Annotated in this window: 36 protein-coding genes, 1 tRNA gene and 1 pseudogene; 27 read left to right on the forward strand and 11 right to left on the reverse strand. The window is 71.1% G+C overall.

What is annotated here, in order from left to right; translation table 11 throughout:
- Positions 1 to 227: 227 nt before the first annotated feature.
- The gene (locus N799_RS10820; RefSeq protein WP_036212232.1) at positions 228 to 1376 is read right to left on the reverse strand and encodes a LysM peptidoglycan-binding domain-containing protein; all 1149 of its coding nucleotides are present in this window, start codon (positions 1374 to 1376) and stop codon (positions 228 to 230) included.
- A gap of 171 nt (positions 1377 to 1547) precedes the next feature.
- On the opposite strand from N799_RS10820, the gene def reads away from it, so the two are divergent.
- The 6 genes from def to N799_RS10850 all read left to right on the forward strand — a co-directional run bounded on the left by def (position 1548) and on the right by N799_RS10850 (position 7313).
- A complete protein-coding gene (gene def / locus N799_RS10825; protein ID WP_036212235.1) occupies positions 1548 to 2060 on the forward strand; it encodes a peptide deformylase in 513 nt (170 codons plus the stop codon).
- 49 nt (positions 2061 to 2109) lie between these two features.
- Positions 2110 to 3039 carry a methionyl-tRNA formyltransferase gene (gene fmt / locus N799_RS10830; RefSeq protein ID WP_036212237.1) on the forward strand — a complete coding sequence of 310 codons (930 nt, stop codon included), beginning with the start codon at positions 2110 to 2112 and terminating at the stop codon, positions 3037 to 3039.
- Positions 3036 to 4334, forward strand: a complete 1299-nt coding sequence (gene rsmB / locus N799_RS10835) for a 16S rRNA (cytosine(967)-C(5))-methyltransferase RsmB (RefSeq protein WP_036212239.1) — start codon at positions 3036 to 3038, stop codon at positions 4332 to 4334. Before fmt ends, rsmB begins: the two co-directional genes overlap by 4 nt.
- A 77-nt stretch (positions 4335 to 4411) precedes the next feature.
- Positions 4412 to 5227 (forward strand): glycosyltransferase family 2 protein, encoded by an 816-nt coding sequence (locus N799_RS10840; protein WP_036212241.1) that lies wholly within the window; start codon positions 4412 to 4414, stop codon positions 5225 to 5227.
- Complete coding sequence (locus tag N799_RS10845) at positions 5224 to 6297, forward strand: CDP-glycerol glycerophosphotransferase family protein (protein WP_052101483.1); 1074 nt, start codon at positions 5224 to 5226, stop codon at positions 6295 to 6297. Before N799_RS10840 ends, N799_RS10845 begins: the two co-directional genes overlap by 4 nt.
- Complete coding sequence (locus N799_RS10850) at positions 6297 to 7313, forward strand: glycosyltransferase (RefSeq protein WP_052101484.1); 1017 nt, start codon at positions 6297 to 6299, stop codon at positions 7311 to 7313. Before N799_RS10845 ends, N799_RS10850 begins: the two co-directional genes overlap by 1 nt.
- Before the next feature lie 12 nt (positions 7314 to 7325).
- Here the strand turns inward: N799_RS10850 and N799_RS10855 are convergent, their stop codons facing one another.
- The 3 genes from N799_RS10855 to N799_RS10865 all read right to left on the reverse strand — a co-directional run bounded on the left by N799_RS10855 (position 7326) and on the right by N799_RS10865 (position 10370).
- Entirely contained in the window at positions 7326 to 8759 is a 1434-nt protein-coding gene (locus N799_RS10855; protein ID WP_052101488.1) for a PH domain-containing protein, read from the reverse strand.
- A gap of 73 nt (positions 8760 to 8832) precedes the next feature.
- A complete protein-coding gene (locus N799_RS10860; protein WP_036212243.1) occupies positions 8833 to 9363 on the reverse strand; it encodes a PH domain-containing protein in 531 nt (176 codons plus the stop codon).
- A gap of 80 nt (positions 9364 to 9443) precedes the next feature.
- Positions 9444 to 10370 carry a lauroyl acyltransferase gene (locus N799_RS10865; RefSeq protein ID WP_036212245.1) on the reverse strand — a complete coding sequence of 309 codons (927 nt, stop codon included), beginning with the start codon at positions 10368 to 10370 and terminating at the stop codon, positions 9444 to 9446.
- Between the two features lie 141 nt (positions 10371 to 10511).
- Here N799_RS10865 and dtd point away from each other — a divergent pair, with 141 nt between their 5' ends.
- The 7 genes from dtd (at position 10512) to folK (ending at position 16299) form a co-directional block, all read left to right on the forward strand.
- A complete protein-coding gene (gene dtd, locus N799_RS10870) occupies positions 10512 to 10952 on the forward strand; it encodes a D-aminoacyl-tRNA deacylase (protein ID WP_036212247.1) in 441 nt (146 codons plus the stop codon).
- Between the two features lie 88 nt (positions 10953 to 11040).
- Positions 11041 to 12924, forward strand: a complete 1884-nt coding sequence (gene rpoD, locus N799_RS10875) for an RNA polymerase sigma factor RpoD (protein ID WP_036212249.1) — start codon at positions 11041 to 11043, stop codon at positions 12922 to 12924.
- Between the two features lie 81 nt (positions 12925 to 13005).
- Positions 13006 to 13078: transfer RNA gene (locus tag N799_RS10880), tRNA-Ile, on the forward strand.
- A 10-nt stretch (positions 13079 to 13088) separates the two neighbouring features.
- On the forward strand, positions 13089 to 14117 hold the full coding sequence (gene tsaD, locus N799_RS10885) for a tRNA (adenosine(37)-N6)-threonylcarbamoyltransferase complex transferase subunit TsaD (protein ID WP_036212251.1): 1029 nt from the start codon (positions 13089 to 13091) through the stop codon (positions 14115 to 14117).
- Between the two features lie 2 nt (positions 14118 to 14119).
- Positions 14120 to 14485, forward strand: coding sequence for a dihydroneopterin aldolase (gene folB / locus N799_RS10890; protein ID WP_036212254.1), 366 nt, complete (start codon positions 14120 to 14122; stop codon positions 14483 to 14485).
- Positions 14482 to 15795, forward strand: a complete 1314-nt coding sequence (locus tag N799_RS10895) for a mechanosensitive ion channel family protein (protein ID WP_081974980.1) — start codon at positions 14482 to 14484, stop codon at positions 15793 to 15795. Before folB ends, N799_RS10895 begins: the two co-directional genes overlap by 4 nt.
- A 21-nt stretch (positions 15796 to 15816) precedes the next feature.
- The gene (gene folK / locus N799_RS10900) at positions 15817 to 16299 is read left to right on the forward strand and encodes a 2-amino-4-hydroxy-6-hydroxymethyldihydropteridine diphosphokinase (RefSeq protein ID WP_036212256.1); all 483 of its coding nucleotides are present in this window, start codon (positions 15817 to 15819) and stop codon (positions 16297 to 16299) included.
- A 10-nt stretch (positions 16300 to 16309) separates the two neighbouring features.
- Here folK and N799_RS10905 read toward each other — a convergent pair whose 3' ends face one another.
- The gene (locus N799_RS10905) at positions 16310 to 17056 is read right to left on the reverse strand and encodes a pteridine reductase (RefSeq protein WP_036212258.1); all 747 of its coding nucleotides are present in this window, start codon (positions 17054 to 17056) and stop codon (positions 16310 to 16312) included.
- 88 nt (positions 17057 to 17144) lie between these two features.
- Here N799_RS10905 and N799_RS10910 point away from each other — a divergent pair, with 88 nt between their 5' ends.
- From N799_RS10910 to N799_RS16010, 4 genes are all read left to right on the forward strand, one after another.
- The gene (locus tag N799_RS10910) at positions 17145 to 18350 is read left to right on the forward strand and encodes a class I SAM-dependent methyltransferase (protein ID WP_036212260.1); all 1206 of its coding nucleotides are present in this window, start codon (positions 17145 to 17147) and stop codon (positions 18348 to 18350) included.
- Positions 18347 to 18772, forward strand: coding sequence for a VanZ family protein (locus N799_RS10915; protein ID WP_052101485.1), 426 nt, complete (start codon positions 18347 to 18349; stop codon positions 18770 to 18772). Before N799_RS10910 ends, N799_RS10915 begins: the two co-directional genes overlap by 4 nt.
- Positions 18773 to 18913: 141 nt before the next feature.
- The gene (locus tag N799_RS16005; RefSeq protein WP_238978924.1) at positions 18914 to 20146 is read left to right on the forward strand and encodes a TonB-dependent receptor plug domain-containing protein; all 1233 of its coding nucleotides are present in this window, start codon (positions 18914 to 18916) and stop codon (positions 20144 to 20146) included.
- Positions 20147 to 20188: 42 nt separating this feature from the next.
- The gene (locus N799_RS16010; protein ID WP_238978926.1) at positions 20189 to 21523 is read left to right on the forward strand and encodes a TonB-dependent receptor plug domain-containing protein; all 1335 of its coding nucleotides are present in this window, start codon (positions 20189 to 20191) and stop codon (positions 21521 to 21523) included.
- 51 nt (positions 21524 to 21574) lie between these two features.
- On the opposite strand, the gene N799_RS10925 is transcribed toward N799_RS16010, so the two are convergent.
- Positions 21575 to 22801, reverse strand: coding sequence for a multifunctional CCA addition/repair protein (locus tag N799_RS10925; protein WP_036212286.1), 1227 nt, complete (start codon positions 22799 to 22801; stop codon positions 21575 to 21577).
- Between the two features lie 43 nt (positions 22802 to 22844).
- Positions 22845 to 24854, reverse strand: coding sequence for a lytic transglycosylase domain-containing protein (locus N799_RS10930; RefSeq protein ID WP_081974982.1), 2010 nt, complete (start codon positions 24852 to 24854; stop codon positions 22845 to 22847).
- A 172-nt stretch (positions 24855 to 25026) separates the two neighbouring features.
- Here N799_RS10930 and N799_RS10935 point away from each other — a divergent pair, with 172 nt between their 5' ends.
- The 3 genes from N799_RS10935 (at position 25027) to N799_RS15445 (ending at position 29790) form a co-directional block, all read left to right on the forward strand.
- The gene (locus N799_RS10935) at positions 25027 to 25824 is read left to right on the forward strand and encodes a sulfite exporter TauE/SafE family protein (protein ID WP_036212262.1); all 798 of its coding nucleotides are present in this window, start codon (positions 25027 to 25029) and stop codon (positions 25822 to 25824) included.
- A 148-nt stretch (positions 25825 to 25972) separates the two neighbouring features.
- Positions 25973 to 28888: a TonB-dependent receptor plug domain-containing protein gene (locus N799_RS10940; RefSeq protein ID WP_036212264.1), complete on the forward strand. Its 2916-nt coding sequence runs from the start codon at positions 25973 to 25975 to the stop codon at positions 28886 to 28888.
- A 41-nt stretch (positions 28889 to 28929) separates the two neighbouring features.
- Positions 28930 to 29790: a hypothetical protein gene (locus tag N799_RS15445; RefSeq protein WP_152597928.1), complete on the forward strand. Its 861-nt coding sequence runs from the start codon at positions 28930 to 28932 to the stop codon at positions 29788 to 29790.
- A gap of 38 nt (positions 29791 to 29828) precedes the next feature.
- Here N799_RS15445 and N799_RS10945 read toward each other — a convergent pair whose 3' ends face one another.
- The 4 genes and pseudogenes from N799_RS10945 to N799_RS10960 form a co-directional block, all read right to left on the reverse strand.
- On the reverse strand, positions 29829 to 30569 hold the full coding sequence (locus N799_RS10945) for an endonuclease/exonuclease/phosphatase family protein (RefSeq protein ID WP_036212290.1): 741 nt from the start codon (positions 30567 to 30569) through the stop codon (positions 29829 to 29831).
- An 82-nt stretch (positions 30570 to 30651) separates the two neighbouring features.
- A complete protein-coding gene (locus N799_RS10950; protein WP_052101486.1) occupies positions 30652 to 31473 on the reverse strand; it encodes a thiol:disulfide interchange protein DsbA/DsbL in 822 nt (273 codons plus the stop codon).
- 83 nt (positions 31474 to 31556) lie between these two features.
- Entirely contained in the window at positions 31557 to 32219 is a 663-nt protein-coding gene (locus tag N799_RS10955; protein ID WP_052101490.1) for a thiol:disulfide interchange protein DsbA/DsbL, read from the reverse strand.
- 287 nt (positions 32220 to 32506) lie between these two features.
- Positions 32507 to 33325: pseudogene (locus N799_RS10960) on the reverse strand (c-type cytochrome); the annotation flags it as partial.
- A gap of 115 nt (positions 33326 to 33440) precedes the next feature.
- On the opposite strand from N799_RS10960, the gene yihA reads away from it, so the two are divergent.
- From yihA to N799_RS10995, 7 genes are all read left to right on the forward strand, one after another.
- Complete coding sequence (gene yihA, locus N799_RS10965) at positions 33441 to 34046, forward strand: ribosome biogenesis GTP-binding protein YihA/YsxC (protein WP_036212266.1); 606 nt, start codon at positions 33441 to 33443, stop codon at positions 34044 to 34046.
- Between the two features lie 153 nt (positions 34047 to 34199).
- Positions 34200 to 35591: a glutamate--cysteine ligase gene (locus N799_RS10970; protein ID WP_036212296.1), complete on the forward strand. Its 1392-nt coding sequence runs from the start codon at positions 34200 to 34202 to the stop codon at positions 35589 to 35591.
- Between the two features lie 128 nt (positions 35592 to 35719).
- A complete protein-coding gene (gene ppc / locus N799_RS10975; RefSeq protein WP_052101487.1) occupies positions 35720 to 38461 on the forward strand; it encodes a phosphoenolpyruvate carboxylase in 2742 nt (913 codons plus the stop codon).
- 102 nt (positions 38462 to 38563) lie between these two features.
- Entirely contained in the window at positions 38564 to 38839 is a 276-nt protein-coding gene (locus tag N799_RS10980) for a metal/formaldehyde-sensitive transcriptional repressor (protein ID WP_036212268.1), read from the forward strand.
- Between the two features lie 57 nt (positions 38840 to 38896).
- A complete protein-coding gene (locus N799_RS10985) occupies positions 38897 to 40006 on the forward strand; it encodes an S-(hydroxymethyl)glutathione dehydrogenase/class III alcohol dehydrogenase (protein ID WP_036212270.1) in 1110 nt (369 codons plus the stop codon).
- 44 nt (positions 40007 to 40050) lie between these two features.
- On the forward strand, positions 40051 to 40881 hold the full coding sequence (gene fghA, locus N799_RS10990) for an S-formylglutathione hydrolase (RefSeq protein ID WP_036212272.1): 831 nt from the start codon (positions 40051 to 40053) through the stop codon (positions 40879 to 40881).
- Positions 40882 to 40895: 14 nt separating this feature from the next.
- On the forward strand, positions 40896 to 41150 hold a 255-nt coding region (locus N799_RS10995), incomplete at its 3' end, for a pyrimidine dimer DNA glycosylase/endonuclease V (protein ID WP_036212274.1).

The following is a 41150-nucleotide window of genomic DNA, read 5'->3' on the forward strand; positions in this document are numbered from 1 at the left end:
TCGGCGGGACCGCCGCAGGCGACCAGCCGCAGCAGGGCGTCGAGGTCGTCGGCGGTGTCGGTGGCCGGGTCGGACGGTGCGGGCGGTGTGCAAGTGGTGGAAGGCGCAGCGGCAGCGCCGGGCGGCGGCGGGAACAGGTCGGAAGGGTGCATCCGCCCAGCATCGGCCACAAACGACGACGGCGCCCTCGGGCGCCATCGCGTATCGCTGTAGGAAAACCCCGGCTGTCAGTACGGCGCGTCGGGGTGCTTCAGCTCGTGGCCGACCCGGACCGGGCGGACGGTGTCCATCACCAGCGCGTAGCTGACCTTGTCGAAGGTGCGGAACACCATCATGTGGCCGGCGAACTCGTCCGGCAGGCGCACCTTGCTGGAGCGGCCGAAGGTGTCCTCGCTGCGGTCCCACGGGCCGTTCTCGACCCGGTCGACCACCGACTCGCCGACCGACCAGCTGGAGAACACGGTGCCGTTGTCGACGCCGTCGCGGGCACCGACCGACAGCGCGACCACGTCGCGATTGCCACCGGTGGTCAGCATGTCCGACACCGCCAGCACGCGGGCACGGCCGTACTCGAACTGCTGCTTCGGCGGGTGCGGGAAGAACTGCAGGTCGTACGGCTGCGCCTCGACCGGGATCAGGCGGTCGCCGACCCGTACCTCGCGGCCGCTGTCGTCCAGCAGCAGGGTGGTGGCCTCGATGCCGCCGACCTCGCCGCGGGTCACCGTGCCGACGTTCTGCTGCATCAGCTCGAAGCCGAGCAGCTCGTGGCCGTTGTCCGACACGGTGGCGTTGGTCCAGAACTGCTGGAAGTCGACCGTGCGCTTGCCGCGGAAGTCGAGGTCGTCCTTGTGGAAGATGTCGCAGCAGGCGGTGCGGTCCAGCCGGGTGTAACGCTGGATCGGGCGCACCACCTGGTAGCGCTGGCCGGGCTGGGCGCCTTCGAGGCCCTCGACGTAGGCGACCTGACCGAGGCTGCCGCGGATCCGGCCTTCCTCCAGCGCGACCACGTGCGGCAGGTGCTCGAAGGCATCCACCACGCGCAGGTTCTTCAGGAACGGCTCGATCTCCGCCAGCGGCACGCCGGTCACCGGCTCCAGCTCGCGCGGACCCTCCTCGAGGGTCACGCGGTCGAGGTAGGCCAGCGACAGCACGTCGCCCGGATAGATAAGGTGCGGGTTCTGCACCTGCGGGTTGGCCTGCCAGATCTCCGGCCACAGCCAGGGCTTCTCGAGGAAGCGGCCGGCGATGTCCCACAGGGTGTCGCCCTTCTTCACCACGTAGGTGTCGGGATGGTCGCCGCGGATCTCGGCGGCCAGCGCGAAGGTGGCAACGGTCAGCATCGCGGCGGTCAGTGCCGCGCGGATCGGTTTCAACATGGCGGTGTACCTGATTCCCCTTGCAGGTGCGCCCGCGCGTCAGTATCTGACGGGGGCCGTCGGCACTATAGCCCAGATGAACCGCGCCATTGCAAGGGTCCGGGCCCCGATTGCCGCGTTACAATCCCCTGTCTGCTTGTGGTTGTGACCCACGCCCCCATTTCGACCGCCATGGCCCTGCTCCCGATCCTCGAATTCCCCGATCCGCGCCTGCGCACCGTCGCCGAGGCGGTCGACCCGGCCCGGGTGGCGACGCCGGAATTCCAGCGCCTGCTCGACGACATGTTCGAGACCATGTACGACGCCCCCGGCATCGGCCTGGCGGCCAGCCAGGTCGACGTGCACCTGCGCTTCATGGTGATCGACATCAGCGAGGAGAAGAACCAGCCGCTGGTGTTCATCAACCCGGAAATCACCGGGCGGGCCGGCGAGCAGGTCTACCAGGAGGGTTGCCTGTCGGTGCCGGGGATCTTCGCCGACGTGACCCGGGCCAACGAGATCACGGTGAAGGCGCTCGGCCGCGATGGCCAGCCGTTCGAGATGCGCGCCGACGGCCTGCTGGCGGTCTGCGTGCAGCACGAAATGGACCACCTGCTGGGCAAGCTGTTCGTCGACTACCTGTCGCCGCTCAAGCGCGAGATGGTGCGCAAGAAGCTCGCCAAGGCCCGCCGCAACGCCGCCTGACAACCTCTAACGCGGCCGCGGGGCGCTGCCTCGCGTAGCATTGCGCGCCATGAGAATCGTCTTTGCCGGCACCCCCGAGTTCGCCGTCCCCTGCCTGCGCGCCGCCGCCAACAAGGCGGAGATCGTCGCCGTCTACACCCAGCCCGACCGCCCCGCCGGCCGCGGCCGCGGCCTCACCCCGTCGCCGGTCAAGCGCGAGGCGCTGGCACGGGGCATCGAAGTGCTGCAGCCGGAGAACTTCAGGTCGCAGGTCTCGCGCGACGCGCTGGCGGCGCTGAAACCCGACCTGATGGTGGTGGTCGCTTACGGCCTGATCCTGCCGCAGGCGGTGCTCGACATCCCCGAGCACGGCTGCTGGAACGTGCACGCCTCGCTGCTGCCGCGCTGGCGTGGCGCGGCCCCGATCCAGCGCGCGATCCAAGCCGGCGATGCCGAAACCGGCGTGTGCCTGATGCGGATGGAAAAGGGCCTCGACACCGGCCCGGTGCTGCTGTCGCAGGCGACCCCGATCGGGCCGGAGGAGACCGGCGGCCAGCTGCACGACCGCCTTGCCGAACTCGGCGCGCAGGTGCTCGCCGACGGCCTCGGCCTGTTGCGCGCGACCCTGTTGCCGGTGGCGCGGCCGCAGCCGGCCGAAGGCGTCACCTACGCCCACAAGCTCGACAAGGCCGAGGCCCGGCTGGACTGGTCGCGGCCCGCGGTCGAACTGGCCGACACCGTGCGTGCATTCAATCCATGGCCGGTGGCCGAGGCGCCGCTGGCCGGCGAGCGGGTGCGCATCCATGCCGCCACCGCGCTGCCGCTGGCCCACGGGCGCGCGCCGGGCACGGTGCTGCTGGCCGGCCGCGACGGCATCGACATCGCCTGCGGCGAAGGCGCGCTGCGGGTGCGGACGCTGCAGCGCGAGGGCGGCAAGCCGGTCGCCGCCGCCGACTACCTCAACGGCCGGCGCGAGCTGCTCGCCGCCGGCACCGCATGAAGCCGGTCCCCGGCACCCTGACGCGGGCCACCGCCGCGCGCGTACTCGATGCGGTGCTGCACAACGGCCGCTCGCTCAAGGGTGAACTGGCGACCGCGCTGCCAACATTGCCCGATCCGCGCGACCGCGCGCTGGTCGAGGCGATCTGCCTTGCCGTGCTGCGCCAGCCGGCCCGTTACGACGCCGCGCTGGCGGCGTGGCTGCCGCGGCCGCTGGCCCGGCGCGACCGCGAACTGCGCGCGCTGCTGATGGCCGGCTTCGCCCAGCTCGACCCGCTCGGTCTGCCGCCGCACGCGGCGGTCGCGGCGACCGTCGAGGCCGCGCGCGCGCTCGGCCGCCAGCACCAGGCCGGCATGGTCAACGCGCTGCTGCGCCGCGCCCTGCGCGAGGGCCTGCCGGCTGCGGAGCCGCACGCGCAGTGGCCGCAGTGGCTGCGGCAGCGGATCGCCGCCGACTGGCCCGGACGCGAAGCGGAGATCCTCGCCGCCAGCGAGCAGCCGCCACCGCTGTGGCTGCGGGTCAACACCCGCCGGATCGGCCGCGACGACTACGCCGCGCGCCTGCGCGAGGCCGGGCTGGAGCCCGAAGCCGTCGACGGCCTGCCCGATGCGCTGCGGCTGGCCAGCGCGGTGCCGGTCGCGACCCTGCCGGGCTTTGCCGACGGGCTGGTGTCGGTGCAGGACGGCGCCGCCCAGCTCGTGGCCGACGCGATCGCCGCACCCGCCGGCGCGCGCGTGCTCGACGCCTGCAGCGCCCCCGGCGGCAAGGCCGCGCACCTGCTCGAACGCGACCCGTCGCTGCGGCTGACCGCGTTGGATATCGACCCCGCCCGCCTGCGCCAGGTCGCCGCCACGCTGGACCGCCTGCACCTTGGCGGCGCGACCCTGCACGCCGCCGACGGCTGCGACCTCGACGCATGGTGGGATGGCACCGCGTTCGACGCGATCCTGCTCGACGCGCCGTGCTCGGCGACCGGCATCATCCGTCGCCAGCCCGACATCCTGCTGCACCGCCGCGCCTCCGACCTCGAGCAGCTGGCCGCCACCCAGGCCGGCCTGCTCGACAGCCTGTGGCGCACGCTCGCACCCGGCGGCGTGCTGCTCTACGCGACCTGCTCGATCCTCGCCGCCGAGAATGCCGCGCAGGTCGACGCCTTCCTCGCCCGCACCGCCGATGCACGCGCAGAGCCGCTGGACGAGCGCTTCGGCCATGCCAGCGGCGCCGGCCGCCAGCGGCTGCCGGGCGAAGCCGGCATGGACGGCTTCTTCTACGCGCGCCTGCGCAAGGCCGGATAACGGTTCGGGCCCGGCCTGGTGGTGTTTCGGAGTGCGCGATCTCCATCCGGGAGTGCGCGACGGATTACTATCCCGCCATGTCACATCTTCCCATCAGCCTTGTGGTTATCACCCACAACGAGGCAAATAACATCGCGCGCTGCCTGGACAGCGTGCCATTCGCGTCCGAAAAGCTCGTCGTCGACAGCGGCAGCGACGATGACACCGTGGCGGTGGCCCAGGCCCACGGAGCGCGCGTGGTCCACCAGGACTGGCTGGGGTTCGGTGCTCAACGCAACTTCGCCAGTACCCAGGCATCCCACGACTGGATACTGGTGCTGGATGCGGACGAATTCCTCGAACCGGCGCTGGTGGCCGAACTGGAAACCAGGTTGCCGTCGATGCTCCAGAGCGGAGCCGCGGTCGGAATTCTCCGCCGCAGCACCTGGTACATGGGCGCCCCGATGCGCTGGTACCGACCGATGGTGGGCGAGAAGGTGGAGCGCCTTTACCACCGTGGACGTGCGCGTTGGACCGACGCACGGGTACACGAGTCGCTGCGTTTCGAGGGTGCGGCGGAAATGTTCGAAGCGCCCTTCCATCACCTCCATAACCCGACGCTGCCGCACAAGCAGCTCAAGGTACTGCGTTACGCCGAGTTGAAATGCCGCGACTGGCACGCGCGCGGGCGTGCGCCGCGGATATGGATGGCGCCGCTGGTCTATCTGGCCGCCTTTCTGAAGGACTGGCTGTTGCGCCTGGCGATCCTGGATGGCTGGCGTGGCTTCATCGTCGCCCACGTGGCCGCGAGTTATGCGATCTACAAGCGGTTGCGCTACTACGAGATGCACCGGAACCCCGGGTCGATCGAAAGCGCGCGCGATGTGCTGCTGCGCCACGGGTTGGATCGATGACCGGCCGTCGTGGCGCCGGCGCCACGGCTGATCCGAAGCGCTATCTGCTGTACGGCTCGGTACGCTACGCGCTGGGCATCCTCCGGCCGCTGCAGGCGGCCGCGCGCGCACGTGGTGACGAGGTCGCGTGGTTCTTCGACGGCCGCGAAGACGAGGGGCCGGACGAGCTCACCGCAGACGAGCAGCGGCTGGTGACGGTGGAGCAGGTACGCGCGTGGAATCCCACCGCGATCTTCACCTCCAGCAACGCGCTGCCGCACTTCTTCCCGGGGGTGAAGGTGCAGACCTTCCACGGGTTCGACGCCGGCAAGCCGCGGCACATCTACATCCGCCCGTTCTTCGACCTGTACTGCACCACCGGCCCGCAGGACACCGCCGCGTTCCAGGCGCTGGCCGAACGCCACCGCTTCTTCCGTGTGATCGAGACCGGCTGGCCCAAGCTCGATCCGTTCCTCGCCGGCCTGCCGGAACAGGTGCCGCCGGTGCGCGATACGCCGGTGATCCTGTACCACTCGACCTTCTCGCCGTCGTGGAGCGCCGCGCGCACCCTGCACGACGAGGTCAAGCGGCTGTCGCGCGACGGGCGCTGGCGCTGGATCGTCACCCTGCACCCGAAAACCGACCCCGAGGTCGTCGCGATGTACCGCGCGCTGGAGAACGAGCACCTGCGCTTCGCCGACGACGACAACATCCTCGACCTGTTCGGCCAGGTCGACATGATGTGCTCGGATACCTCCTCGGCGCTCAGTGAGTTCCTGCTGACCGGCAAGCCGGTGGTGACCTTCCGCAATCGCCGGCCGGGGCCGCAGCTGATCGACATCGACGACCCGGCGCAGTTCGAGCCGGCGATCGAGCGCGCGCTGTCGCGTCCGCCGGAGTTGATGGCGGCGATCCGCCAGTTCGGCGAGTGCATCCATCCCTACCGTGACGGCCGGTCGAGCGAGCGCACCCTGGAGGCGGTGGACCGCTTCCTCGCCGAGGGCGGCACGTCCGCGCTGAAGCGCCGCCCGCTGGACCCGTGGCGCAAGCTCAAGCTGCGCCGGCGGTTGCGCTACTGGGGGCCGGCCTGATGCGCATCGTCCACCTGTTGTTGACCAGCCGCTTCGCCGGCAGCGAGCGCCACGCGCTGGAGCTGGCCGCCGCGCAGGCGGCCAGCCACGACGTCACCCTGGTGCTGCGCCGCGCCGGCGCCGCCGACCGCCCGGACGCGATCGCGCACCGGGTGCATCCGAAGGTGAAGGTCGAAGTGGTCGGCGACCTGGCGGCGTCGTGGCGCGCGCGGCGCTTGCTGCGGCGGCTGCGGCCGGACGTCGCCCACGCCCACCTGAGTGGCGGCTGCCGCGCGCTGCACGGCGTGGAAGGTCTGGGCTGCCTGCGCGTGGCGACCCTGCACATCGCCTACAAGCCGCGCCAGCACGCGCCGCTGGACGGCCTGATCGCGATCGCGCCGTGGCAGCTGGCCGACATCCCGCCGGACCTGCGCGCGCGCACGGTGCAGATCGACAACTGGACCCTGCCGCGCGAGCCGTCGGCCGATGCGCGCGCGCGGCTGCGCGCCGGGCACGGCATCGACGACGGCACCTTCCTGGTCGGCGCGCTGGGCCGGGCCGAGCCGGGCAAGGGGCTGGACGTGCTGGTCGACGCGTTCGAGCGCGCACGCCTGCCCGGTACGCGGCTGGCGATCGTCGGCCAGGGCAGCGCGTGGGAGGCGCTGCGCAAGCGTGCCGGCGACGACGTGCTGATGCCCGGTTTTGCCGAGCGCCCGCAGGACTGGCTCGCCGCGTTCGACGGTTTCGTCAGCGCCGCCCGGCGCGAGCCGTTCGGGCTGGTGCTGCTGGAGGCGATGCAGGCCGGCCTGCCGATCGTCGCCACCGCCAGCGAGGGCGCGCGCCACCTGTCGCCGCAACTGCAGGCACCGCTGGTGCCGGTCGACGACGCCGACGCGCTGGCACGGGCGCTGCAACGTCTGGTCGGTGGCGGCCAGCGGCGGGTCGACTACCCGATGGACGCGTTCCGGATCGAATCGAAGCTGGCGCAGATCGAGGCGTTCTACCGCGCCGGGCTGGACCGCCTGCGCGGCCGCTGAGCCGGCGCCGCGTCACCAGCGCAGCGGCCGCCGGGCCACCTCGCGCGACAGCCGCGCGTACAGCACCTCGACCTCGGCCAACGGCAGGAACCGCAGCCGCAGCGGCGGCGCCATCGGCGAGGCGCCGGCGGTGTCGAGCCACAGTGTCGCGGTGCCGCAGCGGCGGTCCAGCGGCGAGCGCACCAGGTGCAGCGCCTGCAGTTTGTCGAGCTCGGCGAAGCGCCAGTGCCGGGCCAGCCAGCCCTCGCGTACCGCCACCAGCTCCGGCCCCAGCGCCCAGGCCGCGCGCGCGGCGTGGCGGCGGGCGACGAAGGCCGACCAAGGCAGCCATGCCAGCGCCAGCAGGCCGACGCCACCGAAGTGCCACGCCAGCACCGCGGCCGCCAGTGCGGTCAGCGGGATCGACGGCAGCCAGCGCCGCCACCAGCTGCGTGGCGGCACCGGCCGCCATTCCAGCGCGTCCCAGCGGGCGCGCGGCAGCAGGTGGTCGATCAGCGCCCGGCAGCGCGCGGGCGTGGCGATCGGCGCGACCTCGCGCAGCGCGCGCTGCTGGTTCTGCTCCTCGGCGACGGCGGTGTCGACTTCCAGCGAGCGGCGCCCCAGCCAGCGGTGCATCAGCCCCTCGCGCAGGGTCCAGGCCTGGATACGCCGGCGCGAGGCGCTGGTGCGCCAACGCGCCGCCAGCCCGCGCTCGACGGTGAGCCGGCGGCCGTGCTCGCTCAGCCGGAAGCCGTGGTACTGCAGCAGCGCCAGCACCACCGACAGCAGCCGCAACAGCAGCACCGCCAGCAGCACCAGGCTGGCGCCGGCCAGCAGATACTGGGTCGGCCCGAAGCCGTGCTCGCCGGCCCAGCCGAACAGCGCGCCGCCCCAGCGTTCGAACAGCTGCGGGATCAGGTCGCGGTTGAACTGCGAGACGCCGGCGAACGCCGCGCCGACCAGGATCAGGCCGCGGTTGGACACCAGCCCGAGCCGCAACACCTCGGCGGTCGGCAGCTCCAGCAGCGCGGTCGCGGCATCGGTGCCGGCCGGCATTGCCGCCGCCGCGCGCCCGCGTCGTCGCACCAGTGCCTCCAGCGCGAGCGCGTCGTCCAGTCGCAGCACCCGCATCTCGGCCTCGGGCTTCTTGCCGCCGGCCGACTCCAGCCGCACCTCGGCCACGTCGAACAGCCGGTGCAGCACCGATTGCTGCAGCGCGACGTTGTGGATCCGGGCAAACGGGATCACCCGCACGCTGCGCTCGAGCAGGCCGCTGCGCACCACCAGCGCGTCGTCGGCGACGCCGTAGCGGTAGGTGAAGTACTGCCACAGCGACACCAGCGCGAGCACGCCGACGCCGATCAGCGGCCACAACTCGTTGCGGTCGCCCTGGCCGAACACCAGCAGCGCCAGCAGCGGCACGATGAACTGCCTGAGCTGGGCGACCAGCACGAACAGCCACGACATCGGGTGCAGCCGGCGCTCGGGTTCGACCTGCGGCGCGCCGGTGCCGCCGGGTGCGGGCGCGGCGGCCGCGGGCTCAGTCATCGTCGTGGTCGAGCGCGCGGCCGAGGCGGTCGCGCAGGCGCTCGGCGTCGGCGGCGTCGAGGTTGGGCACGGTCACCGAACTGTGGCGGGTGCCGGCGGTGTGCACGACCAGGGTCGACAGCTCGCGCCCGCGCTGCAGCGGGCCGCGCTTGATGTCGAGGTGCTGCACGCGGCTGGCCGGCACCCGCGTCTCGCGCTGCCACAGCCGGCCGCGGCGCAGCGCCAGCCCCTGCGCGTCGAGCCGCCACGCGGTATGGAGGTACTGCTTGGCCCCGAGCCACAGGCCGAACAGCGCGCCGGCGGTGGCGAGCACGGCGACGCCGGCGATCACCGTGGTGCCGCGGGCGAGATCCAGCACGGCGCCCGACACCAGCCCGAGCATGCTGCCGGCGACCGCGCCGGCGATCGCCAGCGGGATGACCGCGCCGAGCAGGAACAACGGCCGCGACCGTGGCGGCAGTGGCTGCCACGACGGCTCGTTGGTCGGTGTCTCCGCCTCGCCGGCGGGTGGCATCGCGTGCATGTGGTTCCCCGTGCCCCGGTGCCGGGGCTCCGCTGCCGAGGGTACTGCCTCGCCGCGCGGCCGGGCAGTGCGGTGGACGCTCAGTAGCAGTCCGGCCAGTACGGGTTCTGCTCGCCGCTGTCGGGCGGGCGCAACGAGAACCGCTTGTAGGTCCACTGGTACTGCGCCGGGTCGCGCCGGGCAATGCGCTCGACCGCGGCGTTGAGCGCGGTGGCGCTGGCTTTCGGGTCCGGGTCGGACACCGCCGCCGGCGCCGGTTCGACGTGCAGCGCGAATGCCGGGCGGTCGCCGTCGCCGTCGATCCGTTCGCACCAGGCCATCAGCACGGTCGCGCCACTGCGCGCGGCGAGTCGGCCGAGCAGGGTCATGGTCAGCGCCTCGATGCCGAAGAACGGCGCGAACTCGCCGTCGCCGCGCTTGGGCTGCTGGTCGGGCAGGATGCCGACCACGCCACCGGCCGCCAGCCGCTTGAACAGCTGCCGCACCCCGGCGCCGTCGGCACGGACCTGGGTGATGCGCCCCGCGTCGTCGTCGGCGCGGACCCGGTTGAGGAAGGCCTCGCCGACCGCGGACTCCGGCGGCGCGTAGAGGATCGCCAGCGGCGTGCGCGAGGCCAGCCACTGGTTCAGCAGCTCCCAGTTGCCGAAGTGCGGCGCCGCGACGATCACCCCGCGGCCGGCGGCGAGCGCGGCATCGAGGTGCTCGACCCCGTGCGCCTCGCGGATCAGCGCGAGGTTGTCGGCGTGCGGGCGGGTCCACAGCCGCAGGGTTTCGAACACCTGCAGCACGGTGCTGTGCATCACCTCGCGCCGCAGCAGCCCGTGCTGCACGGCCGGCGCGTCGGGTTGCACCAGTTCCAGGTTGCGAAGGGCGATCCGCGACTCGCGGCTGGCGCGCCCGATCGCCAGGTCCGCCAGCCGGCGCGACAGCCCGGCCAGCCAGCGCCACGGCAGGCGGGCGACGAGTGCGGCGAGCAGGTACAGCAGGAAGGCGGCGAAGCGGGTCATCGCGGCAGTGTAGCGATGGCACGCGTGCGGTCGGGCGGTCGGCGGCGCGGTCCGGCCATCGCGTCGCGTCGCGTCCGCTGCGGCGCTGGCATCGGCCGCCCACGCCGACTAGGCTGCCGGGCGTCCCGCCAGGAGCCACCGATGCTCGCCCTGATCCAGCGCGTCACCGAAGCCAGCGTCCGCATCGACGGCGACACCGTCGGTGCGATCGGCCCCGGCCTGCTGGCGCTGGTCGGCATCGAGCCCGGCGACGGCGAGGCCCAGGTCGCGCGGATGGCCCAGCGCCTGCTCGGCTACCGGGTGTTCGCCGACGCCGGCGGGCGCATGAACCTCGGCCTGGCCGACACCGGCGGCGGCCTGCTGCTGGTCAGCCAGTTCACCCTCGCCGCCGACACCGCCAGCGGCATGCGGCCGGGCTTCAGCACCGCCGCGGCGCCGGCCGAGGCTGAACCGGTGTTCAACCAGTTGCTGCGAACATGCCGGCAAAAACACGTTGGAGGGGTGGAAACCGGCCGCTTCGGCGCCCACATGGTGATCAGCCTGGTCAACGACGGCCCGGTGACCTTCCTGCTGCGCGCCTGAGCCCTCCGAGCCTGTTTCAGGCAGGGGGGCGGGGCCGCTGGTATAATAGAAGGTTCCTTTCCCCCCAATAACGTGGTGGCGCAGCCGTATGGCCAACGAACGTCAGGCCCCCCAGTCCGACATCAAGCAGCTGATCAGCAAGGGCCTTGAGCAGGGCTACCTGACCTATGCCGAGGTCAACGATCACCTCCCCGACGACATCGTCGACCCGGAGCAGATCGAAGACATCATCGGCATGATCAACGGCATGGGCATCCAGGTGCACGAAGTTGCGCCGGACGCCGAGACCCTGCTGCTGGCCGGCGAGAGCGGCAGCGGCCGCGACGTCGACGACACCGCCGCCGAGGAAGCCGCCGCCGCGCTGACCGGCCTCGACGCCGAGGGTGGCCGCACCACCGACCCGGTGCGCATGTACATGCGCGAGATGGGCACGGTCGAGCTGCTGACCCGCGAGGGCGAGATCGCCATCGCCAAGCGCATCGAGGAGGGCCTGAACCAGGTCCAGGCCTCGCTGGCGCTGTTCCCGGGCACGATCGACCTGGTGCTGCAGGACTACGAGCTGCACAAGGCCGGCAAGAAGCGCCTGGCCGAACTGCTGGTGGGCTTCCTCGACCAGCTCGAGGACCCGACCGTCGCCGCCTCGCCGGTGACCGCCGAGACCGAGGACAAGGCCGAGGAGGCCGACGCCGAGGCCGAGGGCGACGAGGACGGCGATGACGACGAGGACGAGGGCGGCGCCGCCGACGAGGGCCCGACCGGCCCCGACCCGGCCGAGGTCGAGGTCCGCTTCGAGGCGCTGAGCGCGCTGTACGCCAAGTTCGAGAAGGCCTACGCCAAGCACGGCCCGGCGCACAAGTCGGTGGTCAAGCTGCGCGAGGACATGGCCGAGATCTTCGTCACCTTCAAGCTGCCGCTGCCGCTGACCGACGTGCTGGTGCGCAACATGCGCGACACCGTGGGGCAGATCAAGCTTCACGAGCGCCGCATCCTCGAGCTGGCGACCCGCGTCGCCAAGATGCCGCGCAAGGACTTCATCCGCTCCTGGGACGGCAACCAGACCAACCTGGAGTGGGTCGACGAGCTGCTCAAGCGCAAGCAGAAGTGGGCGTCCGGCCTGCGTGACGTCAAGGACCAGATCATCGCCGAGCAGGAGGCGACCCTCGCGCTCGAGCAGGCGATGCGCCTGTCGCTGTCGGACCTGCGCGAGATCAGCCGCACCATGGCCTACGGCGAGGCCAAGGCACGCAAGGCCAAGCGCGAGATGGTCGAGGCCAACCTGCGCCTGGTGATCTCCATCGCCAAGAAGTACACCAACCGCGGCCTGCAGTTCCTCGACCTGATCCAGGAAGGCAACATCGGCCTGATGAAGGCCGTGGACAAGTTCGAGCATCGCCGCGGCTTCAAGTTCTCGACCTATGCGACGTGGTGGATCCGCCAGGCCATCACCCGCTCGATCGCCGACCAGGCGCGCACCATCCGCATCCCGGTGCACATGATCGAGACGATCAACAAGCTCAACCGCATCTCCCGCCAGATGCTCCAGCAGTACGGCCGCGAGGCCACGCCGGAGGAGCTGGCCAAGGAGATGGACATGCCCGAGGACAAGATCCGCAAGGTCATGAAGATCGCCAAGGAGCCGATCTCCATGGAGACCCCGATCGGCGACGACGAGGACTCGCACCTGGGCGACTTCATCGAGGACACCAACGTGATGTCCCCGGTCGACGCCACCACCGACATCAACCTGACCGAGACCGTCCGCGACGTGCTCGCCGGGCTGACTCCGCGCGAGGCCAAGGTGCTGCGGATGCGCTTCGGCATCGACATGAACACTGACCACACGCTGGAGGAAGTCGGCAAGCAGTTCGACGTCACCCGCGAGCGGATCCGCCAGATAGAGGCCAAGGCGCTGCGAAAGCTGCGCCACCCGAGCCGCTCCGAGCAGCTGCGCAGCTTCCTCGACATCGACTGATCCGCGATCGTCGGCACCACGCGAAGCCCCGCCCAGCGCGGGGCTTCGTCGTTTTCGGGGCTACAATCGCCTCCCGCTTGCGGGCCTATAGCTCAATGGTCAGAGCAGAGGACTCATAATCCTTTGGTTCCAGGTTCGAGTCCTGGTGGGCCCATATCCACTGCATGAAAGTCCTCGGTATCGAAACCAGTTGCGACGAGACCGGCGTTGCCGTGTACGACACGGAGGCCGGCCTGCGCGCCCATGCGCTGTACAGCCAGGTCGCGCTGCACGCCGAGTACGGCGGGGTGGTGCCGGAGCTGGCCAGCCGCGACCATGTACGCAAGCTGCTGCCGTTGATCCGGCAGACCCTGGCCGAGTCGGGGATGGCGGTCGATGAACTCGACGGCGTCGCCTACACCGCCGGCCCCGGCCTGGTCGGCGCGTTGCTGGTCGGCGCCGGGGTCGCGCGCGCGCTGGCGTGGGCGCTGGACGTGCCGGCGGTCGCGGTGCACCACATGGAGGGCCACCTGCTGGCGCCGCTGATGGAAGGCGACCCGCAGGACCGGCCGGCGCCGCCGTTCGTCGCGCTGCTGGTGTCGGGCGGCCACACCCAGCTGGTCGCGGTCGACGCGATCGGCCGCTACCGCCTGCTCGGCGAGACGCTCGACGACGCTGCCGGCGAGGCCTTCGACAAGACCGCCAAGCTGATGGGGCTGCCGTACCCGGGCGGGCCGCAGCTGGCGGCGCTGGCCGTGGAGGGCAGGGCGGGCGCGTTCAGGTTCCCGCGGCCGATGACCAACCGGCCGGGGCTCGACTTCAGTTTCAGCGGCCTCAAGACGCAGGTGCTGCTGGCCTGGCGCGACAGTGACCGGTCCGACGCGACCCGTGCCGACATCGCCCGCGCGTTCGAGGACGCGGTGGTCGACACCCTGGCGATCAAGTGCGAGCGAGCGCTGGACGAAGCCGGCTGCGACACCCTGGTGGTCGCCGGCGGGGTCGGCGCCAACGCGCGGCTGCGCGAGAAGCTGCACACGATGGCGGCGGCGCGCGGCGGCCGGGTGTGCTTCCCGCGGCCGGCGTTCTGCACCGACAACGGCGCGATGATCGCGTTCGCCGGTGCGCTGCGGCTGCAGGCGGGGCAACACGAGGACGCGTCGGTGAAGGTCACGCCGCGCTGGGACATGGAAACCCTGCCGGCGGTCGGAGGCTGAGCATGGACAAGGTATTCATCGAGGGCCTCGAGATCGAGGCGCTGATCGGTATCTACGACTGGGAGCGGCGCATCCGCCAGCCGCTGGTGTTCGACATCGAGATGGCGTTCGACAACCGCGTGCCTGCGGCGACCGACGCGATCGGCGACACGCTCAACTACAAGGCGGTCAGCAAGCGGGTGATCCAGGTCGTGTCGGAGTCCGACTACGGGCTGGTGGAGACGTTGGCGGAGAAGGTCGCTGCGGTCATCCTCGACGAGTTCGGCGTGCGCCACGTGAGGCTGCGGCTGAGCAAGCCCGGTGCGGTGCGCGGCGCGCGTTCGGTCGGGGTGATCATCGAGCGCCCGGCCGCTACCCTTGCCGGATGATTGATCCCGCAAGCCACGAACTCCTCGCCCCGGTTTCCGGATTTCCCTACGCCCGCCCCGTGCTGGGGCTGCTCGCGCTGCTGCTGGTCGCGTGGCTCGCCAACTGGCTGACCCGGCGGGTCCTGCTGCAGGTGGTGACGCGCGTCGCCGCCGCCTCGCCGATGCACTGGGACGATGCGCTGATGGGCCGCAGGGTGCTGGCCAAGCTGGCCCACATCGTCCCCGCACTGATCATCGCGACCGGCATCCCGCTGGTGCCGGAGCTGCACCCGGGGGTGGTCGCGGTGGTGCGCAACGTCGCGCTGGCGTTCGTCGCGCTGATCGTCGCGCAGGCGCTGAGCCGGCTGCTCGACGCGGTCAACGACCTCTACGTCGGCCACAGCCCGCGCGCGCACGAGCGGCCGATCAAGGGCTACCTGCAGGTGGTCAAGATCGTGCTGTTCGTGCTGGCCGCGGTGATCATGATCGCGACCCTGATCGAGCGTTCGCCGCTGCTGCTGCTATCGGGCTTCGGTGCGATGAGCGCGGTGCTGCTGCTGGTGTTCAAGGACAGCATCCTGTCGCTGGTGGCGAGCGTGCAGCTGGCCGGCAACGACATGCTGCGGGTGGGCGACTGGATCGAGATGCCGTCGCAGAACGCCGACGGCGACGTCATCGACATGGCGCTCAACACGGTCAAGGTGCAGAACTGGGACAAGACCATCACCACCGTCCCGACCTACAAGCTGATCAGCGAAAGCTTCAAGAACTGGCGCGGCATGCAGGAGTCGGGCGGGCGGCGGATCAAGCGCTCGCTGCTGATCGACCAGAACTCGATCCGCTTCCTCGAGCCGGCCGAACGCGACCGCCTGTGCCGGATCGCCCTGATCGACGAGTACCTGGAGCACAAGCGCGGCGAGCTGGAGGAGTACAACCAGTCGCTGCTGGCCGGCGGCAAGGATCCGGTCAACACGCGCCGGGTCACCAACATCGGCACCTTCCGCGCCTACGTCGACCAGTACCTGCGCGCGCACCCGGGCATCAACCAGGACATGACCCTGATGGTGCGCCAGCTGGCGCCCGGTCCGACCGGACTGCCGCTGGAGCTGTACTGCTTCACCGCCAGCGTGTCGTGGGTGCCGTACGAGAACACCCAGTCCGACATCTTCGACCACCTGATCGCGATGCTGCCGGAGTTCGGCCTGCGGCTGTACCAGGCGCCCGGCGGCGCCGACGTGGCCGGCGCGCTGGAGAAGCTGGGCGCAGGTTCCTCCGGCGAGGCCGCGAAGGGTGACAATGGCGCCACCGCGCCGGCCGGCGCGGACCACTGACCGACCACCGCAGAACCCCCGATGAGCCGCGCCTACCTCAGCCTCGGCAGCAACCTCGACCCGGTCCTCCACCTGCGCGGCGCGATCGACGCACTGCACCGGCGCTTCGGCACCGTGGTGCTGTCGCCGGTCTACCGAACCCGCGCGGTCGGCTTCGACGGTGGCGACTTCCTCAACGCCGCCGCGGTGATCGAGACCGATCTGGAGCCGCTGGCGCTCAACGACTGGCTGCACGCGCTCGAGGACACCCACGGCCGGGACCGCAGCGGGCCGCGCTTCGGCGACCGCACGCTCGACATCGACGTGGTGCTGTTCGACGACCTCGTGCTGAGCGGTCCCGGCAACCTGCGCATTCCGCGGCCGGAACTGCAGCACGCCTTCGTGCTGCGACCGCTGGCCGACATCGCGCCCGACGTGGCGGTGCCCGGCGACGGCCGCACGCTGGCGGCGCTGTGGGCGGCACACCCGGACCGCGACGAGCAGCTGGAGATCGTGCGGCTCTGAGCCGCGGCGCTCAGCCGGCCAGCATCCGGCCGCCGTCGAGGTGCAGCACCTGGCCGGTGCTGTAGGTCGCGTCCTGCAGCAGCCAGCGCACCGCCTCGGCGACTTCCTCCGGCGTGCCGGTGCGGCCCAGCGGGGTGCGCTCCAGCATCGCCGTGCGCGACTCGTCCTCGCCGCCGCCCTCCGGCCACAGGATCGCGCCGGGCGACACCGCGTTGACCCGCACCGCCGGCGCCAGCTCGATCGCCAGCGAGCGCGTCATCGCCAGCAGCGCGGCCTTGGCCATGCAGTAGACGGTGTGCCCGGCCAGCGGCCGCTCGGCGTAGATGTCGACCAGGTTGACGATCGCGCCGCGGGTGGCCGCGAGGTGCGGCGCGGCGGCCTGGGCGAGGAAGAACGGCGCGCGCGCGTTGGTCGCCATCAGCGCGTCCCACTGCGCCGGCGTGGTGGTGCCGACCGGGGTCGGCTCGAAGCCGGAGGCGTTGTTGACCAGCGCGTCGAGCCGGCCGAAGCGGCCGAACGCCTGCGCCACCAGTTCGGGCAGCCGGTCGAACGCGGCGAGGTCGGCCTGCAGCACGCAGGTGCTGGCGGGGCGCCGGGCCTCCAGTTCGCGCGCGAGTGCGTCGGCCTCGCCGCGCGAGCGGTGGCAATGCAGCGCGACGTCGTAGCCGGCCGCGTGCAGCGTCCGCGCGATCGCCGCGCCGATGCGGCGCGCGCTGCCGGTGACCAGGGCGACCGGGTGCTCCATCGTGTTCTCCATGCGACGTGGCGACGGCCGCGCGACGTCCCTTCGCGGGGCGCCCGCGGCCGAACCGTTATCCTGCGCGACTGCCCCAGCGGATGCCACCGTGACCGACTTCCAGCTCCCCGTGCCCGATGCCGACGCCGCCGCCCACAGCGCGCGGCTGGCGGCGCTGATCCGCGACCGGATCGACGAAGCCGACGGCCACGCGATCCCGTTCTCGCGCTTCATGGAGCTGGCGCTGTACGCGCCCGGCCTGGGCTACTACAGCGCCGGCGCGAGCAAGTTCGGTGCCGAGGGCGACTTCGTCACCGCGCCCGAGCTCGGCCCGGTGTTCGCCGCCTGCGTCGCCGAGAGCCTGGCGCCGGTGCTGCAGCAGCTTGGCCCGCAGTCGCGCGTGCTGGAGCTGGGCGGCGGTACCGGCGCGTTCGCCGAGGTCGCGCTCAAGCGGCTGCTGGAACTCGACGCGCTGCCCGACCGCTACGCGATCCTCGAACCCAGCGCGCAGCTGCGCGAGCGCCAGCGCGAACGGCTGCAGCAGCGCCTGATCCCGCCGGTGTTCGAACTGGTCGAATGGCTCGACCGGCCGTTCGACGACGAGTGGAACGGGGTGCTGTTCGCCAACGAGGTGATCGACGCGCTGCCGACGCCGCGCTTCGCGATCGAGGGCGGTGGCGGCGGCGAGGCCGGCGAGGTCTACGAGGAGTACGTCGCGCTGGAGGACGGCGTGCCGGTGCGCGTGCTGCGCCCGGCCGACGCGTTCCTGGCCAACGCCGTGCGCCACATCGAGCGGCGGCTGGAGCGGCGCCTGCCGGCCGGCTACCGCAGCGAGGTGCTGCCGCAGCTGCCGTACTGGGTACAGGCGGTCGCCGGCGGCATGCAGCGCGGCGCGATGCTGTTCGTCGACTACGGCTACCCGCGCGGCGAGTACTACCAGCCCGAGCGCGACGACGGCACCCTGCGCGCCTACTACCGCCACCGCATGCACGCCGACCCGCTGCTGTGGCCGGGGCTGCAGGACATCACCGCGTCGGTCGACTTCACCGCGCTGGCCGAAGCTGGCGTCGGTGCCGGCTTCGACTTCGCCGGCTACTGCAGCCAGGCCAGCTTCCTGCTCGGCAACGGCCTGGCCGGCGTACTGCAGCGGATCGAACAGATCGACGACGAGACCGAGCGCCATCGCCGCACCAGCGAGGTCAAGCGGTTGACCCTGCCGACCGAGATGGGTGAGCGCTTCCAGGTGATGGGCTTCGAGAAGGACGTCGAGTTCGGTGCCGCGTTCCTCGTCGGCGACCTGAGCTTCCGGCTGTGAGTTCACAGGCGCCGCCGCGCGCGCTGCGCGCGTTCCGGCGGCCGTGGCTGTGGATCGGCCTGTGGGTCGCGCTGTTCGCGCTGGTTGCGCTCGGCTCGCTGTGGAACGCCGACGCGCTGCCGGCTCCGTCGTTCGAAGGCATCGACAAGGTCCAGCACTTCATCGGCTACGCGGTGCTGTCGGCGTGGGCGGTGATGCTGTTCGCGCGGATGCGGGCGCAGGCGCTGGCAGCGCTGGTGGTGATCGCCTTCGGCATCGCGACCGAAGTGGCGCAGGGCGTGCTGACCACCGACCGCAGCGCCGACAGTGCCGACGCGATGGCCAACGCACTGGGTGCGCTGGCCGGGCTGCTGTTGTCGCCGACGCCCTTGGCCGGCACGTTGCAGAGGCTGGATGCGCGCTGGAGCCGCAAGCCCGGCTGAGCCGTATCCGGGCGCCGTTTCCGTGAAACACGTCGCGCTTTGACGGCCGCGCATCGCCGTGGAGCCGGTTGCGCGTGGCCGGCGGATGGGGGAGTCTGCCCGACGACAGGGGATGTCCATAACAACGGAAAGGAAACCGATATGCGCTCCATCGCACGTCATCGCCTTGCCGTGGCGGTGGCCGCCATGCTCGCGGCCAGCACCACGACCTCCACCGCCTTCGCCCAGTCCGTCGATGACGAACCGGCCGCGCCACAACCGGCGTCGACCGCCGACGGGGAGCCGACGGTCCTCGACACCGTGTCGGTCCTGGGTTCGCGCACCAAGCCGCGCACCGAAGCCAGTTCGGCGGTGCCGATCGACATCCTCGACGGCGAGAAGTTCCACCAGCAGCCGTCGGTCGACGTGCTCGACAAGATGCGCACGCTGGTGCCGTCGTTCAACGTCAGCACGATCCCGATCGACGATGCCGCCACCCTCGTGCGCCCGGCCACGCTGCGCGGGCTGCCACCGGACAACACCCTGGTGCTGGTCAACGGCAAGCGCCGCCACCGCGCAGCGGTCATCACCTTCCTCGGTCATGGCCTGTCGGACGGTTCGCAGGGCCCGGACATCTCGGTGCTGCCGTCGATGGCGCTGGAGCAGGTGGAAGTGCTGCGCGACGGCGCCGCCGCGCAGTACGGTTCGGACGCCATCGCCGGGGTGATCAACTTCAGCCTGAAGCAGCTCGACCACGGTGGTGCGGTCGAGGCCTTCGCCGGCGAGTACTACGAAGGTGACGGCATCACCGAGCAGTACTCGGCGCAGGTCGGCCTGCCGCTGACCGCGCGCGGCTTCGCCACCCTGACCGCCGAATGGCGCAGCGCCGACCCGACCTCGCGCAGCGTGCAGCGCGACGACGCCGCGGCGGTGGCCGCCGCCGGCTACCCCGGCGTCGCCGACCCGGTGCAGGTATGGGGCTCGCCGCAGACCCACGAGGACATGAAGTTCGTCGCCAACTTCGGCATCCCCGGCGAGCACGTCGACTTCTACGGCTTCGGCAACTACGCCAAGCGCGACGTCGAGGGCAGCTTCTACTACCGCAACCCGACCGACCGCGCCGGCGTGTTCTCCAACGACGGCGGCAACACCCTGCTGATCGGCGACCTCGACGCCACCAACGCAGTGACCTGCCCGACCGTCGCCCTGCGCGACGCCGACGGCAACCTGCTGCCGTACGCCGGCGTCGCCGCCGCGGTCGCCGCGCTGCCGGCGGAGTGCTTCACCCACCTGACCGCATTCACCGGCGGCTTCACCCCGCGCTTCGGCGGCCGGATGGAGGACCACTCGCTGGTGCTCGGCTTCAAGGGCATGTGGGGCGAGGGCTGGTACTGAGATCTCAGCGGCAGCCGCGGCCGCAACGAGATCGAGTTCTACATGCTCAACACGGTCAACGCCTCGCTCGGGCCCAACCAGCCGGGCGGGAACGAGTTCGCCCCCGGCGGCAACGTGCAGACCGAGACCAACTTCAACTTCGACGTGGTGCGCGATCTCGACGTCGGCTTCGGCACCGGCATGCTCAGCCTCGCGCTGGGCGCGGAATGGCGCGAGGAGGAGTTCGAGGTGATCGCCGGCGACCCGGCGTCCTACGCGATCGGGCCACTCGTCTCGCAGGGTTTCTCGCTGGGGTCCAACGGTTTCAACGGCTTCAACCCGCGCACGGCCGGCAGTCACGCGCGCGACAACTGGGCGGTCTACGTCGACGCCGAAACCCGTTTCACCGAGCAGCTGTTGCTGGCGGCGGCGGTGCGGCACGAGGACTTCAGCGACTTCGGCGGCACCACCAACTGGAAGCTGACCGGCCGCTACGACGTCACCGACGCGTTCGCCCTGCGCGGCGCGGTCAGCACCGGCTTCCGCGCGCCGACACCGGGCCAGGCCAACGCCGAGCAGGTGATCACCGAGTTCAGCGACGGCCGCCTGCTCGACAGCGCCACCCTGGCGCCGACCAACCCGATCGCCAGGTACTACGGCGCCGAGCCGCTGCAGCCGGAGGAGTCGGCCAACGCCTCGCTCGGCCTGGTCTGGAACAGTGGCGGCTGGCTCACCACGCTGGACGCCTACCGCATCGAGACCGAGGACCGCATCGCCCTCAGCGCGGGCTTCACGGTCACCGACGAGGACCGCGCGGCGCTGGTCGCCGGCGGCAACCCGGAGGCGGCGTCGATCAGCAAGGTGAAGTTCTTCGTCAACGACTTCGACACCACCACCACCGGCGTCGACCTGGTGTCCAGCTATGCCAGCAAGCACTTCGGCGGCGACACCACGTATTCGCTGGCGGCCAACTGGAACCGCACCGAGGTCGACGAGTTCACCCCCGGCATCATCTCCGAGGCGCGGGTGAAGAAGATCGAGGAGTCGCTGCCGCGGACCAAGGGCTACCTCGGCGTCACCCACCAGCGCGAGGTGTTCCACGCCAGCCTGCGGCTGAACTACTACGGCTCGTTCTACGAGGACCACCTCGACAGCGACGTGGTGCGGCCGGAGGACGGCGGCCTGCCGATCCATGGCGACAGCGCGGTGACGGTGGATGCCGACGTCGGCTGGAAGTTCGCCTCGGGCCTGTACTTCAGCCTCGGCGCGCAGAACCTGTTCGACGAGAAGCCCGACGAGAACCCGTGGGCCGGCGTTGCCGGTGCGCGCTACCCGGTGCACACGCCGTACGGGTTCAACGGCGGCTTCTACTACGCGCGCGTGGGTTACGGGTTCTGAGCCACGCCGGTCGGGGCGCCGGGTGCCAGCACGGGTGCCCGGCGTTCCGGCCTAGGGTTTCCTGCCGGTCGCCGCGGCCACCGCGCGGATGCGCGCGGCGCGCATCGCCTCGCCGACGGCGGGGCCTTCCAGCCCTTCGGGCAGGTCCGCGGCGCGCACCGCGCAGGCCGCCGCATGGGCCCGGCGCAGCAATTCGCCGGACGGATACGGCACGTCCTGCAGCCCCGCGCGCCCGCGCTTGTCGGCCTCGCAGACGATCGCGATCTGCCCGATCCGCTCGGGCCGACGGAACCCGTCGCAGCGCTCGATCAGCTTGACCGCGGTCGACGCGCGCAACTCGTCGAAGCGGTGCACGTTGAGATGCTCGCGGCAGCAGGCGACCGCCAGTTCGCGGTGCGCCACCGGGACCTTCAACCGCTCGCACAGCTTGCGCACCGGCGCCACGCCGGCCTGTTCGTGGCCGATGTGCCTGGGCAGTACGTCTTCCGGCGTCAGCGCCTTGCCGAGGTCGTGCACCAGCGCCGCGAAACCGATCACGTCGTCGCCCGGCGCCAGCTGTGCGGCCATGTCGCAGACCAGCTCCACGTGCACGCCGGTGTCGACCTCCGGGTGGTACTCCGCGCGCTGCGGCACGCCATACAGCGCATCCACCTCCGGCAGCACCACCGCCAACGCGCCGCAGTCGTGCAGCGTGCGCAGGAACGCCGACGGCCGCGCACTCGCCAGCGCCTTGCGCAACTCCTGCCAGACCCGCTCCGGCACCAGCTCGGCCAACTCGCCCGACGCGACCATCTCCCGCATCAGCGCCATCGTCTCCGGCGCAACGGTGAAGCCCAGCGCCGCGAACCGCGCCATGAACCGCCCCGCCCGCAACACCCGCAGCGGATCCTCGACGAACGCCTCGCCGACGTGCCGCAACACCCGCGCCTCGATGTCGCGCGCCCCGCCGAACGGATCGACCAGGTTGCCGTCCGCATCCTGCGCGATCGCGTTGATCGTGAAGTCCCGCCGCGCCAGGTCCTCCTCCAGCGTCACCGAAGGATCCGCGTCGACCACGAACCCCCGGTAGCCGCGTCCCGACTTCCGCTCCGTCCGCGCCAGCGCGTGCTCCTCACCCGTCCGCGGATGCAGGAACACCGGGAAGTCGCGGCCGACCGGCTTGAACCCCGCCGCTTCCATCGACGCCTGCGTCCCGCCGACCACCACCCAGTCGCGGTCGCCCGGCTCAAGCCCCAGCAACCGGTCGCGCACCGCTCCGCCCACGAGATAGGTCTTCATGCCCGACATGATGCCCGCAGCCGCGCGGGCTCCGTAATCGCGATCACTCCGCAGCCGGACACGCAAACGTCTTTCGCGGCCCATCCACCCGACCTTCCATCCGGTCCGTCAAGCGCAGCGCATCCCCGTCCAGCAGCCAGTCGTAGATCACGCTGAACGCCAGCACCCGCGCCACGTAATCGCGGGTCTCCGCGTACGTGATCGTCTCGATCCAGAAATCCGCGTCCATCCCCGGCCGGTCGCCCTGCCACCGCCGCAGCGGCGTCGGTCCGGCGTTGTACCCCGCGATCGCGAAGTACGGCTTGCCGCCGTACTCGTCCAGCATCTGCCGCAGGTACGCCGTGCCCAGCACGATGTTGGTGTCCGCGTCGTACAGACTCTCGCCGCCGCCCCACGGCTGTCCGATCCGCCGTGCCACCGCCGCGCCGGTCGACGGCAACACCTGCATCAGCCCGCGCGCGTCGGCACCCGAACGTGCCTGCGGATTGAAGATGCTCTCGGCGCGGATCTCCGCCGCAACCCACGCCGGGTCGATCCGGTTGCGCGCCGCCTCGCGGCGGATCGTCGCGTCGTGGTGCAGCGGGAACCGCAACGTGTAGTAGCTGCGCTCGTCGCTTTCCAGCCCGAACACCCCGCGGTCGAACCATCCGTTGACCTGCGCCACCTCCACCGCGATCCGCCGCTGGCGGTCGTCGAAGCGTTCCAGCGCGTCCTTCCACTCGGCGACGGCCCAGCCATGGCGGCCCAGCTGCGCCAGCCCGATCGCACGCTGCAGCGCCGGGTCACTGGCGACCACCGCCTTCGCCGCACCGTCCGCGTCGACCTGCCGCGGGCACAGCGCGTAGGGCTGGCCGAGCCGGTCGGCGGCGAGGAAGCCGTGGAATTCCGGCTCGCGCGCGGCGGCCGCGTAGCGCGCCTTCGCCGTCTCCGCGTCGCCGGTCAGTTCCGCCAGCCGGCCCTCGAAATACTCGTACTTCGAATCGCTGCGCTGCTTGTCGTCCATCCGCCGGATCGCGGCCAGCGCCGCCCGCCAGTCCGACCGCGCGATCGCCTCGCGCACCTGCCACTCGTGCAGGCGCGCGTCGTAGCTCGCATCGGGCACGGCGGCGAGCCGGCGCTCGGATTCGGGCAGCAGCGACGCCGCGGTCCACAGCGCGATCATGTACAGCGCGCGGCCGCGGTCGGCCTCGGTGAAATCCAGCGCCGATGCGTACTGCGGCAGCAGCGATTCGGCCTGGCCCGGATCGTTCTTGCCGAGCCTGGCCAGTCCCTGCGAGGCGACCAGCCGGCTGCGGTCGGTCTTCGGCCATTGCAGCGCGCGCGGGTGCGGCGCGTCGATGAAGGCTGCGTAGTCCAGGGCCAGCGCGCGCTGGTCGGCCGGAAGCTCCGCCGCGATCGCACGCATCACGCCGGGCTGCCACGCCGCCGCGGCCTCGTCAAAGCGTTGCCAGCGCATCGCGTCGGTCAGCCCGCCGCGTGCGGCCAGCGCGGCGAACACCGGGTTGCAATCGTCCGGTAGCGACTCGCCCTTGCTGCCGTTCCAGACCGCCTGCGCGTCGGACGTCCATTTCGCGTCGATGCGGCCCAGCGTCAGTTGCGCGTCGAGCTTCGCGCAGCGCAGCTTGGTCGAGTCGACCTCGTCGCTCCACGCCGCGAGGAAGGCCGCGTCGTCGTCGCGGCGCGCGGCGGCGGCCAGCCACGGTTCGCGGAACGCGCCGGCGACCGCTTCGCCGCGATGGCGCTGCAGGAATCCGGTCGCGCGCTCGTTCGACACGCTGTCGATGTTGCGGCGCAGGCCGGCGTACTCGACCCAGCGGTACAGCGGGTGGTCGGCGAGGTCGCCGAAGTGGGCGGCGTCGAAATCACCGCGCTCGGCGGCGCTGATCGCGGCCTCGATCCGGGCCTGGCGCGGGTCGACCTGGGCTGCGACCGGTGTGCCGGGCGCCGGCGCGGCCACCGGGGTCGCGCTGCGCACCGGCTCCTCGGCCGGCGGCACGGGGTTGGACTGGGCGCAGGCGACGGTCGCGAACGTCGTCGCCAGCGCGGCGAGCATCAGGGGGAGTGGGCGGCAGTGCATCGTCAGACCATAACGGGGGCCAGGTGAATGATTCAGGATGGGCCGGCACAGGGTCCACGGGCGTGGGTGATCGCGCCGTCACGCGGAGCCTCGGAACGGGCTGACGTACAGTCCCGCGCGGGCGGCACGGTGCCGTCGGGAGGAAACGATGTCGTTGACCTGGTTGTTGTTCCCGTTGCTCGGCGCCGTCGCCGGGGTGCTGGCCGGCCTGCTTGGCGTCGGGGGCGGGCTGGTGCTGGTGGCCGCGCTGGCGTGGCTGCTGCCGCTGCTGGGTGTGCCGGCCGACGCGGCGATGCACGCGGCGCTGGCGAGTTCGCTGGCCAGCATCGTGCTGACCGCGGCGGCGTCGGCGCGTGCGCACGCGCGCCGCGGCAGCGTGCTGTGGCCGACGGTCGCGTGGATGGTGCCGGGCCTGCTGCTCGGCGGCTGGCTCGGCAGCGGGGTGGCGGTGCGGATAGACGACGACGTGCTGCGTTACGTGGTGGCCGGCTACTGCCTGCTGGCCGCGGCGCAGCTGCATTTCGGCAAGCCGCGCCGGGGCGACGGCGAGGGCGTGGTGCCGTCCGGCGTGCCGATGACCGGCGCCGGCGTCGGCATCGGCGCGCTGTCGGCGGTGGTCGGCATCGGCGGCGGCAGCATGACGGTGCCGCTGCTGGTCTGGCGCGGCGTCGCCCCGGTACGCGCGGTCGGCACTTCGTCGGCCTGCGGCGTCGCGATCGGCCTGGCCAGCGCCACCGGCTACGCGTTGCACGCGCCAGCGGGGGCGTTGCCGGAGTTCGCGGTCGGCTACGTCTACCTGCCGGCCGCGGTCGGCGTCGCGGTGGCCTCGGTGCTGGCGGCGCCATGGGGCACGTGGCTGGCCCACCGGCTGCACGGCGACGTGCTCAAGCGCGTGTTCGCGCTGTTCCTGGTCGCGGTGGGGGTGAGCCTGCTGGTCGGCGGCTGAGTCCGCCGGCCCGCCCGGGCGCGTGGCGGGGCAGAAGCCGGGGTGGATTTTGCCGGTTGTGGCGGGATCACGAATTGTTTACAACCACAGGACGCCGCAAACAGGGGTGCGGCGCCCTTGATCGTTTTTTCTACGGAGAGAGAAGTCGATGAACGCACCCCATCGCCACCCGCTGGCGAAAGCCGTCGCGCTGTGCCTGCTGGTTTCCGCCCCGTTCGCCGCGCCCGGCCTGGCCGCCGCGCAGGACGCCCAGCCCGGCGCCACCACCCTCGACACCGTCCAGGTCACCGGCACCCGCATCAAGAAGGCCGAGATCGAGGGCCAGGTGCCGGTGCAGACCCTCAACCGCGAGGACATCGAGCGCACCGGCCTGACCTCGGTCGGTGACATCCTGCAGGAGCTCACCGGCGCCGGCTCGGCGCTCAACACCAAGTTCAACTCGTCCGGCAACTTCGGCTTCTCGCCCAACGGCGACGGCGTCGGCGCCGGTTCGGCCCAGGTCGACCTGCGCCACCTCGGCGCCAAGCGCGTGCTGGTGCTGGTCGATGGCATGCGCTGGGTCAACGAGTCGTCGGCGTCCGGCGTCGGTGCCACCACCGACCTCAACACCATCCCGCTGGCGATCGTCGAGCGGATCGACGTGCTGGAGGACGGCGCGTCGTCGCTGTACGGCTCCGACGCGATCGCCGGCGTGGTCAACATCATCACCCGGCGCAACTTCGAGGGCGGCCAGGTCAGCGTCAACGTCGGCCAGTACGGCGAGGGCGACGGCACCAGCACCGGCGTCGACCTCGCCTGGGGCATGAATACCGACCGCAGCAACCTGTTCCTCGGTGCCAGCTACATCGAGCAGGACGAGATCCTCGCCAACACCCGCGAGCAGTCGAGCTTCCCGGTGCCCGGCACCGGGCTGGCGTTCGGCAGCTCGGGCACGCCGCGCGGGCGCTTCATCTTCACCGACCCCGCCACCGGCATCACCCACGACCTGACGCCCAACGAGGGCGCGAGCGACCCGCTGTACAACTCCGCCCTGACCGGCTGCGAGCGCACCGACGACTACCACTGCTTCGGCACGCCGGACCGCTTCAACTTCGCGCAGTACAACATGCTGCTCACGCCGTCCAAGCGCATGGGGCTGTTCGGCCAGTACCGGTTCTACTTCAACGACAGCGTCCACGCCTACGCCAAGGCGCTGGTCAACCGGCGCGAGTCGGTCAACCAGGCCGCGCCGGAGCCGATCTTCCTCGGCGCCGACGCCGGCACCGGCAACCCGATCTCCGACGGCATGTTCATCTCGGCCGACAACCCGTACAACCCGTTCGGCTTCGACCTGGTGTCGGTCGACGACCCGGCCACGGCGGAGAACGAGATCAACTTCATCCTGCTCGGCCGGCGCCCGGTCGAGGGCGGCCCGCGCGTGTTCGAGCAGGTGGTCGACACCCAGTACGTCGGCGCCGGGCTGGAGGGCAGCTTCGAGGCGGGCGAGCGCACCTGGTTCTGGGACGTCAACGCCGCCTTCAGCCGCAACGAGGCCGAGCAGACCAACTACGGCAGCTACGACATCCGCAACATCGCGCTGGCCCTGGGCGACCCGGCCGCCTGCGCCGCGGTGGCCGGCTGCGTGCCGCTGAACCTGTTCGGCGGGCCGGGCACGATCACCCCGGAGATGCTGGCGTGGATCCAGCCGGTGGTGCACGACCGCAGCGAGCAGAAGCTGAGCCAGTTCACCGCCAACGTTTCCGGTGACCTGTTCGACCTCTGGGCCGGCCCGCTGTCGGCCGCGGCCGGCATCGAGCACCGCCGCTACGAAGGCTCGTACAACCCCGACCCGCTGACCGTCGCCGGGTTCTACAACGGCGTGCCGTCGCTGCCGACCTCGGGCGAGTACGACGTCAGCGAGGCCTACGTCGAGCTCAACGTGCCGCTGATCACCGAGGGTGCGTTCGGCAAGAGCCTCGACCTGAGCCTGGCCGGGCGCTATTCGGACTACTCGACCTTCGGCAGCCAGTTCACCCCGAAGTACGGCCTGCGCTGGCAGGTCGCCGACGAGCTGCTGCTGCGTGCGACCTATTCCGAGGGCTTCCGCGCGCCGTCGATCGGCGAGCTGTACGGCTCGCCCAGCCGCGCCGACCTGCAGATCGACGACCCGTGCCTGGTCGGCACCGACGGCAGCCCGGCCACCGGCGACCCGGCCAACTGCGCCGCGCTCGGCGTGCCACCGGGTACCGAGCAGACCAACCCGCAGATTTCGGTCACCACCGGCGGCAACGAGGACCTCGACCCGGAGACCGCGCGCAGCTTCACCGCGGGGCTGGTGTTCAGCCCGTCGTTCGCGACCGGCGTGGCGTGGTCGGACCGACTCGACTTCGAGCTGACCTACTACCGCCACAGCATCGAGGGCGCGGTGCAGGCGATCGACGCCCAGACCCAGCTCGACCTGTGCGTGGAGACGCTCGATCCGCTGTACTGCAACGGCATCGAGCGCTCGCCGATCGGCGGCATCAGTGCGTTCAACAACCGCCTGACCAACCTCGGTTCGATCAAGACCGACGGCTGGGACGCCGACCTGTTCTGGACCCTCCCCGAGATGGCCGCGGGGCAGTTCAAGGTGATCTGGCAGAACACCTTCGTGACCCGCTACGAGGCGGTCGGCGCAGCGGGGCAGGTGCAGCCGCGCCGGATCGGCATCGAGGTCAACGACAGCGCGATCCCGGACTGGACCTCGACCGCCACGCTCGACTGGCGCCGCGGCCCGTGGAATGCGTCCTGGAGCGTGCGCCACATCAGCGAGCTGGAGGAGGACTGCGGCGACGCGGCCTCGTTCCCGATCTGCGGCAACCAGGCGGAAGGCACCAACACGCTGGAGGCGATGACCTACCACGACCTGCAGCTCGGTTACCGCTTCGACGTGCTCAAGAGCCTGCAGCTGACCGCCGGCGTCAACAACGTGCTCGACGACGACCCGCCGATCTGCCTGTCGTGCTCGCTGAATGGCTACGACGCCTCGACCTACGACATCCCGGGCGGCCGCTACTTCTACATGCGCGCCGATCTGCGGTGGTAGAGTCGATGTGCTAGAGCGCAACAGTCGATCCAAAAAGGAGAATGGAAATGGAAGCTAGGAAGAAATTTTTAAGGATTTTGTTTCTGCTTTTTGTAAGTGCTGGGTTTAGTTATTCATCATTTGCCGCCACAGTCGTAGAGTGTAAAAGATGCTATAACTTCAAGGCAGCCGCTGAAAACGCTAAAGTCGCTGGCTTCGTAACTGTCGTGGACTTCGGGTCCGATAAGATAAATAGTTTCAACGTTCTTTATGAGCACGAAACAAGGAGATATATTGCGCTTCCCATGGCGACGCCTTCGCAGATTTCTTCTACGTTCCATCGATTTGTGGCGCTCGCAAGCTCGGGATCTGCCGTGCACGTCATAGATGTAGACGAATCTAGTGGCGGTTTTCTCTCTGCATATAGAGACACAACTGCACATGATGTGATTCGTTCTGCGAGCCTGCGAGGGATGTTGGGAAGGGGTATAGCAAAGAATTACACTGGTGCTGATACGGGAAACGCGACGTGGAATGAGATTGCACTCAAGGTCACTACGCTAGCGTTGACATTCTTGTCGGACAAGGCAGGTGTCAGCAGCGTCATAATAGTCATCAACTGGCAGGACGGGTCTCGTACCGTGTATGAGCTGGATCCAAGCCACTTGTACGAGGCGCAGTATGTGGACGGGGAAAGCATCGGCCCAGACGGGAATAAGTTGCCGGATCCCGCAGCTGTTACTCAATCGACTGGGGGGAGCTATGCAGGAGAATATCGGTTCCAGCGCGAGCAGACCCTAAACGAGTGGATTCGCACTGCACAGCAGTATGGTATCCCCGTAGTTAATGGCAGCGGAGGCGTGGGCTCCAAGGGGTTGGATTGTACGTGGGATGGCAGAACTCTTTCATGTAAAAGGAAATAAATGTTCCAACCAGCGGCAGCGAAAGCTGCCGCTGGTTTTTAGGTTAACGCCTCTTCCGGCACGTCCAGTTCCAGCGACAGCGCCAGGTGGTCCGACATCGCCGCCGGCATCGCGCAGGCATCCGACGAGCAGGCCAGGCCGTCGCTGATCAGGATGTGGTCGATCGCCCGTTGCGGGCGCCAGCTCGGGAAGGTCGGGACCATGCAGGTCGGTGGTTGCAGCCGGGTGCTGCGGAACAGTGCCTGCATCTCCGGGCGCTCCACCGCGCAGTTGAAGTCGCCCATCAGCACCGCGTGCGGGTGGTCGCCCAGCAGTTCGGCGATGAAGCCCAGCTGCGACGCACGCGAGGCGGCGCCCAGCGACAGGTGCGCGACCGCGACCACCAGTCCGTCGTCGCCGTCGCCGAAGCGCGCCATCAGCACGCCGCGGCCGCTGATCCGGCCCGGCAGCGAATGGTCGATGACCTCTCGCGGCTCCAGCTTGCTGAGCAGGCCGTTGGCGCTGGAGGCGACGCCGCCGACGCGGCGGTTGGGCTGGTGGCTCCAGTAGTCGAAGCCGCCGCGCTGGGCGAGGTAGTGGGTCTGGTTGGTGAAGCCCGAGCGCAGGCTGCCCGGGTCGCTCTCGTTGAGGCCGACGATGTCGTACTGCCCGGCCAGCTGCGCGATCGTGTCGAGGCTGCCGCGCTTGTTGCCGGCCGGCAGCACGTGCGACCAGCTGCGCGCGACGTAGTCGTGGTAGCCGCGCGTGCTGGAACCGGCCTGGATGTTGGCGCTGAGCAGGCGCAGCCGGCGCGCGCCGCGTGGCGGCGACGCGACGGCGGGCTGCGCCTGGTGGCCGGGGCTGGACACCTCGCAGCCGGCCTCAGTCGGTGCTGGCGGCGTCGCCGACAGGCGCGGCCGGCTCCGCGGTTGCGCCGGCGGCGCGCTCCATCGCGACCAGGTGCTCGGCGATGCGCAGGTTCTCCTCATGGCTGCGACCGGTGACGCGGTACTTGCCGTCGACGATCAGCACCGGGGTCGAATCCACTCCGCTGCGCTGCAGGAACTGGCCGGCCTGGTTGAGCTTGGCCTTCACCGCGAAGCTCGACATGGTGCTGGCGAACTGCTTCGGATCGACGCCGAACTGCGCGTAGAACTGGCCGATCTGCTCATCGGTGGGCAGCGGCTGCACCGGCAGGCTGCGGTCGACGTGGATCGCCTTGAACACCGCGTCGTGGCTCTGCTCGGCCACGCCCATCGCCTGCGCGGCGTAGAACGCCTTGGCGTACGGCTCCCAGTAACCACCGAACGCGGCGGCGACCGGCTCGAAGCCGACGTCGGCCGGCAGTTTGGCGGCCCAGCTGCTGACCAGCGGCTCGAAGGTGGCGCAGTGCGGGCAGGTGTAGCCGAACACCTCGACCACCTCGATGTCGTCGCCCGGGGTGAACTGGCTGCCGCCCGGGATCACCACGTAGTCCTGGCCGGCGACCGGGGCCGGGCCGGTTGGCGGGACCACCGGGCCGGGCGTGCGTGCCGGCGCCTCGGCGGCGGGCGCGGCGGCGGCCGGGGCGCCGGTGGCGGCGCTGTCCGCCGGTGCGGCATCGGTGGTGGCCGGTGCCGGGGTCTCCTGCGAGCAGGCCGCGAGGGCGAGCGCGGTGGCGAGGGCGAGGCCGAGGTGGTGCAGCGTGGCCGGGCGTGCGGTCATGGAAGGTCTCCGGATCGGAAGGGGCGGGAAGTCGGTCGCGGCCAAGGATACCGATCGCCGGGCGCGCGCCGGGTGACGCGGGTTCAGTTGTGGGCCACCGCTGCGCCGGCGGCGCGCTCGCGGGCGATCAGGGCGTCGGCGGTGTCCAGCAGCTCCTCGAAGCTGGTCCCGAGCACCTTGTAGCGGCCGGCGACGATGAGCGACGGCGTGCCCTCGACGCCGCTGCGGCGGATGAATCCGCGCGCGAGCTCGAGCTTCGCGTCCACTTCGGCACCGGTCATGGTCGCGGCGAAGGCCTGCGGGTCGGCGCCGTAGCCGGCGTAGAAACCCGCGATCTCGGCCGGGGTCGCGTTCATGATCGGCAGGCGCTGCTGCTCGTGCAGCGCGCGGAACATGTCGGCGTGGGTGCGCTCGACCAGCCCGTGCGCCTGCGCCGCGTAGTAGGCGCGCGCGTACGGCAGCCAGTAGCCGCCGAATGGCGCCGGCACCGCCACGAACGAGACGTCGGCCGGCAGCCGCGCCTTCCAGGCCGCCAGTTTCGGCTCGAAACTGGCGCAGTGCGAGCAGGTGTAGCCGAACACCTCGACCACCTCGATCTGTCCGGGTGCGGAACCGAACGGCGCACCGTCGGCGATCTCGACGTAGTCGACCCCGGCCACCGGCCCGGCCGCGGCGGCGGGGCCGGCCAGCAGCATGGCGAACGAGAGCGTGGCGGCAGCGGCCAGGCGCGACAGCATCGAGGTCATCACGGACTCCTTGCAGCGGGCGCCGGCCGGCAAGCGGGGCGCCTGAAACAGAAACGCCGGCCGTAGTGCCACGGCCGGCGCAAGGGACAACAGGAGAGATCGGCGGATTGGACCGGCATCGGTGCCGGAAGTTCCCGGCCTCAGCCTTGGGCGGGTTCGGCCACCGCTTCGGCGGTCTCGCCGGCGGGCCCGGCCGCGTCATCGTCGGCCGGGACGGTCCCGGCCGGGGCCGCTTCATCGGCAGCCGGCTCGGCCGGGGCCTCGGCGCCGTCGGTCGGTGCGTCCGCCGCCGGTGCGGGTGCCGGCGGCGCGACCGGTGCCGCCGGGGCCGCCGCCGCGTTCATCGCGACCAGATCGTTGGCGCGGGGATGCAGGCCCTGCAGGTAGCTCGACAGCGCGCCGATCTCCTCGTCGGTCAGCTCGGCCGACACCGTCGCCATGATGTTGAACAGCTGCGGGTTGGCCTGGGTGGTGGTGCCCGCGCGGTACTCCTCCAGCCGGCGCTGGGTGTAGGCGGCGAACTGGCCGGCCACGTGCGGGTAGGCCGGGCCCGGGTTGCCCATGCCATCGGGGCCGTGGCAGGCCATGCAGGCCGGGATGCCGCGCTCGGCGTCGCCGGAGCGGAACAGCTTCTCGCCGATCTGGAAGAACTTCATGCCGGCGTAAGGACCGGTGGCGACCAGGGTGTCGTCGGCCACGCCGGCGCCGGCGGTCTGGGTCGCGTAGTAGGCGCCGACGTCGCGGGCGTCCTGCGGACTCAGCATGTCGGCGAACGGCTTCATGATCGCGGCCATGCCGGAGCTGCGCTCGCCGCTGCGGAACAGCGCGAGCTGCTGGGCGATGTAGCGCTCGCTCTGGCCGGCCAGGCGCGGGTACATCGGGTCGGTCGGGTTGCCGTCCAGGCCGTGGCAGGCGGCGCAGGTGCCGGCCAGCGTCGCGCCCTTCTGGGCGTCGCCCCAGGTGGTGACGGCGGCCACGTCGGTCAGCGGTGCGGTCTCCACCGGCGCCGTCTCGGGGATCGGGGTGACCGTGGTCTGGGCGTAGGCGACGGCGGCTGCCGCGAGGGCAGTGAGGCCGACGATGCCGAGGACGCGGGCGTGGCTCATTGGGCTGGGCTCCGGGAAAACGCTGACATGACGGCCACGAACGCGGGCGTCGGAACCTCGGAATTATCGTCGGCGCGGCTAACGCGGTCAACGCGAGCCATGCGATCCTAGCCCGATGGCCAATCCCTTCGCCCGCGCACGCTACATGCTTGCTGCGCACAACCCGCGCCAGCTGCCGCCCGACGGCGGCTTCGAGGTCGCCTTCGCCGGCCGCTCGAACGCCGGCAAATCCAGCGCGCTCAACGCGATCTGCCAGCAGAACGCGCTCGCCCGCGTGTCCAAGACCCCCGGACGGACCCAGCAGCTGGTCTATTTCGACCTGCCGCCGACCACCGACCGCTTCCTGGTCGACCTGCCCGGCTACGGCTACGCCAAGGTGCCCAAGGACCTGCAGGCGCACTGGCAGGCCTTCATCGACGGCTACTTCCGCAGCCGCGAGGCGCTCAGGGGCCTGGTGGTGGTGATGGACATCCGCCACCCGCTGAAGGACTACGACCGGCAGATGCTCGGCTACGCGGTCAGCCGCGGGTTGCCGGCGCACGCCATCCTGACCAAGGCCGACAAGCTCGGCCGCGGCGCGCAGGGCAACGCGATGCTGGCGGTGCGCAAGGAGATGAAGGCCGAGTACGGCGACCTGGTCAGCGTGCAGCTGTTCTCCGGCGAATCGAAGCAGGGCGTCGACGAGGCGCGCGAGGTGCTGGCCGGCTGGCTGGAGCTGTAACCGGCGATTGTCCCGGCGGTGGTCCGGAGCGTTGCTGTCCGGCGACATTCGTGAGCCGTCGCCGTCGCTACACTGCGCCGAGCCTTGCGATTGCCGCGTGCGCGCCGCATATCGCCGCTCTCCCTGTTTTCGCGAATGTTCCGCGAGGTGCGCGTGTCCGGTCCCAGCCAGGTCAAGCATGTCCCGATCGAACCCGGCGCCGCCGGGCGTGCGCAGTTGATCGACTACCTGGCCTCCGGCGTGCGGCCGCGCGACGACTGGAAGATCGGCACCGAGCACGAGAAGTTCGGCTTCCGCACCGACGACCTGCGGCCGCCGACATTCGACGGCGAGCGCGGCATCGAGGCGCTGCTGAAGGGGCTGGTGCGGTTCGGCTGGGCGCCGGTCGAGGAGCGGATCGGTGACGGCCCCGCCCGGGTGATCGCGCTGGGCCGCGACGGTGCCTCGGTCTCGCTGGAGCCCGCCGGCCAGCTGGAACTGTCCGGCGCGCCGCTGGAGAGCCTGCACCAGACCTGCCGCGAGGCCGCGACCCACCTGCGCGAAGTCCGCAGCGTCGCCGAGCCGATGGGGCTGGGCTTCCTCGGCATGGGCTTCCAGCCCAAGTGGCGGCGCGAGGACATGCCGTGGATGCCGAAGGGCCGCTACGGGATCATGCGCCGCTACATGCCGACCGTCGGCGACCTCGGTCTGGACATGATGACCCGCACCTCCACCGTGCAGGTCAACCTCGACGTGGCCGACGAGGCCGACATGGTCAGGAAGTTCCGCGTGTCGCTCGCGCTGCAGCCGGTCGCGACCGCGCTGTTCGCCGACTCGCCGTTCACCGACGGCCGGCCCAACGGCTTCCTGTCGTACCGCTCGCACATCTGGACCGACACCGACCCGCACCGCACCGGCCTGCTCGACTTCGTGTTCGAGGACGGCTTCGGCTACGAGCGTTACGTGGACTACCTGCTCGACGTGCCGATGTACTTCGTCTACCGCGACGGCCGCTACATCGACGCCGCCGGGCAGTCTTTCCGCGACTTCCTCGACGGCCGCCTGCCCGCGTATCCCGGCCACACTCCGACGCTACAGGACTGGGCCGACCACAGCACCACCGCCTTCCCCGAGGTGCGGCTGAAGAAGTACCTGGAGATGCGCGGCGCCGACTCCGGCCCGTGGAACCGCATCTGCGCGCTGCCGGCGCTGTGGACCGGCCTGCTGTACGACGACCAGGCGCTGGACGAGGCGTGGGAACTGGTGCGCGACTTCAGCGTCGCCGAGATCCACGCCCTGCGCGACGGCGTGCCCAGGCATGCGTTCAAGCTGCCGTTCCGCGGCGGCACCGTGCTCGACCTTGCCCGCCGCACCGTGCAGATCGCCGCGGGCGGCCTGGCCCGCCGCGCCCGCATCAACGAGAACGGCAGCGACGAGACGATCTTCCTCGGCCCGCTGATGGAGCTGGTCGAGGCCGGGGTGACCCCGGCCGAGCGCAAGCTCGAACTGTTCCACGGCCCGTGGGGCGGCAGCGTCGACCCGGTGTTCAGGGAGTTTGCCTACTGACCACGCGTCCGGGCCGCGCCTGTAGGAGCGACGTGAGTCGCGACCGCGCAGGGAATCGTAGCGATGTACAGGTCGCGACTTACGTCGCTCCTACAGGCCGTCATGACCGCTGCGCTACCGTTGCGGGCATGACCAGCCCCGACACCAACGAAGAACCCCTGCGCACCGTCGAGTTCGGTGCCACCGACGCGCTGCTGCGCGAGGACGTCAAGACCCTCGGCGCGATGGTCGGCGAGATCCTCGCCGAGCAGCGCGGCGACGCCTTCCTGCACGAGGTCGAACGGCTGCGCCGCGCGGCGATCCTCCGGCGCGAGTCCGGCGCCCCGGTGGCCGGGCTCGCCGACGTGCTGGCCGGTATCGACCTGTCGCAGGCCGGCGACCTGGTCCGCGCGTTCTCGACCTACTTCCAGGCGGTCAACCTCGCCGAGCGGGTCCACCGCATCCGCCGCCGCCGCGACCACGAGCGGGCCGGCGACGGCGCCCAGCCCGGCGGCCTGCGCGCGGTGATCGGCGAACTGGTCGCGCAGGGCATCGCCGCCGGCGACTTCGCCGCGCTGCTGCCGCGGCTGCGGATCGAACCGGTGTTCACCGCCCACCCGACCGAGGCGGTGCGCAGGGTGCTGCTGCACAAGGAGCGCCAGATCGTCGCCGCGCTGGTCGAGGACATCGACCGCTCGCGCACGCCGGCCGAGCGCCGCGCCGGGCAGGAGCGCATCCGCCTGGCGCTGACCGCGAGCTGGCAGACCGCCGAGGCGCCGGTCGCCAAGCCGAGCGTCGGCGACGAGTTCGAGCATGTCGGTTTCTACCTGTCGGAAGTGCTGTACCGGGTGCTGCCGGTGTTCCACGAGGCCTTCGAAGCGGCGCTGCGCGAGCACTGCGGCGGCGACTGGGCGCTGCCGGACGTGCTCGGCTTCGGCAGCTGGGTCGGCGGCGACATGGATGGCAACCCGAACGTCGGCGCCGACACCATCGCAGCGACCCTCGCCGCGCAGCGCCGCATGGTGCTTGCCGCCTACCGCCGGGACATCGACGCGCTGGCCGAACTGCTGAGCCAGTCGGCCAGCCGGGTCGGCATCGACGATGCGGTGATCGCACGCGTCGACGCCTACCGCGAACTGCTGCCGGACGGCGCCGCCCGCCTGCACCCGCGCCACGCCGACATGCCGTACCGCAACCTGCTGGTGCTGATGACGGCGCGGCTGTGGGCGACCAGCCACGACGAGCCGGCGGGCTATCCGGATGCGGCGGCGTTCGAGGCCGACCTCGCGCTGATCGCCGCGAGCCTGCGTGCCAACGGCGGCGAGCATGCCGGCGGTTTCGCGGTCAACCGGCTGCTGCGGCGCGCGCGCTGCTTCGGCTTCCACCTCGCCAGCCTCGACCTGCGCCAGGACTCGGCGATGCACGACGTCGCGCTGGCTGCCCTGCTCGACGACACAGGCTGGGCCACGCGCGACGCGGCCGAACGCGCGACCCGGCTGCACGCACTGATCGAACACCCCGCCGACGTGCCCGCCGCCACGGCCGAGGCGGCGCGCTCCAGCCTCGAGGTGTTCCGCACCGTCGGCGCGTTGCGCCCGCGCTACGGCGAGCGCGTGTTCGGCCCCTACATCGTCAGCATGAGCCGCAGCGCCGCCGACGCGCTGGCGGTGCTCGCGCTGGCGCGGATCGCCGGTTGCGTCGAAGGCGGCGAGGTGCCGCTCGACGTCGCGCCGCTGTTCGAGACCGTGGCCGACCTCGAGGCCGCCGAGGCGACGCTGCGCGAGCTGTTCGCCGACCCCGTCTACCGCCGCCACCTGCGGGCGCGCGGCGGCCGCCAGGTGGTGATGCTCGGCTACTCCGACAGCGCCAAGGACGGCGGCATCATCGCCTCGCGCTGGGCGCTGCAGCAGACCCAGGTCGCGCTGGCCGCGCTGGCGCGCGAGAGCGGCGTGCGGATCGACTTCTTCCACGGCCGCGGCGGTTCGATCAGCCGTGGCGGCGGCAAGACCGAGCGCGCGGTGATCGCCGCCCCGCGCGGCTCGGTCGACGGCTACCTGCGCCTGACCGAGCAGGGCGAGGTGATCCATCGCAAGTACGGCATCCGCGCGATCGCGCTGCGCAACCTCGAGCAGACCACCGGCGCGGTGCTGCGCGCGAGTCTGCGCCCGCGCCCGCCGGAGCCGCGCGAGGACCGCTGGCGCGCGATCGCGGCGCAACTGGCGGCGGATTCGCGCGCGCACTACCGCGCCTTCGTGCACGCGCACCCGGACTTCCCGGCGTACTTCCGCGCGGCCACGCCGATCGACGTGATCGAGCGGCTGCGGATCGGTTCGCGCCCGAGCAAGCGCGGCAGCAAGGGTGGGGTCGAGTCGCTGCGTGCGATTCCGTGGGTGTTCTCGTGGGCGCAGAACCGCTCCGGCCTGACCGCGTGGTACGGCGTCGGCACCGCGCTGCAGCGCGCGATCGATGCGCACGGGCTCGACGAGCTGGCGACGATGGCGCGCGACTGGCCGTTCTTCGGTGCGCTGGTCGACGATGTCGAAATGGTCCTGGCCAAGTCCGACATGGCGATCTTCGAGCGCTACTCGCAACTGGCCGTCGACCTGCCCGAAGGCGACCTGCACGCGCGCCTGCATCCGGGCATCGCCGCCGAGTTCGCGCGTACCCGCGACGGCATCCTCGCGATCCGCGACGAGGACGACCTGCTCGCCCGCGACCCGCGGCTGCGCCAGTCGATCCGCCTGCGCAATCCCTACGTCGACCCGATCAGCCTGCTGCAGGTCGACCTGCTGGCGCGTTGGCGGGCCGGTGGCCGCGAGGACGACGCCCGGCTGCAGGTGCTGATGGCGACGGTCAACGGCATCGCCGCCGGCATCCAGAACACCGGCTGAGGGCGCGGAGCGACCGGTTTCGCCTCGCGCTGCCGCCGGCCGCGGGTGACGCTGGCGTCGCGGCCACATATACTGCCCCCCACTATCCATCGGTGACCCGCCGTGCCCCATTCCGCCGAGGAAAAAAAGAAGGTGCTCGCCCGCATCCGCCGCATCCGCGGCCAGTGCGAGGGGCTGGAGCGCGCGCTCGAGGCCGGCGCCGACTGTTCACCGGTGCTGCAGCAGATCGCGGCCATCCGCGGCGCGGTCAACGGACTGATGAGCGAGGTGCTCGAATCGCACCTGCGCGAGCAGTTCGGGCATCCGGCCGCCGACAGCGTCGACCGTGAAGCCCGGGTTGCCGGGATGACCGGCCTGATCCGGTCATACCTGAAGTAGACAGCCGTCGCGGTGCCGCGCACCGCACCCCACACCGCTTATCGCAGGAGTACCGCCATGAAGACCCGCGCCGCCGTCGCCTTCGCCCCCGGCCAGCCGCTGAAGATCGTCGAACTCGACCTCGAAGGCCCGAAGAAGGGCGAGGTGCTGGTGAAGATCACCCACACCGCGCTGTGCCACACCGACGCGTTCACCCTGTCCGGCGACGACCCGGAGGGCGTGTTCCCGGCCGTGCTGGGCCACGAGGGCGCGGGCATCGTGGTCGAGGTCGGCGAGGGCGTCACCAGCGTCAAGCCCGGCGACCACGTGATCCCGCTGTACACCGCCGAATGCGGTGAGTGCCTGTTCTGCAAGAGCGGCAAGACCAACCTGTGCGTGGCCGTGCGCGCCACCCAGGGCAAGGGCGTGATGCCCGACGGCACCACCCGCTTCAGCTACAACGGCGAGCCGGTCTACCACTACATGGGCTGCTCGACCTTCGCCGAGCACACCGTGGTGGCCGAGGTATCGCTGGCCAAGGTCAACCCGGAAGCCAACCCGGAGCACACCTGCCTGCTCGGCTGCGGCGTGACCACCGGCATCGGCGCGGTGCACAACACGGCGAAGGTGGCCGAGGGTGATTCGGTCGCGGTGTTCGGCCTCGGTGCGATCGGCCTGGCGGTGATCCAGGGCGCCCGGCAGGCGAAAGCCGGTCGCATCATCGCGATCGACACCAACCCCGACAAGTTCGCGCTGGCGAAGGAGATGGGCGCGACCGATTGCGTCAACCCGAAGGACTTCGACAAGCCGGTCCAGCAGGTGGTGGTGGAGATGACCGGCTGGGGCGTCGACCACAGCTTCGAGTGCATCGGCAACGTCGAGGTGATGCGCGCGGCGCTGGAATGCGCGCATCGCGGCTGGGGCCAGAGCGTGATCATCGGCGTCGCCGGCGCGGGCAAGGAGATCAGCACGCGGCCGTTCCAGCTGGTGACCGGGCGCAAGTGGATGGGCACCGCGTTCGGCGGGGTCAAGGGCCGTAGCCAGCTGCCGGGCATGGTCGAGGACGCGATGCGTGGCGACATCCGGCTGGCGCCGTTCGTGACCCACACCCTGCCGCTGGACCGGATCAACGAGGCGTTCGACCTGATGCACGAGGGCAAGTCGATCCGCGCGGTGATCCACTACTGAGCCGTCACCGGGCATACCCGACACTCTGGAAAAAGGACCCGCGCATGCAACGCATCGAACAGCACGCCTGCTTCGGCGGCACCCAGGAAGTCTGGCAGCACCCGTCGAGCACGCTCGACTGCCAGATGCGCTTCGGCGTCTACCTGCCGCCGCAGGCCGCGCGCGGGCCGTGCCCGGTGCTGTACTGGCTGTCGGGCCTGACCTGCACCGAGCAGAACTTCATCACCAAGGCCGGCGCGCAGCGCTACGCGGCCGAGCACGGCCTGGTCCTGGTCGCGCCCGACACCAGCCCGCGCGGCAGCGACGTGCCCGACCAGGAGGACGCGTGGGACCTCGGCCAGGGCGCCGGCTTCTACCTCAACGCCACCCGCGAGCCGTGGTCCAGGCATTACCGGATGCACGACTACGTGGTCGACGAGCTGCCGGCGCTGGTCGATGCGCACTTCCCGACGACCACCGCGCGCGGCATCAGCGGCCACTCGATGGGCGGCCACGGCGCACTGGTGATCGCGCTGCGCAACCCGGGCCGCTACCGCAGCGTGTCGGCGTTCTCGCCGATCGTCGCGCCGAGCCGGGTGCCGTGGGGCCGGCAGGCCTTCGACGCGTACCTGGGCGATGACGAGGCCGCCTGGAAGCAGTGGGACGCCTGCGAACTGCTGCGCGACGCCGACGAGCGCCTGCCGCTGCTGGTCGACCAGGGCGACGCCGACGAGTTCCTGCAGCGCGAACTCCGGCCGGACCTGCTGCGCGACGCCTGTGAGGCCGCCGGCCATCCGCTGACACTGCGCATGCAGCCGGGCTACGACCACAGCTACTACTTCATCGCCAGCTTCATCGGCGACCACCTCGCCCACCACGCCGCCGCGCTGAAGTAGGCGGCGGCGTCGCGATGCGGCTGTGGAGCCTGCACCCGCGCCACCTCGACCCGAAGGGGCTGGTGGCGCTGTGGCGCGAGGGACTGCTCGCGCGCAAGGTGCTGCACGGCGGCACCCGCGGTTACACCCGCCACCCGCAACTCGACCGCTTCCAAGCGCATGCGCAGCCGCAGGCCGCGATCGACGCCTACCTGTCGGCCGTCTGCGACGAGGCCGACGCGCGCGGCTACGCGTTCGCCCGACGTCCCCCCGCTTTCAGTAGCGGATCG

The sequence above is a fragment of the Lysobacter arseniciresistens ZS79 genome (assembly GCF_000768335.1).
Taxonomy (GTDB): Bacteria; Pseudomonadota; Gammaproteobacteria; order Xanthomonadales; family Xanthomonadaceae; genus Novilysobacter; species Novilysobacter arseniciresistens.

Excerpts from the sequence above, each read along its gene's own strand:
- N799_RS15445 (WP_152597928.1), top strand. The coding sequence starts at position 28,930 with ATGGAAATGGAAGCTAGGAAGAAATTTTTAAGGATTTTGTTTCTGCTT.
- N799_RS10860 (WP_036212243.1), bottom strand. The coding sequence starts at position 9,363 with ATGCACGCGATGCCACCCGCCGGCGAGGCGGAGACACCGACCAACGAG.
- N799_RS10985 (WP_036212270.1), top strand. The coding sequence starts at position 38,897 with ATGAAGACCCGCGCCGCCGTCGCCTTCGCCCCCGGCCAGCCGCTGAAG.
- N799_RS10940 (WP_036212264.1), top strand. The coding sequence starts at position 25,973 with ATGAACGCACCCCATCGCCACCCGCTGGCGAAAGCCGTCGCGCTGTGC.
- N799_RS10845 (WP_052101483.1), top strand. The coding sequence starts at position 5,224 with ATGACCGGCCGTCGTGGCGCCGGCGCCACGGCTGATCCGAAGCGCTAT.
- N799_RS10855 (WP_052101488.1), bottom strand. The coding sequence starts at position 8,759 with ATGTCGTGGCTGTTCGTGCTGGTCGCCCAGCTCAGGCAGTTCATCGTG.
- folK (WP_036212256.1), top strand. The coding sequence starts at position 15,817 with ATGAGCCGCGCCTACCTCAGCCTCGGCAGCAACCTCGACCCGGTCCTC.
- N799_RS10895 (WP_081974980.1), top strand. The coding sequence starts at position 14,482 with ATGATTGATCCCGCAAGCCACGAACTCCTCGCCCCGGTTTCCGGATTT.
- dtd (WP_036212247.1), top strand. The coding sequence starts at position 10,512 with ATGCTCGCCCTGATCCAGCGCGTCACCGAAGCCAGCGTCCGCATCGAC.
- yihA (WP_036212266.1), top strand. The coding sequence starts at position 33,441 with ATGGCCAATCCCTTCGCCCGCGCACGCTACATGCTTGCTGCGCACAAC.
- N799_RS10850 (WP_052101484.1), top strand. The coding sequence starts at position 6,297 with ATGCGCATCGTCCACCTGTTGTTGACCAGCCGCTTCGCCGGCAGCGAG.
- N799_RS10840 (WP_036212241.1), top strand. The coding sequence starts at position 4,412 with ATGTCACATCTTCCCATCAGCCTTGTGGTTATCACCCACAACGAGGCA.
- rsmB (WP_036212239.1), top strand. The coding sequence starts at position 3,036 with ATGAAGCCGGTCCCCGGCACCCTGACGCGGGCCACCGCCGCGCGCGTA.
- fghA (WP_036212272.1), top strand. The coding sequence starts at position 40,051 with ATGCAACGCATCGAACAGCACGCCTGCTTCGGCGGCACCCAGGAAGTC.
- fmt (WP_036212237.1), top strand. The coding sequence starts at position 2,110 with ATGAGAATCGTCTTTGCCGGCACCCCCGAGTTCGCCGTCCCCTGCCTG.
- N799_RS16005 (WP_238978924.1), top strand. The coding sequence starts at position 18,914 with ATGCGCTCCATCGCACGTCATCGCCTTGCCGTGGCGGTGGCCGCCATG.
- N799_RS10820 (WP_036212232.1), bottom strand. The coding sequence starts at position 1,376 with ATGTTGAAACCGATCCGCGCGGCACTGACCGCCGCGATGCTGACCGTT.
- N799_RS10905 (WP_036212258.1), bottom strand. The coding sequence starts at position 17,056 with ATGGAGAACACGATGGAGCACCCGGTCGCCCTGGTCACCGGCAGCGCG.
- N799_RS10930 (WP_081974982.1), bottom strand. The coding sequence starts at position 24,854 with ATGCTCGCCGCGCTGGCGACGACGTTCGCGACCGTCGCCTGCGCCCAG.
- N799_RS10955 (WP_052101490.1), bottom strand. The coding sequence starts at position 32,219 with ATGACCTCGATGCTGTCGCGCCTGGCCGCTGCCGCCACGCTCTCGTTC.
- N799_RS16010 (WP_238978926.1), top strand. The coding sequence starts at position 20,189 with ATGCTCAACACGGTCAACGCCTCGCTCGGGCCCAACCAGCCGGGCGGG.
- N799_RS10925 (WP_036212286.1), bottom strand. The coding sequence starts at position 22,801 with ATGAAGACCTATCTCGTGGGCGGAGCGGTGCGCGACCGGTTGCTGGGG.
- tsaD (WP_036212251.1), top strand. The coding sequence starts at position 13,089 with ATGAAAGTCCTCGGTATCGAAACCAGTTGCGACGAGACCGGCGTTGCC.
- N799_RS10950 (WP_052101486.1), bottom strand. The coding sequence starts at position 31,473 with ATGACCGCACGCCCGGCCACGCTGCACCACCTCGGCCTCGCCCTCGCC.
- def (WP_036212235.1), top strand. The coding sequence starts at position 1,548 with ATGGCCCTGCTCCCGATCCTCGAATTCCCCGATCCGCGCCTGCGCACC.
- folB (WP_036212254.1), top strand. The coding sequence starts at position 14,120 with ATGGACAAGGTATTCATCGAGGGCCTCGAGATCGAGGCGCTGATCGGT.
- N799_RS10865 (WP_036212245.1), bottom strand. The coding sequence starts at position 10,370 with ATGACCCGCTTCGCCGCCTTCCTGCTGTACCTGCTCGCCGCACTCGTC.
- N799_RS10935 (WP_036212262.1), top strand. The coding sequence starts at position 25,027 with ATGTCGTTGACCTGGTTGTTGTTCCCGTTGCTCGGCGCCGTCGCCGGG.
- rpoD (WP_036212249.1), top strand. The coding sequence starts at position 11,041 with ATGGCCAACGAACGTCAGGCCCCCCAGTCCGACATCAAGCAGCTGATC.
- ppc (WP_052101487.1), top strand. The coding sequence starts at position 35,720 with ATGACCAGCCCCGACACCAACGAAGAACCCCTGCGCACCGTCGAGTTC.